This is a genomic window from Rhodopseudomonas rhenobacensis (assembly GCF_014203125.1).
GTDB lineage: Bacteria > Pseudomonadota > Alphaproteobacteria > Rhizobiales > Xanthobacteraceae > Rhodopseudomonas_A > Rhodopseudomonas_A rhenobacensis.
The window spans coordinates 169,546-226,916 of record NZ_JACHIH010000001.1 but is presented as its reverse complement, the minus strand read 5'-3'; the positions used below and the strand labels follow the sequence as shown (position 1 = coordinate 226,916).

Sequence of the window (57,371 nt, the reverse complement as noted above, 5' to 3'; positions counted from 1 at the left end):
GTGTATAGCGTGGCCAAAGGTTACAATGTCACGAATGGGGGCATGTCTATAGCCCTTGCGTTTCCCGGCGTCGCCATGGCCTTGCATCCCGATATCCGCAATGCTCTTCCCCGCAGTATCGCAACCCGGTTTTCGAAGTGGCTGAGGGATAACCCAGAACTTCGAGCCGACCTGCTCTCGTCCACGCTGTCCCTGGTTCCGCAGGTCAAGGAAGCCGTTCTGACGTCGCTGCGCTCTAACTGGGTTTCGGTTGAAAACGGCCGACTGATCGCAGCGGCGAAGGCCCCCCCGATCTTGAAGTCAGACAAAACCTTTGATGACGATCAGAAGGCGGCCGCATTCGTCGGGAAGTGGTTAGCGAAGGCAGGAGACGACAGAGAAATCTACCAACAGATAGGAGTAAGACCATAATGCAAATCCAGAGCGTGGTCCTTTACTCTCTCGACGGCAGGATTAACGAAATCCCATTCGACTTGGGTCGCGTGAACATCCTAACTGGCCCAAGCGGCCGCGGAAAATCTGCACTGCTAAGCGTGGTTGATTACTGTCTTGGAGCATCGCGTTTCGAAGTCCCGGCAGGCGTGATTTCGAATTCCGTGTCATGGTTCGCGTTGAAGCTCGATTTTGGTACGGAAAGGTTGTTTGTAGCCCGCCGTGGCGTCCCTGTGCGGAGGACGGCAAGCAACGAGTTCTTCGTACGGCCAAACCCGGACCACGAAACGCCGCCTATAAGTGATTTGAAGCCAAATGCTCGCCGGGATGATCTTATAGAAAAGATCGGATCGCTTCTAGGCGTAGGGGTCACACTTCTTCCTCGGGCCGACGGCACGGCCGAGCGACAGAAGTTGACGTTCCGGTCAGGTCTTATCTACAGCTTCCAAAAGCAAAATGAGATTGCCAATCCGGACCTGTTTTTTCATCGTCAGAGCGAACTGGCTCAGACTATAAGAGAAACGTTGCCATACTACCTAGGGGCGATCTCCCCCGTCATTATCGAAAAGCAAGCCGAGCTCCGCAACAAGCGGAAGAGACTGCGAGAGGTCGAGCGGGGTCTTGAACGCAGTGTATCGGTCGGCGCCAATCGTGACACGGAACTCTTATCAATCGTGGCGGAAAGCACCCGACTGGGTCTAATTACACCAACCGGCATTCCAGCGAGGAGTTCGGCGGCGCAGATACTTGAGAGCGTTTCTTTGGGGCTCCAAGCCACTCTTTTCGCCGATAGCCAATCAACCGACGATCCGGAACTTGACCTCCTGAAGCAGATTAATACGGAGCTGCTGAACAAGACTCGTGAAAGGTCGGATATCAAGAAAGAGATTGAAGCTCTGGAGAGTTTTGATAACGACCAAAACGTCGTCGACCGCGCACTCAACGAACAACGACGACGTTTGACGGCGTTGCATCTTCTCGCAGGTGACCACGATTCCAAGCAGTGCCCGGTTTGCGAAAGTAGGCTGGAGAATGTAACGCCGGCTGTGGCGGAAATGAAACACTCTTTGGAAGCGCTTAACGTCGAACTTGCGATGGTCAGCTCGGACAGAATCGATGTCCGGGAACAACTCTCCAAGCGCCGTGCGGAAGTTATCAACCTCACTTCGGAAATCGCTTCCCTTAGGCGCGAGGTTCAACGCTTGAAGGAAGAGGAAGCCTCGATCAAGTCGTTGTTGGAACAGAAGCACGAGGTTGCCCGGCTGTCTGGCATGATCGACATGTTCCGCCGGCTGATATCGACCGACGACGACGAGTCGCGTGTGGCGCTAGCACTTGAGAAGGCCGCTTTGGTCACGGACATCGAAGAACTAGAATCAGAGACTAACTTGTCGGACTTACGTGCGAAGACTGCGACCTTTCTCGGCGGTATTGGGCAGCAGATTACCCATTGGGCTCGCGAGCAGCATCTCGAATATGCGAACGGCTTTCTCACATTTGATCTCCGTGGGCCGAGGCTTGTCAGCGAGACGGCAGACGAGACGATTCCGTTTTCGCGATTTGGCAGCGGACGGAACTGGGTTTGGTATCACTTGCTTGGTCATCTGGCTCTCCACGAATGGTTTGCCTCGAACAAGCGTCCTGTACCTAATTTTTTGATCCTCGATCAGCCGTCGCAGGTATATTTCCCTTCAGCTAACGGGGAGCGAGAAGAAGACAATGACTGGATGGAGGTCCGCAAAATCTACGAGTGGCTTTTCGACGTTGTCGAGAAACTTGATGGCCAAATGCAGATTATCGTCACCGACCACGCCAAATTCGAGAACGACCCGCGTTTCACAGATCACCTCAAGCACGACTGGTGGGAGGGCGGATCCCTGGTGCCTCAAGATTGGTTGGATCCAAATCTGCAGCCCTGATAGACCGCACGACGTCATGGTCGCCCTGTAAGTCGATGACGTGCTCGCCCGTCCTTATTTCTTCCGGATGTGAGGGAAGCCGAGATCTCCCCCATTGGGAACCGCAGGTGTGAGAGCATGTAGATAGAACGCTGCAATCACAATTACTTAGCCACTCTGCCGCAGTGTGCTTGCGCCTGCTCTTGGCCCTTTGCTGCCATCAAACTACACGCCAAATTGCGTGTCTCGGTCAAAACCTCCCCGTGTTCTTGACCGAAATCGACAATGGGGATGGGGCGATGGCGGTCGCGGGTTGCAGCTCTCGTGGCGCATGGTGTATGCGTAGGTGTATGTAGCCAAAAGGCGTGCACTTTCGATATCAATAGAATGGGCTTTTCTCTCATTTCTGGGCGGACTCCCTCTCCGCCAGCACCTTCCAAGCCGTTGAAAAGCGTCTCTCACTGCCGCCGGATGCCAGGCATGTTGTCCGGGGCTCTCGACACGGAATGGCGTAGTTCGTGTACTTATAGTATGCCTTGATCAGACCGGTGCAGCAGGGCGTTGGGAGCGCCTGGTCGGAGGCGTTGGGCTTGGACCAGCAAGAGACGGTGTTGCTCGCAATATGGTGGGCGGTACTGACCGCGGCGTCGGCCTACGGGTCAGCGTATTTCACCCGTTTGGATCCCCCGTCCATAACGTGGGCGAAGATCACCTTCGCCGGCGTCTTGCTGCTCGCCTACGCTGCAACGTGGGCCACCGCTCCGCTTGTTGCGTCAGTCATGACCATAAGCCAGTTCTATACGATGTTGTGCGTGTTCATGTGGCCGATGACCTTTCTGGGAGCCCCGTTATGCGTCGGGACCATCGTTGGTGTCCTGATCAGCAAGACCCGGATCGTCTGAGCTGACCCATCGAGGTCGACGTCATCGAACCGGAGCGGTTATCCTTTGCTCAGGTGCTGGATTGGCTGAGACGCATCTGCGTTTCGATCGCGCCGCCATGGATCAGCAGGGAGGCCGCGGCCTCCGCAGGATCTAGGTCTTCGCGGCTGCCCGGCCCTCTGACTCGCTGCGTCGCCGGGGCTTTGCGATTGCGGTTGGGCCGCCGGTTTTATTCCAGGTGGAATTCAGGAACGCCTTGTCGGCCGCGAAGCGCTTTTCGAGAAATGTCGTGACTGCCTTGATGCGCCCGATGTGCAGCAGGTCTTCGTGCACGGAGAGCCAGATGTCGCGCGTGGTGAACAATTCCGGCATCACCGGCCGCAGGCCGCTGTGGTTCGCCGCCACATAGGACGGCAGCATCGCGATGCCCTGGCCGCCCGCCGCCGCGATATATTGCGACACCAGGCTGGTGCTGCGAAACACCGTGCGCGCCGGGCGCAGGATGTCGGACAGCCAGCGGTTTTCCTTGCTGTAGATGTGATCCTCGATGAAATCGATGAAGGCGTGCTCCTCCAGGTCTTTCATCGTCTTCGGATGCGCGCGGCCGTCGAGATAGGCGCTCGACGTGTAGAGCGAGATCCGGAATTCGCCGACCTTCTTGACCGACAGCCGCTTGCCCTGCGGGCGGAAGAAGCTGACGAAAATATCGGCCTCGCGGCGGCTGAGATCGAGCAGCCGGGTGTCGGTGATCAGTTCGATCTGGATCGACGGATAGATCTTGTTGAAGTCGCCGATGCACTGGGTGAGATAGAAGCTGCCGATGCCCTCCATCGCGGCGATGCGAACCGCGCCGCCGGCTTCCGCGGTCTCGACCCCGATCGCCTCGACGATGGCGTTGGCCTGGCTCTCCATGCCTTCGGCATATTGCAGCAGCCGCAGTCCGGTTTCGGTGAGGGTGAAACCGGACTTGCTGCGCTTGAACAGCGTCGATCCGAGACAGCGCTCCAATTCGCGGATCCGCCGGCTCACCGTGGTGTGGTCGACCTTCAGCTTGGTCGCGGCGCGAACCAGATTGCGCTGCCGCGCCACTTCGAGGAAATAGACGACGTCATTCCAGTCGTATCGAAGCTGGCGCTGCGGCTTGGCCACTCCGTTGACCGTCCTTCGCGGCTGCCGCCGGCGTGAGCCAGCGGCTTTCGTTGCGCGATCCGCCGGCGCCACGATGGCTCAGCTAGGCCGCGACGATCGAAGCATAGGTCTCGACCAGCCGGTTTGCAAACATGTCCACCTTGGGGATCATCAGCTTCTGCCGGCACACCGCGAGGTCGATGTGCTTCGGCATCACCGCGCCGTTGCGCAGCACGCGCGGCGCGGCGACGTTGATGTCCCATTGCGGAAAGCCGTTCGGCGGGATCACCACGCTGCCGCCCGGATAGGGACAGTCGACGCGATTGGCCAACACCACGGCGACGCGGTTGTCCTCGGCGCGCGGCACCGCGAGCAGTTCGCGCTCGAAGGCTTCGCGCAGCGACGCCGGCCACAGGATGATATCGGCGCCGCCGATCGCCAGGCAGCGCGAGCTCTCCGGGAACACCGCGTCATAGCCGGACATCACGCCGAGCCGGCCGAACGGCGTCTCGAACACCGGATAGGCGTCTCCCGCGACCGCCCATTGGCGCTCCTCGGCGGTGAGATGGGTCTTGCGATAGCGGCCGATCTCCGTCCCGTCCGGTCCGGTCAGAACCGTGGTGACATAGAGTCCGGCCGCCGCGCGCTCGACGATCGGCGCGGCGATCAGGCAGCGGTAGCGCGCGGCGATCGCCGAGATGCCGGCGAGATGGGCGGAAGCCTGGTCGGCCAGCGCCGCGGCTTCCTTGGCCGACAGGATGTACTGCGGCGAGAACGCGTAGTCCGGCAGCACCAGCACCTTGGCGCCGAGCTTGGCGGTGTGGTCGACCATGTCGAGCACATCCGCGACCGTCGTGGTGTCGGTGACGTGGATCTGCACCGCGGCGACCTTGGTGACGGATTTCGACGGAATCAGCGGCCGGTCGGCGATGCCGCAGACCGGGGTCTGCTCATAGGGCAGCGCCATGATGCAGTAGGTCTCGGGCCGGCGGTCGGCGATCTTGTCGTTGGCGGTGTAGATGGATTTGTCGGCGGCAGCGTCGAGATCGATGGTCGCGATCGACATGCCGTGGGTGTCGTAGGGCACCTTGGACAGCACGCGGCCTTTCGGGTCGACGATCATGCTGCCGCCGGGATAGTAGATCGAGCGCTCATAGCCGGCCTTGGTGGCGGCGACCAGCCAGACGCCGTTCTCGTAAGCGCGCGCCGGCCCCCACATGTCGGCCTGATCCATCGCGAAGAAATTCGCCATGTCGACGATCACCTCGGCGCCCTGCATCGCCATCGCGCGGAAGATTTCCGGGATCCGGCCGTCGAAACAGATCAGCAGGCCGATGCGGCCGAGGTCGGTGTCGACCACCGGGCAGCCGCGCTCGCCGAACGCGAACCAGTTCTGATCGTGGGTCGCCAGGAACTGCTTGTGATAGTGGCAGGCCACTTCGCCCTTGCGGTCGAACATGATGCCGGTGTTGAAGATCTTTTGCTTCGCCGGGTCCCATTCGGTGATGCCGCTGGCGATGTAGACGCCGTGCTTGCGGCTGAGCGCCGCCAGCGCCTTGACGAACGGGCCGTCCGCCAGCGTCTCGGCGAGCTCGCGGCAATGCTCGGCGGAATCGAACAAATAGCCGGTGTCCATGCATTCCGGGAACACGATCAGCTCGGCGCCCTGCCGCACCGCGTCCTCGACATAGCGCGTGGCGAGCGCGATGTTGTAGTCGAAATCGCCCAGGCGGGCGAGAGTCTGCACCGCGGCGGCGCGAAAACGTCGCTTCGTCATCTGATCACTCCAGTGGTTATGTCGGTTACAGGCCGTCGATCCGTGACGGCGAGCGCGGGCAGCGGCTCATTTCTTCACTTCCTGCCAGAACCGATCGAGGCAATGGCGCTTCAGCGCCATGAACGGCTCGCCGGTGGTGACGTCGAGGGTGCGCGGCCAGGGCAGGTCGATCTCGACGATCTCGGCGACCTTGGTGGGACGGCGACTAAGCAGCACCACCTTGTCGGCGAGCTCGATCGCTTCATCGAGATCGTGCGACACCAGCAGCATCGTGGTCTTGGTCTTCATGAAGATCTTCTGCAGCTGCGCCCGCATCGCGATCGTCATCTCGTAATCCAGCGCGGAGAACGGCTCGTCGAGGAACAGCACCTCCGGCTCGGTCACCAGCGCGCGCAGGATCGAGACGGTCTGCTGCTGGCCGCCGGACAATTGGTAGGGATAGGCGTTGAGGTCGATCCGCACCTCGAAATCGGAGAGCAGCTTGTCGATCCGGCGCTTCCGCTCGGCGCGCCGCACCCCCATCACTTTCAGGGGATAGTGGATGTTGTCGATCGCCCGCGCCCACGGAAACAACGCCTCGCGATAATTCTGGAACACATAGGAGATCCGGGTCTCACTGATGCGCTGGCCGTCATACAGCACCTCGCCGGCGTCCATCGGCATCAGCCCGGAGATCATGTTGATCAAGGTGCTTTTGCCGCAGCCGTTCGGACCGAAGATCGATATGAACTGGCCGAGCGGCAGGTCGACGCCGAAATCGTCGTACACCACGGCATCGTCGAAGCTCTTGCGCAGGCCGCGGATGGTCATCAGCGGCCGCCGCGGCCGCGCGCTCGACGCGAGTTCCGGCGCGTCGGCGGTCGGCGCGCCGGGTTCGACCGGCGCGATCCTGGCGTTGCTGCCGCTCAATTGCCGAGCTCCGCCTTGGTCAACAGCTTCTGCCGGATGTCGAGCGGGCCGGTGAGAACGCCTTCCTTGATGAAGATGTCGATCAGCGCCTGATAGGACTTGATGTCGGTGTCGTCGAGATCCTTGAAGCCGCGCAGATAGGGCTGCGCCACCAGTTCGAGCTGGTCGGCCTTGATCGGCGTGTAGCTCGGCAGCACGGTCTTGTATTTGGCGAAGTCGGCATTGACGAGGTCGGTGGCCTGATCGATCACCGCGACCACGCGCTTGGCGACGTCGGGTCGTTCCTTGAGGAACTTGGTGGTCATGATCGAGGCGCCGGAATAGAACGGGTCGGCGATCACGCCGGCGACCGGATTGGTCATCGCCCGCTTCGCCTTGCCGGAGGCGACCGCGATCGAGCCGACCGGCTCCAGCGACAGCGTGGCGTCCACGGTGCCGCCGATCACCGCCGGCACCTGCATCGCGACTGCGAGGTCGACCAGCTTGACGTCGGTGTCGGGATCGAGGCCGGCGGCGCGCACCATGTGCCGCGAAATCGTCCGCCACTGGATGCCGGGAACGTGGCCGAGCGTCTTGCCCTTGAGGTCGGCGAAGCTCTTGATGGTGCTGTCCGGCTTGACGATCAGCCCGTCATTGATGCGGTCGACCTTGATGCCGCCGCCCTGCAGCCCGAACACCTTGAGCTTGCCGGGAAACTTCGATTCCGCGATCATCGCGATGCCGGCGGCGGCGCCGGGCGGGCCGAAATCGGCGCGCTCGGCGATCAGCGCGTCGATGATCTGGTTCGGCGATTCCATCTTGTTGGAGTCGATCTCGATGCAGGCCTTCTCGAACAGCTTCTGGTCGACCGCGACGAAGTAAGCGGTGGTCTGCATGATCGGCAGCCAGGCTGCGGTCACCTTGTCCATCTTGTCGCAGGCCGCTTGCGCGCCGCCCGCGCTGGAGACGGCGACCGAGAGAGCGGCCGCGAACACAACTGATTTCGACATCATGAACTCCTTGAGAGGGCGGTGAAGCGCTATTTGCCCGACCAGTGGATGACCGAACGTTCGAGGAACAGCAGGATCAGATTGAGTCCGTATCCCATCGCGCCGGCGACCAGGATCGAGCCGTACATGTCGGTGAGCGAATAGGAGATCTGCGCGTCGATGATGCGATGGCCCATGCCGTCGGTGGCGCCGATGAACATCTCCGCCACGATGATGACGACCAGCGCCAGCGACACCGCGGTGCGCAGCCCGATGAAGGTCTGCGGCAAGGTCTCGAAGAAGATCACGTCGCGAAAGATCCGCAGCGAGGACGCGCCCATCGAGCGGGCGGCGAGAATCCGGGTCTGCCGCGCGTTCATCACGCCGTAGGCGACGTTGAACACGATCACCAGCCAGGCCGCGAACGCCGCGACCGCGATCTTGGCGAGATCGCCGAGTCCGAACAGCAGCAGGAACAGCGGAAACATCGCCGTCGCCGGCGTCGAGCGGAAGAAATCGATGATGAACTCGACCGAGCGATACACCGCCGCCTTGGCGCCGAGCACGATCCCGACCGGCACGCCGGCGATGATGGCGATCACCAGCGAATAGGCCACCCGCAGCATGGTGCGGGTGAAATCCTTGGTCATGCTGCCGGACCAGATATTCGCTGCGGTGTCGCGCAGCGTATCGATCGGCGACGGCAACAGATCCTTGTTGACCCAGCCGCCCTTGGCGGCGAGCCACCACACCGCGAGTAGCAGGATCGGACCGAACGCCAGCTCGGCGGCGCGGCGCAGCCGCTTCGAAGTCAACTTTGAGAGAACCTCGGCCATTCGCTAAAGACCTTCTTCCAAACCGGATCGATCATGGGCGCGATCGAGTGGTTTTTGGTGCGGCGAGTGTCGCCCAATCAGGCGGGAAGGGAATACCGAGTTGTGCAATGCAGTGTGCGTTTTTGCATATTGAAACGCAATGCGGGCCTGATTAATTTGCAATCATGCATGATGAGGAATTAGGCAGCGTGGGATCGCCAGCGCCGCCTGGCGGCGCATGACCGCCACTAAAGACCGACGCCCTCGACAGCGCTCAGCAGCCTCAAAGCATTTGAAGTCGCGGCGGCCAAATGAGGGAAGCAGGGCAGACTGAATACGCCCGAACCTGAGAGTCTGACCGAAAAAGCAGCGAGCAAATCAGGGTGTTTTCGTCATTGCGAGCCGAGGGCGGCGCGCAGCGCCGATTGAGAAGCGAAGCAATCCAGAGGCCTGATGCGTGGCCCTGGATTGCTTCGTCGCAAGAGCTCCTCGCAATGACGGGTTCGATGCCTGATTTCCATTGATCGGGCGTTAGCTCAGCACGCGATCGACCAGGCTGACGCCTTCCTGCTGCAAGATTTCCTTCAGCGTCTTGCCGCCGACGCCGCCAGGTTGCTCCAGCGCCAGCCCCAACACGTGACACCAGTTTTCGCGCGGCTCGCTGCGCCGCCCGCCGTAATGCAGCCCGGCGGTGGCCTGCTCCCGGCCGATCACCATCACCACCGATCCGGAATTGCCGCCGAGCGTGGTGGCATCGTGGCCGAGCGTCCAGTGTTTCGGACTGTCGTCCATCGCCACGGCGGTGGTGGTGACGAGGCCGGGCGCGACGCGCTTGCAGCCGTAGGTCGAACGAAACAATTGCTCCAGCAGGCTCGGCGCCTCGGAGAACCCCGGATTGCCCGGGTAGCCGCAGATGAACACGCCGCTCTGCGCCTGGCCCCAGTCCGGCGAGATGTCGAGCCCCAGCGTCGGCCACTTGGCGCCCGCCGCCACAGGCTCCAGCGCCAGCAACGCCACATCGAGCTTGCGGTGATCGATCGCGATCGGATTGATCGGGTCCACCCCGGCGAACAGCACCGCGGTGACCTTGCGGCGGCCGGCGGTTTCGACCGCGCGGAATTCGTGACCGAAATCGATCGCGATGCCGGGCTTCAATTTCCAGCTGCCATCCGGCTGCGCGGTGGCGATGGCCTGCAGTACGTGACGATTGGTCATCGCCACATTCTCGCCGACCAGGATGCCGGTGCCTTGGAATCCCTGCGCTCCACTCGGATCGTCGATCCGGCCGACGCAGCGCACCGCCTCGGCCAGCCGCGCCGCGCTGTCGTCGAGCGTCGCGGTCCAGTTGCCGATCGGACTGGTGCTGCGGTCGGGCTCGCCGTTGCGGACCATGAAGGACGGGCGGGAGCCGTCGGTGCGGACGATGACTTCGAGAGCGGTGAGCGTCCCGGGACGGGCGAGCGCGGCGGTGTCGTCGTCAGCGACCGCGTGCAGCGCGGTCTCGGCTTGGCGCGTGATCTGCTCGACGATCGCGTGCAGTTCCGGCGCATCGCCGAGATGCTGTTTGACGATGCGGTTGAGTTCGCCGCGACCGGCGCCGACCCGGTCTTTGATGCCGCCGTCGCTGAGATCCGGCGCGGCGGCGCTGCCACTGTCCATTGGCCCCTCGGCGCCGCCGCTGGCGGCCGGGCCGGCCAGCAGCCGCTTGTAATGAGCCGCGGGATCCTGCTCGGCCACGGTGGGGTTATGCTGGTCCGATGCCTTGTCCTGAATCGACATGATCGCTCCTCGGTTGAGGCCCGTTCGATCAGCTCAGCGCTTCGAGCAGATCCAATCGGCCGGCGGCTTGTAAGTCTCGGCGCAAGGTTTCGCTGGGCGGCGGATCGCTTGCGAGGCCCTCCACCACGCCGCCGGCATTGCGGCGCTTCTGCTTGGCCAGCGCGAGATGGCTCAGCTCCGCGGCGTAGCGGCGCGACGACGGCGGCCCCTTGGTCGCCTCGGTGACGCTTTCCAGCGAGCCGGGCACCGCCTCCGCCAGCGCGGTGTACACCGAGCGCAGGCTGTCGGCGGCGGCCACCACCGATTCCACCACGCCGGCCGGCGGCGCGAGGCCGTGCGCCAGCAGCGCCTTGGCGTCGACGATGCCGGCGCCGAACTCATCGGCCTGCCACGGGCCGGGCGGTCGCCAGGAGGTGGCCTTGAGCAACGCGATGAAGCGGTCCTGCACGGTCTCGCCGGGCCGCAGCTGCGCCTTGATGGCGGGCAGGCCGAAATGCGCGACCCATAGCGCCGCGACGCCGGCGGTCAGCGCCACCGCGAAGGAGGTGCCCTGGCCGCCGCGCACATCGGTCGGACTGCCGCCGTTCGACGGCGAGCGGTTGGCGCGCGGCACGAACTCGCCGGGCGCGGCGATATCGACCGCGTCGCCGCGGCAGCTGCCGATCCAGGGCTGGTCGGCGATGTTGAAGCCGGCGACCGCGATGACTTCCTCATAGCGCGCCGGCCACACCACGATCCGCACGCAATTGCCGGCGGCGGCGAGCACGATCACGCCGTCGGCGATCGCCTTGTCGATCGCCGCGCGCAACGAACTGCTCCACGGCCCGCCGAGGCTCATGGTGATCACATGGGCGCCTTTCTTGCGGGCGTACTCCACCGCGGCGGCGACCCGGCCGTGGTCGAGCACGACGACGCTGGTGACGGCGCGCAACGGCACCAGCGTCGCCAGCGGCGCCGACCCGGCGATCAGCCCGGCCATGCGGCTCGCCACCACGCTCGCCGTCCCGGTGCCGTGACCGGGATTGCCGCTGTAGTTCATCGGATCGACCGCGCCGCTCTTGCCCTCGACGAAATCATAGGCCCGCGCGGTGTCGACCATGCCGGCTTCGAGCTCGACATGATCGGCCACCCCGGTGTCCGGCTGAAACACCCGTACGCCTTCGCCCTTGGCCTTGCCGCCGGCCGGCGGCGGCAATTGCCAGGCTTCGGTGGCCTTGATCTTCTGCACCGCCCAATGCGGCGCTTCCGGAGTGGGATCGCCGGAATCGTCGACCCAGCAGCCCGGCGGAAAATTGTCCAGGCCCTCGGCTTCACCGCGGCGGGGGACCACGAAAAAATCGGTGCCGAGCTCCGGCTCCGCGGTCAGCGCGCCGGTGGCGTCGGCCAGCGCGTAGCCGAGTTCGAACGGCGCGTCGGAAACCTCGGCGGCGGTGACGCCCGGTATGGTGACCGCGGTGAAACGCGCCAGCCCGTCTTCGGCGCTGTCGACCGTCTCGCCATGCGCCTCGGACAGCGGCGCCGCCTCGATCGAAATGTTCAGCGCCTCGCGGATCTCGGCCGCCACCTCGGCGGGATCGCGCGCCCGCTCGAATTCCAGGATGATGCGCAGCGGGCGGTTGGCGCCGCCGGCCTCCTCCGGGGTGACGGTTTCGAGCGTCTGCTGCTTGTTGCGCACACGAGCGAGCACCTCGGTTCGCGTGGTCATCTGGCTGCCTCACCTTTTGGCGCGACGCCGCGTCGCCGTTGGCCGCGCGGCGCAGGCGCGGGTCTGCTGACCCGAATCCGACGGATCGTCGAGAGAGGGCACCGCGCCGGCCGATCGGTCGGCGCAGGTCGGATTCGAAATACTACACGCGCACCATCTCCAGGCTTTCCAGCCTGGCGCGGGTGCGCTTGCCGTGGGTGCGTTCGGTGGCGGAAAAGCCGTCGTATTTGGCGAGGTCGCCGAACGACAGCGAGGTCTTCTCCTCGATCTCGCGAATCGAAACCTGAAAGGTCTGGTAGGCGCCGAACACGAATTCCAGCGCCGACAGCGCGCTCTCCTGGCTGACCTCGTAGGCGGTCGCCGAGGGACGGCCGTCGTCGGTCACCACCGCCACCACCTTCCAGAAGCTCTTCGGGACCAGCGCGCCGCGGTAGGGGAAGTCGTCGTCGGTGAACACCGGCCCGGTGAACACCGTCACCGCCATGTTGTCGTCGCGGGTGTTGCGCAGAATGTACTGCTCGAGGCCGAGCCAGGTGCGCTGATTGACCGCGGCCATTTGCGGCGCCGCATTGGTGAAATGGAAGGTATCGATATTGGCCTGCGCGGCGGTCTTCATCGGGCCCCAGATCGGGTCCTCGCGGCGCACCATGTGGCCGCGATCGAGCACGTTGTTCTCCTCGGAATAGACGTCGTCGCCGATCTGGTCGGCGACATCGAGCCGGCCGTCGAACCGCCACGGCGTCGAGGTGCGCACGATCTTGCGCTCCTTGCTGCCGTCGATGTTGACGCCGACGAACATCGGCATCCGCCGGGAGATCGACTGCACCGTGGAGAAGTGCTGGTATTTCAGCTCATAGCCGTCGCCGCCGCGGCGCAGTCGCCGCACGTCGTTCTTGAGGCTGCCCTGCGGTTCCGGCAGCGGAATCGGCCAGCCGTCGAGGAAGTCCGGCCGATAGCCGTCGCGGCCGGCGAAACTCTCCGGCTTGCTGACCTGCACGCGGATCTTCTTGGTGCCGGCGGCTTCGAGCGCGCTGGCGACTTCGATCTCGACGGTTTCGGCTGCTTCGAGCCCTTCGGCAATGCCGTCCGCCCCCCCGAGGTGCAGCATTCCTTCAAGCTCGACCGTCTTTGACAAATCGACTCTCATGGGAAATTGCCTCTTGAATATGCCTGGATGCTAACGCAAGATCATGCAACTTGGAAGAGTATTTCCGCCGACCTGCTTGCGACCTGCTTGCGACACGTTGCCTGCGTAGTAGGCTATGCCTGCGTAGTAGGCTATTTTGGCACCATCGATCTTCGTGTCTTCAACGTGTGTCTGTGATTTCGCGATTTTGGTTTCGTGGTTTTTCGATTTGGTTTCTTGATTTCGCCTTTTGGTTCCTTGGTCCCATTGATAGCGTCTGCCGGCCTGTCTCGCACCGGCGTGATTTCGTAACGGAGATATTTCGTAACCGCGATGACGTCGTGCCACGCGGTGTTGATAGCATCGAATTCTGACGACGATATTTCGCCCGCCGCGCGCGGAGCAGATGATGAGCGGGGGACGTCACGTGCCCATGCCAGGTGTCGATCTCGGCGAATTTCAAGAAGGTCTCGCGGAGGCCTTCGACCAGGATGAATTGGCGCGGCTGCTCCGCGTGCGGATGAATGTCGGACTCAGCAAGATCGTCGGCCCCGGCTCGCTCAATAGCGTCACTTTCAAACTCGTCGAATGGTCGGAGCGGCAGGGCCGCGAGGCCGAACTGGCGCGGGCGGCGTATCTCGAGCGCTCCAACAACGAGCGGATCCGCCGGGTCTATGAGAAATACGGCCTGGCGCCGGCGGCCTCGGTGCAGGAAGGCGGGCAGACGGTCTCCAACGGATCGTTGCGCGCCACCTCGCTCGCGTTCGAATCCAACGTCCGGCCGCGGCTGAAGAGCGTCGACATCGCGGTGTGGCGCGAGCGGATGGCGCGGGTCGAAGGCCAGGTCTGCCGGATCGAGTTCAACAATCAGGCGATGGGCACCGGCTTTTTGATCGGACCGGACGTGCTGCTCACCAATTACCACGTGATGGAGCGCCCGCTGACCGGCGCGCTGCCGGTCGAACAGGTGGCCTGCCGCTTCGACTACAAGGTGCTCAGCGACGACTCGCGTTCCGAGGGCACGGTGGTGCGGCTGCACAGCACCGAATGGAAGATCGATGCGGCGCCCTACAGCAAGGCGGAGGCCGATTCCGAGCCGGACCGTGTGGCGCCGACCGCCGATGAGTTGGATTTCGCCGCGCTGCGGCTGGCGCGGCCGGTCGGCAGCGAGCCCATCGACAAGGCGGCGCCGCCGGGCGGGCCGAAGCGCGGCTGGGTCGGCTTGCCGAAGACGCTGGCGCCGCTCGCGCCGCACATGCCGCTGCTGATCGCCCAGCATCCGGACGGCAGCCCGATGAAACTCGCCTTCGACACCGACAGCGTGATCGGGCTTTCCGGCGAGGGCCGCCGGGTGCGCTACGCCACCAACACCGAATTCGGCTCCTCGGGCTCGCCGTGCTTCGACATCGACTGGACGCTGGTGGCGCTGCACCACATGGGCGACCCGAACTGGAAGAAAGTGCCGGACTACAATCAAGGCATTCCGATCGGCCTGATCGAGGCGCGACTGGCCGGCAAGATGGATATCCAAGCGCCATAGCGATGCAATAGAAGAGATCGAGCCATGCCTCCAGTGGTAGCCTCAGCGCCAGTAGCGGTCGACCTCCAGGGCGAGGCGATCGGCGAACTGTGCGAATGGATAGCCAAGCTGATCGATCGTGAAGATCTGGATTACCTGCTCCGAGTCAAATTGAACTTCATCCTGGCCCGCGAGCTCGATACGTCCAAGGCATACGATGCCCTGGTGTTCGCCTTGATCCTGCGGCTGATGCAGCTCGGCATCATCGTTGAATTCCTGCGCAGTTTGCTTGTTGCGCGGCCGCTGCGAACCGACTTCAGGAATGTGGTCAAGACCTATGTCCCGCAGGCGCTCGATGCCGCGCCCGCCGCACAGGTGACGGCCGACATCGCTGCGGTCGGGCTGGACGCCGTCAAGCAGCGGCTGGACGATCCGAACGTCCGCAGTCTGGTGACGTCGCATCGCGACGAGCTCGCCCGACTGATGATCGACATCGAGGTGCTGGCAAACTACAAGAACCTGCACGACATCGTGCAGACGATCCAGCTGACGCATCTGCCGCAGATGACGGCAGATATGTTGCGGCTGCGCACCGACCCGACTGCGGTGGCGACGCTGGAAACCCATGTCGTCCAACTCGAGGATCTCTGCGACGACGCCTTCAAGGCCGCCTCGGCCCTGCCGACCGTGGCCGCGGTGCCGGCGGCGGAATTGGGCTGGGTCAACAAGCTGAAATCGGCGATCGATCAAATCCGCCAAGCCGTCGAAGCCGGCGACGACCGCGAAGGCAGCCGTGCATTGCGGGCGTTGCGCGCGCTGATCCGTCTGCAATCCTATCGCATCAACAGCTTGTTGCTGGGGACCGCGGGGGGACTGCCGCTCGAGCAACTGGTGGTGATCGTCACCGACGTGGTGAAGGCGACCCCCGGCGACGACGCCTCGTCGGTCGAGATCCGCAACGGGCTGCAGTCGCTGCAGAGCATGCTGCCGCTGTTGAAGGGGCAGGTTATCGAGCACGATCAGTGGCAGGCCGTCGAAATGGAGCTGTTCGCGGCCGAGGATTTCCTCGAACAGGGCTCCCCGGATTCGGTGCTCGATTTCCGGGATACTTGGAACGCGTTGAAGCAGAGCGTCGCCGCCCTCGCGGGGACGCAACCGGAGGCGCAATGGGCGAAGCGATCGCAGGCGCTGGCACTTTCAATCGACGCCGTAGTGCCCGCCGATATGGACGGAGCGCGGAGCAATTTTGCGCTGTTTCGCAATAACGTGCTGTTCCACTTCTTCCAGTTGGACCGCGCGTTGCGAGTCCGCTGCGGCGCCATTCAGACGCTGGCCGTGCCCTTGAAATCGCTGCTGAGCAGAGTGGGGTGACCATGCAGTCCGAAGTCTTGGAAGCGCGGAGTGACGAAGCGTTCGAATCGCTGGCCGATCTCAGATCTGCGCATTCGGCGCTGATGCGGGATGCGCGCAAGGAGAGCCGGCAGGCGATCGCCGGTCGTGTCGCAAGCTTCATCAGGCGGGCGCAGGCGACGGGGACGCGGATCGAGAGCCAGAATGATCGCGACTCGGCACAAGGCGTGATCGACTATTGGGCGGCCTGGCAGTTCTCCGCGGACAACATCGAGTCGCTGTCAGCGGCGCCGCCGACGCTGGCCGAGTTCGTGCCGTCCGAAGCGCCGCAGGGCAAGCCGGCGGAAAACCCGTTTGTCGGGCTGCGGGCGTTCGCCGAGGCCGACGCCTCGCTGTTCATCGGCCGCGAAGAAGCCACCCGCGACATTCTGGAGCGGCTGCAGCGCGATCCGATCATGTTCATCAGCGGACCGCTCGGCTGCGGCAAGACCTCGCTGGTGTTCGCCGGGGTGATCCCGCGGCTGCGCTCGCGCGGGGTGCTGGAAACCAAGAAGGAGCCGGTGTTTCCGGTGGTGATTCCCGGCGTCGACCCGCTCGCCGCGTTGCTCAAGGCGATCGTCCAGGTGGCGACCGCCAAGCCCTCGGACGCCGAAGCCTGGATCGCCGCGCAACGGCCGAAGCTGCAACGCAATCCGGCGGCGTTGAAGGAGATCGTCGCCACCGTGGTGCACGCCGCCGCGGTGATCCTGGTGGTCGATCAATTCGAAGAAGTGTTCACGCAGTGCGAGGACCCCGCGGTGCGGGATCAGTTCGCCGCCGCCGTCGCCGGCCTGGTGACCGATGCAACCGCGCCCAACCGCGCGATTCTGATCATCCGCGAGGACTACGCGCAGCGCAGCTACGCGTTGACGCCGCTGAAGCGGTTCGCCGACCAGGCCGATACCCGGTTCTCGCCGCCGCTGCCGACCGTGGCGGAGCTGGTGCGGACGCTGTCGGCCACCGCCGCCGCCGGCAATTTGCGGTTCGACGACGGCATCATCGAGGATCTGGCGCACGACGTGGCGGGCGATCCGGCCTCGCTGCCGACGCTGCAGTTCACGCTGTCGCGGCTGTGGGCCGCGCTGCCGCAGGACAGCAACCGGATCACCCGCGACATCTATCGCCGGGTCGGCAAGCCCAGGGTGGCGTTGACCCGCGCCGCGGAGGCGGCGTTCGAGAGCCTGACCGAGGAGCAGCGCGACGTCGCTCCGCGCGTCTTCTTGGAATTGGTGCAGCCCGGCGTCACCGGCGAGGTGCGCCGCCGCCGGCTGCCCTGCGACAGCCTGGTGCAGCGCACCGGCGCCAGCGCCTCGCAGGTCGCCACCGTGCTGCAGCGCTTCGAACAAGCCGAGTTGATCCGGCGCACCAAGGGGTTCGAGCCGGACGACGACCGCTTCGAAGTGGCGCATGAAACGCTGGTCACCAATTGGACCCGGCTCGAAGGCTGGCTCAAGGTCGAACGGCAGCGATCGGAGACCAAGCTGCAGCTGATCACCACCGCCCGGCTGTGGCAGGAATCCGGCCGCGGCAACGGCTATCTGCTGACCGGCAAGGCGCTGAAAGACGCGCTGCCCTATCGGGAGGCGGCGCCGGAATTGCGCGAATTGATCGCCGCCAGCGAACGCTACGGGCGTCGCCAGCGGATTTTCGCCGCGCTGTTCGTCGTGATCGCCGCCATCGTCGCGGTGACTTACTATCTGACCGTCGTCAACCGCAACGAAGTGATCTCCAATCGCGACGTGCTGCGGCAGGATTACGACGAGCGGGACCGCCGGATTCAGGAACTGCAGGACAAGGTGTCGATCACCGAGGCCAGCCAGCAGCGCCTGACCGAGGCCGAGCAGATCATCGTTCAACAGCAGCGTCAGCTCGATCAGTTGCGATCGCGGCTCGGCGAAACCAGCCGGCCGGCGCCGGCGCCGCGGCCGACCAGCGTCGCCAACGACATTTCGCAATCCGGACAGCGCGGCTGGGTGTGGATCGGCTCCGATCAGGAACCGAATTTGCGCGACGCCTCCACCTCCGACCCGGTGCTGCCGGCCGCGATCACGCCGGACCGCCGCTACGTGATGACCAAGAACGTGGTGCTGCGCAGCGACAAGCCGGGCGACGGCTACGCGCAATCGCAGGGCCTCGGCCTGGTGTTGAGCGGCACGCCGGTCACCTCGGCAGGCTCGGCGGTCGCCTACGACCGGCCGAGCGGCACCAAGCAATATTGGCTGCCGGTGCAAGTCGACCCCTCCGACAAGCCGATCGTCTACTATCAATACGCCGCCGGGGCTCGCGCCGACGCCGAGCAGCTGGCCAACGCGGTGCAAGGCAAAGGCTATCGGATCGCCGAAATCCAGCAGTTCGACATCGCCAAGGGCACCAATGAGGTGCGCTACTTCTATCCGCCGGACAAGGCCGCTGCCACGAGGCTCGCCGCCGCGGTCACCGAGATGCTCGGCGCCCGCGGGTTGAAGCTGCCGCCGACCAAGGTGGTCGATCCGATCGCGCCGCCGCTGAGCCGCAACTATCCCGGCGTGCTCGAGCTCTGGCTGGATGCCAGTCCAAGATAGCCGATGCCGCTCGTCATCCGTTCTGGATCAGAACGGATCACGAGTTCCGGGTGCGGCCGGTCAGCCGGCCAAACTTAGTGGCCGGCCTCGCGTTTTGCGCTGCCCGGGCGATGGGCCTGCAGCGATGTCCTAGCGGGCGTCGGCGCTCACCGCAGGCACTGCGCTGTCCGCACTCGCCTCGACCTCCGCGCGCGGCGTGGCCTGCACCGGCAATTGCAGCACCGTCGCTCGCTGGCCGGTGACCAGATGCGTCACCAGCACGTGGCTGCCATCGGGAAACTCGATCGCGTCGTGGTGGGTGGCCGGAACGGCCTTGTCGATCTGGCCGAACTTGCCGACCTTGAAATCGGTCGACCGGCTCCAGATCCAACGCTGCTCGTAGCGCACGTCATCCTGAAAGCCGAGCTCGGTGCCGGGCAACAGGCAGACCGCGACCTCGGGCTCGTTGATCGCGGCAAAGCCGCGGGTCGAGGTGCCGCGGAAGGTGGTGGTGATTAGGGTCTCTCCGATCTTGGCCGGTCGGGACGCAACGGCGTGCAGACTGTAGTCACACATCAGCTTTGCTCCTGTTCCGAAAGGGCGTACCCGCGCCGCGCCTGGCACGGGGCGGATGCTCACCAGTTGGCGATCATACGACTCTCTCCCCGGTTGTGGGCATTTATGCGGCGTGCTCACGCGAAACTGATTTCGGCGGCGTGGCGCTGCACCCAACTAAGCTGTCGTAAAGGCGACGTATGCTTACCTGATAGCAGGCCGACGGCGTCGCGTTGTATGCATTGCCAGCCTCGGCGGAACGCGAATGCAAATCCACGGCTTGACGTTGCGCGTGGGCGTGCAATGATTTGCCCGTCCACCGGACTGCAATTGGAAAGGATGCTTCTCGCGGCTGCAGCATTTTCCCGCGATGTGCCGGGGACAGGCGTGAGCGATCACTTGTTGCGGCGCAAACCTCGTGATGACGAATTTATCGCACCTGGTTTCTTCAACGGGGCGTCCTCTTCAACGGGGCGTCATCGTGCCATCGTCGCTATGTCAGGGTCGATCTATCAAGTGACATTCGCCGTTCCCCGCGGCACGGTTTTCTGCAATACCGGAGGCCAATCCGGACACGATAAACGTTGAGAGGAAACGACAGGATGAAAACCCGCGCCGCTGTTGCGTTCGAGGCCAAGAAGCCGCTTGAGATCGTCGACGTTGATCTGGAAGGACCGAAGACCGGCGAGGTGCTGGTCGAAATCAAAGCCACCGGCATTTGCCACACCGACGCCTACACGCTGGACGGTCTCGACAGCGAAGGCATCTTCCCCTCGATCCTCGGCCATGAAGGCGCCGGCATCGTTCGCGAGGTCGGCCCCGGCGTCACCTCGGTGAAGCCCGGCGATCATGTGATCCCGCTCTACACGCCGGAATGCCGGCAATGCAAAAGCTGCCTCAGCCAGAAAACCAATCTCTGCACCGCGATCCGCGCCACCCAGGGCAAGGGCGTGATGCCCGACGGCACCTCGCGCTTCAGCTACAAGGGCCAGCCGATCTTCCACTACATGGGCTGCTCGACGTTTTCGAATTTCACCGTGCTGCCGGAAATCGCGGTGGCGAAGATCCGCGAGGACGCGCCGTTCGACAAGAGCTGCTACATCGGCTGCGGCGTCACCACCGGGGTCGGCGCCGTGGTCAACACCGCCAAGGTGACGCCGGGGTCCAACGTCGTGGTGTTCGGGCTCGGCGGCATCGGGCTGAACGTGATCCAGGGCGCCCGGATGGTCGGTGCCGACAAGATCGTCGGCGTCGATCTCAACGACGACAAGGAGGAATGGGGCCGCCGTTTCGGCATGACGCATTTCGTCAATCCGAAAAAGATCGACGGCGACATCGTCCAGCATCTGGTCGGGCTGACCGACGGCGGCGCCGACTACACCTTCGACTGCACCGGCAACACCACGGTGATGCGCCAGGCGCTGGAAGCCTGCCATCGCGGCTGGGGCGTCTCGGTGGTGATCGGGGTGGCGGAAGCCGGCAAGGAGATTTCAACCCGTCCGTTCCAATTGGTGACCGGACGGGTCTGGAAGGGCACGGCGTTCGGCGGCGCACGCGGCCGCACCGACGTGCCGAAGATCGTCGACTGGTACATGAACGGCAAGATCGAGATCGACCCGATGATCACCCACGTCCTCAAGCTGGAGGAGATCAACAAGGGCTTCGAGCTGATGCATGAGGGCAAGTCGATCCGCTCGGTCGTCGTGTTCTGATTCTCGACGAAAGCCCCATGACCAGACGACGCGACACGCTGAGCTCATCAACAACATAACAAGGAGGAATGACCCATGACTGTTCATATCCATCCCTCGGTCGATAGTGGCGTGAAGAAAGGCTCCGGCAGCTTTGCCGGCGGAACGTTGGTCTGCAAATGCCAGGATCGTCCGGTCAAGGTCGGCATCAAGGGCGACGTCGCGCATAATCACGCCTGCGGCTGCACCAAGTGCTGGAAGCCGGACGGCGCCACCTTCTCGGTGGTCGCGGTGGTGCCGCGCGACAACGTCACCGTGCTGGAAAACGGCGACAAGCTGCATGTCGTGGACGCCTCGGCGACGATTCAGCGCCACGCCTGCAAGGTCTGCGGCACGCATATGTATGGCCGCATCGAAAACAAATCGCACCCGTTCTACGGGCTCGATTTCATCCACCCCGAGCTGTTCCAGGAAGGCGGCTCGGCGGCACCGGAATTCGCCGCGTTCGTCTCCTCGGTGATCGAATCCGGCGTCGATCCGTCGGAAATGCCCGGCATCCGCGCTCGGCTGAAGGAGCTCGGGTTGGAGCCTTATGACTGCCTGTCGCCCGGACTGATGGACGCGATCGCCACCTCGGTGGCCAAATCGCAGCAGAAGGCGGCCTGAGACGCGCGAGGAAAAAAGCCGTGCCCCGGACGCACTGCAGCGCGCCGCCTTGGCGGCGTGCTGCAGTGTGAGCCGGGGCCGTTACGGAACGCGACGCGAGCTAACGCTGCATCCGTAACGGTCCCGGTTCTGCACGCAGCGCCAAGAGGCGCTGCGTGCGCCCGGGACACGCCTGATCTGGCAGTGACCATTTTTTCAAGGACATCCCCCACCCATGACGATGGAAACGGTCTCGCTCAATCAGGCGCATGGCGGAACGCAAGGCGTCTACAAACACCCCAGCCGCGAGACCGGCACCACCATGACGTTCTCGGTGTTCGTGCCGCCGCGCCGCGGCGATGCGCCGCTGCCGGTGGTGTGGTATCTGTCCGGCCTGACCTGCACCCACGCCAACGTCACCGAAAAGGGCGAGTTTCGCAAAGCCTGCGCCGACCTCGGGCTGATCTTCGTCGCTCCCGATACCAGCCCGCGCGGCGACGGCGTGCCGGGCGATCCCGAGGGCGCCTATGATTTCGGTCTCGGCGCCGGGTTCTATGTCGATGCCACCGAGCCGCCGTTCGCCAAGAACTACCGGATGTGGAGCTACCTGACCGCCGAGCTGCCGGCGCTGATCGCCGGGCATTTTCCCGCCGATCTCGATCGGCAATCGGTGCTCGGCCATTCGATGGGCGGCCACGGCGCGCTGACGCTGGCGCTGCGCCATCCGCAACGGTTTCGTGCCGCGAGCGCGTTCGCGCCGATCGCCGCGCCCTCGCAGGTGCCATGGGGCATCAAGGCGCTCGGCGGCTATCTCGGCGCGGACCGCGCCGCCTGGCGCCCGCACGACGCGGTGGCGCTGATCGAGGACGGCGCGCGGATTCCGGATCTGTTGGTCGACGTCGGCGATGCCGATCCGTTCCTCGACTTGCAGCTGCGCCCGGAATTGCTGGAACAGGCCTGCGCCAAGGCCGGCATCGCGCTGACGCTGCGCCGCCAGCCCGGCTACGATCACAGCTACTACTTCATCTCCAGCTTCATGGAGGACCACCTGCGCTGGCACGCGGCGCGGCTGAAGGCGTAAGGCGGGCGCCGCCCGGCGCGTCAGGCACTATAATTCCATATCGCCCTTCGGCTGGCTTGCCGTCGCCGCAGGCCGGCAATATCTTGCCACCCGCTGACGGCCAGCATCGGACCTGCGGGACATGGACGGACATCTGGAGTCGGAAGCGGTTTTTCTCGAGCGGCTCGGCCAGCGCGTCCGCACGATGCGCGGGCTGCACGGCATGTCGCGCAAGGTGCTGGCGAAAGTCTCCGGGATTTCCGAGCGCTACATCGCCCAATTGGAGAGCGGCAAGGGCAACGTGTCGATCGTGCTGCTGCGCCGGGTGGCGCAGGCGATGGGCAGTCATCCCGAAGACCTGATCCCCGCCGCCGACCCGGTGCCGGACTGGCCGGTGCTGCGCGAATTGTTGCGCCGCGCCTCGCCGGTGCAGCTCGGCCATGTGCGGGATCTGTTGTCCGGCGAAGGCCGGCTCGGCGCCGGCGCGCGGCGGCTGCCGGCGTTCTGCGGCGTGGCGCTGATCGGGCTGCGCGGCGCCGGCAAGTCGACGCTGGGCCGGCGGCTGGCGGATCATATCGGCTGGCGCTTCGTCGAACTCAACAAAGAGATCGAGCAGCAGAACGGGCTGTCGGTGCCGGAAATCATCGCGCTGTACGGCCAGGAGGGCTTTCGCCGCATGGAGCAATCGGCGCTGAGCGAGCTGTTGGCGCGCAAGCAGCTGATGGTGCTGGCGACCGGCGGCGGCATCGTCGCCGAGCCGTTGACCTTCGATCTGGTGCTGTCGTCGTTATACACGGTGTGGCTGAAGGCGGAGCCGGAACAGCATATGGCGCGGGTGCGCAGCCAGGGCGATCTGCGGCCGATGGCGGACGACCACGGCGCGATGGACGAATTGCGCACCATCCTGAGAAGCCGCGAGCCGCTTTACGCCCGCGCCGCCGCGGTGCTCGATACCGCTGGGTTCGGCGTCGACGAAGCCGCCGAGCGGCTGATCGCGATGGTGTCGCCGGTGTTGTGCCGCGACGCCTGCGCGTTCGGCGCGCACCGCGCGGCGATCTGAGGCCGGCCGGCGCCGCCCCGCGGTCTACGGATTGGCGCGTTCGAACTGCCGCAACAGCCGGTTGCCGCGCTCCACCGCGGAGCCGAGCGCCGTCTTGGCGGATTTCTTGCCGGCGAAGGCCTGCTCCAGCTCGTCCTCGATGACGTCGCGGATCAGCACGAAGGAGCCGAGCCGCAGCCCCTTGGAATTTTCTGTCGGCATCTTCAGCGTGATCTGTTCGATCGAGATATCGGTGCCGGGATTGCGATCGTAGAAGCCCTGCGCCCGGGTCAGCTCATAGGCGGCGCGGGTGATCGGCAGATAGCCGGTGTTCTGATGCCAGGCCGCCTGGATCTCCGGCTGCGACAGATAGCCGAAGAATTTCGCCACCCCGCGATATTCCTCGCTCGGCCGGCCGCGCAGCACCCACAGCGTGGCGCCGCCGATGATGGTGTTCTGCGGCGCGCCGGCGACGTCCGGCCAATACGGCAACATGCCGAAGCCGACCTCGAATTTGGCGTTGGCCAGGATGTCGGCGCGGGTCGCCGAAGAGCCGATGAAGATCGCGCATTCGCCCTTCTGGAAGCGCGGCTCCGCCGTGGTGGCGCGGCCGCTATAGTCGAACGCCTTGCTGGTCTGCCATTCCGCCAGTTGGGCGATGTGCCGCACCACCGTGGGATTGTCGATGGTCAGCACCGCATCCAGGCCGCCGAGCCCGTTCGACCGGCTGGCGAGCGGCAGATTGTGATAGGCGGAAAAATTCTCGATATTGATCCAGGATGGCCACGACGTGGTGAAGCCGCAGGCGGCGCCTGCGGCCAAGAGCCGCTTCGCCGCGGCGCCGACCTCCGGCCAGGTCTTCGGCGGCTGCCCGGGATCGAGCCCGGCGCGCCCAAACAACGTCTTGTTGTAGTACAGGATCGGCGTCGAGGCGTTGAACGGGAACGACAGCATGTTGCCGTCGATGTCGGTGTAATAGCCGGTCACCGCCGGCAGATAGGCCGCGGGCGAGAACGCCTCCTGCTCGTCCCGCATCAGCTCGAACACCGGATAGACCGCGCCTTTCGCCGCCATCATGGTGGCGGTGCCGATCTCGTTGACCTGCACGATCGCCGGCTGGCTATGCGAGCGGAACGCGAAGATCGCCGAAGTGACGGTTTCGGTGTAGTTGCCCTTGTAGCTTGGCACGATGCGGTATTCGGCCTGGCTGGCGTTGAAGTCGGCGGCGAGCTGCTCCAGCCGCAGCTTCAGCTGGCCCGACATGGCGTGCCACCACGCCACCTCGACCACCGCGTGGGCCGGCGAGGCCCCGGCCAGGCCGAACAGCCCCAGCGCCAGTGCCGCCTGCAAGACCTTGGACCGGATGCTCAGCGCCGCCTCCCATTGGCCAATTCCGACAGTCTGCTAGATTGGCAAACCTTATTATCCGCTCGATCGACGTAAACCATATGAAACTGTGCTCGTCCGTGTCCAGCCGACTTGCGTCCCGCCGCGATCACCGCGCGCGGGGCGGGGCCGCGGACCGCGCGAGGCAAGGTGAGTTGATTTGGACCCGGTAACGCAGCAGCCGGAGCAGGGCTCCGCCCGACGGACGACGCTGAGCGGCAGCGGCCTGGTCAGGCTGGTGCGGGCGGTGCCGATCCGCTGGCGCATCATGTCGATCGCGGCGCTGAATTCCGCGGTGGTGCTGGTGCTGGCGGGGCTGATCTGGAGCGGCTCCCAGGTGCTCGGCTCGGCCTGGGAGGACGTCCGCCAGGTGCGGGAATCCGACAAGATCCTGGCGCTGTTGGAAAGCGAGACCGGCCGGCTGCAGAACCTGATCCACCGCTACATCAACCAGCCGAGCCCGGAGCTGTTCGCCGAGATCCTGCTGCTGCGCGAGGCGGTGCTCGGCACCCTGACCAGCCGCGCCTCGACCGACCCGATGCTGTCCGGCTCGGTCGACGAGCTGGAGCGCGTCACCGAGCGCTTCCTCAACGGCTTCGGCGACCTGCGGGCGCTGCAGGCCACCATCACCAAGACCTATCAGGAGCAGGTGCTGGCGCCCGCCAAGGACATGGCGGGGCTTTATTCGATCATCGAGGGCGCGACCGGGCGGCGCGAGGCGGCGATCTGGCCGCCGCTCGGGCGGTCGCGCGAGGCCTTCACCGCGCTATTGGTCGCCGCCAATTCCTACTACCTGTCGCTGTCCACCGCCTCCGCCGAACAGGCCCGCGCCAACACCGAGACCATCGAGCGCACCATCCCGGTGATGATCGAATTCGCCGACAACGACCTGCAACGGATGGCGCTGGAGCGGCTGAAGAGCCGCACCCAGGCGTTGCGCGAGGGGCTCGGCCAGCTCTCGACGCAGCTGGTCAGCCGCACCGATCTGTTGCGCAATTCGATCGACGCCAGCCAGGCCGCCACCATCGGGGCGATCGACGGGCTGTCGGTCAAGATGCGGCAGCGCGAGCAGAAGGCGCAGGAGACCTTCGCCCGCACGCTGCGGGCGATTTCCCGCCAGGTGATGTGGATCGCGGTGATCTTTCTCGGCATCATCGTCATCGCCGGGATCGTGATCGCGCTCAGCATCCGCCGGCCGCTGCAGCAGCTGATGCGCTCGATGCAGGCGATCACCTCAGGCGACTATGATCGCCGCGTCGCCGGTACCTCGGCCCGCGACGAGGTCGGCGCGATGGCCCGCGCGGTGGAAGTGTTTCGCGAAAACGCCATCGACAAGCGCAGGGCCGAGGACGATCTGCGCGCCTCCAAGGAGAAGGCCGAAGGGGCGCTGCTCGAGCTCAATGCCGCGCAGCGCAATTTGATCGACGCCGAGCGGCTGGCGGCGCTGGGCGGGCTGGTCGCCGGCGTCGCCCACGAGGTCAACAATCCGATCGGCATCAGCCTGACGGTGGCGTCGTCCTTCGTCCGCAAGGCCGGGCAGTTCGAGGCCGAGCTGAATTCCGCGACGCCGCTGCGCCGCTCGCAGCTCGACGACTTCGTCCGCACCTCGAAGGACGCCGCCCAGCAGCTGATGGCCAATCTGCAGCGCGCCGCCGAGCTGATCCAGTCGTTCAAGCAGGTCGCGGTCGACCGCTCGCACGCCGAACGGCGGCAGTTCAACCTCGCCGAGGCCACCAACCAGATCGTCGCCAGCCTGCGGCCGGTGTTGAAGCGGGCGCCGATCACGCTGTCGCTGGATGTTCCCGAAGGTCTGGTGATCGACGGCTATCCGGGCTCCTACGGCCAGATTCTCACCAACCTGTTCCTCAACGCCGTCAACCACGCCTTCCCGGCCGGCCGCGCCGGCGGCATTTCGATTTCGGCGCGGCCGCGCGGCGCCGACGACATCGAGATCACCTTCGCCGACACCGGGATCGGGATGACGCCGGAGGTGCAGCGCCAGGCGTTCGATCCGTTCTTCACCACCCGGCGCAACGAGGGCGGCACCGGGCTCGGCCTGCACATCGTCTATAATCTGGTCACTCAGCAGCTCGGCGGCCGGATGATGCTGGAATCCAGGCTGGGACAAGGTACCATCTTTCGCATTATCATGCCGCGCGCCGCGACCGGCGGCGCCGCACCAGCCGAGACCGACAGCGACGGGACCCCGCAATGGCCGACCAGGACGATGTCCTCCAACTGATCGACGACACCGGCTTCGCGCCGGAGCCGTCGTCGGCGAAAAAATGGAAAGTCGCGGTGATCGACGACGATCAGGCGGTGCATGACGGCACCCGCTTCGCGCTCAGCGACTATTGCCTGAACGGCCAGACCCTGGAGATCCTGTCGGCCTATTCGGCGGCGGAGGGCCGGGTGTTGATGCGCGAGCACTCCGACATCGCCGCGGTGCTGCTCGACGTCATCATGGAAACCGATGCCGCCGGGCTCGACCTCGTGGAATATATCCGCAACGACATCAAGAACGAGACCGTGCGCATCATCCTGCGCACCGGCCAGCCCGGGCAGGCGCCGGAGCGCCGGGTGATCGTCGATTACGACATCAACGACTACAAGGCCAAGACCGAGCTGACCGCCGACAAGCTGTTCACCTCGCTGACCGCGGCGCTGCGCAGCTATCAGCAGCTCGAGCGGATGGTGCAGACCAGGCGCGGGTTGGAGATCATCATCGACGCCGCCTCGACGCTGTACGACTTCAAGTCGATGCAGCGGCTGGCCGAGGGCGTGCTGACCCAGATCGCCTCGCTGCTCAATGTCGATTGCGCCGGCATCCTGGTGCTGCGCGACGGCGGCGAAATCAGCGACGATTTCGCGGTGCTGGCGGGCTCCGGCTGCTACCGCCGCTTCATCGGCAGTTGCGGCCCCGGCGCGTTGGACGACGACGTCCGCCACATGGTCGAGGCCGCGTTCCGCCGCCGCAAGCACGAATTCGACGATCAGCGCACCGTGCTCTATGTCCGCACCGGCTCAGGCCGCGAGGTGGTGGTGCTGCTGCAGGCCGAGCGCGAATTGTCCGACACCGACCGCGCGCTGGTGGAGATTTTCGGCAGCCGGCTGTCGATCGCCTTCGACAATGTGATCCTCTATCAGCAGCTCAACCATGCCAATGCCCAGCTCGAGGACCGCGTCGCGCAGCGCACCCGGGCGCTGTCGCAGGCCAACCGCAGGCTGTCGACGCAATGGCTGCGGCTGCAGCGCGCCAACGGCTTCAAGAACGAAATCCTCGGCACCGTGGCGCACGACCTGAAGAACCCGCTCGGCGTCATCCTCGGCCGCACCGAAATGCTCACCGAACTGATCGGCGCCGACGCCTCCAAGGACAGCGTCTGCGCCCAGGTCGAACACATCCGCGACGCCACCAAGCGGCTGACCTCGATGGTCGATCACCTGATTTCCGACGCCATGGCGGATGCCTTCGACATCACCATCCGGCGCGAGCCGGTCGACATCTCGGCGCTGGTGACCGAGGTCGCCGAGGCCAACCGGCCGCTGGCGCTGAACAAGCAGCAGGAGATCACGGTGTCGGCGCCGCAGGATCAGGTCACGGTGTGCGATTCCGATCGGATCCGGGAGGCGATCGACAACCTGGTCAGCAACGCCATCAAATACAGCCCGATCGGCGGCAAGATCGCGCTCTTGGTCGACCGCGCCGGCGACAACACCGTGATCCGCGTCACCGATCAGGGCGCCGGACTGTCGCCGGAAGATCTCGGCCGGCTGTTCGGCCGCTTCCAGCGGCTGTCCGCCAAGCCGACCGCCGGCGAAAGCTCGACCGGGCTCGGGCTGTCGATCGTCAAGAAGATCATCGATATGCACGGCGGCAAGGTCAGCGCCGACAGCGCCGGACCGGGCGAGGGCGCGAGCTTCACCATCACGCTGCCGGCGGCAGCGGTGGGCGCATGAGCCAGAACCCGCACATCATCGTCGTCGACGACGAGGCGCCGGCCCGCGAAATGGTCGGCGACTATCTGAAGATGCACGGCTTTGCGGTGACGTTGTGCGACGGCGGCGCCAGCTTGCGCGCCTCGATCGAACAGGCGGTGCCCGATCTCGTGGTGCTCGACCTCAACATGCCGGAGGAGGACGGGCTGTCGATCATCCGCGATCTCAAGGCCCGCACCAACGTTCCGGTGATCATGCTGACCGCCACCGCGAGCCCGATCGACCGCGTGGTCGGGCTCGAACTCGGCGCCGACGACTACGTCGCCAAGCCCTGCGAATTGCGCGAATTGATGGCGCGGATCCGCTCGGTGCTGCGGCGGAGCGCGCCGGCCAAGCCGGTGCCGGTCGCCGCCGTGGCCGCCGTCGCGCCAGCCAAGCAGCAATTGGTGCGGTTCGGTACCAAATGGCTCGACCTCGAGGCGCAGGCGCTGCGCGACGACGATGGCAACGAGCACCCGCTGACCGCCTCGGAATTCGGCCTGCTGAAAGTGTTCGCCGCCAACCCGAAGCGGGTACTGTCCCGCGAACGGCTGTTGGAATTGGCCAACGCCCGCGACGCCGAAGCCTTCGACCGCGCCGTCGACCTGCGGATCATGCGGATCCGGCGCAAGATCGAGCCGGATCCCACCAAACCGGCGGTGATCCGCACCATTCGCGGCGGCGGTTACCTGTTCTCGCCCTCGGGCGAGCGCGCCTGAGCGCCTTGCTGCCGCGACGATCGGGAATAAACCCACTGATTTTGCACACTTATGAGCGGCAGTGTTTCGTGCCGGCGCGGCGCGCGAAACAATTCTGATTGCTCACGAAACCATTTTGGGGTTTTGGCGCAGACGTCCTGAAACGCGTGCTGACTAGTAATGCTCCCCACGAAATCGCCCCTAGCGGTGATCAACGGGAGCCCGTCATGCAGAACGTCATCGCCCTTAACCACGCCGGCCGCCAAGGCATCGTCGCCGCGCGGGCGACCACCGATGAGATGTTGCTCGGCGAGATCGCAACCGGCAATCGTTCGGCGATGCACACGCTGTATGCCCGGCACAATGTCCGGGTCTATCGCTTCATCCTGCGGATGGTGCGCGACGCCTCGGTGGCGGAGGATCTGGTCAGCCAGGTGTTCCTCGACGTCTGGCGCACCGCCGGCCAGTTCGAGGGCCGCGCCCAGGTCTCCACCTGGCTGCTGTCGATCGCGCGCTTCAAGGCGCTGACCGCTTTGCGGCAACGCCAGCACGAAGATCTCGACCAGGACGACGTGCTGGAGATCGCCGATGGTGCCGAGACACCCGAGGCCGCGCTGGACCGCAGCCGCACCAACGCCATCCTGCGCGCCTGCGTGGCCAAGCTGTCGCCGGCGCATCGCGAGATCATCACCCTCGTTTACTATCACGAGAAGTCGGTGGAAGAGGCCGGCCAGATCATCGGCATTCCGTCCAGCACCGTGAAGACGCGGATGTTCTATGCCCGCAAGCAGCTGGCCGAACTGCTGAAAAGCCAGGGCATCGAGAATCTGGCGGCGTGAGAAATCGTCGGCGCGGCGGCGCGCCGGGGCCGGAAATTAGCGGAAGCTAACAGCAACGACACAATTGAAACAATCGGCGACATCGCCCGGAAAGACGTCGCTGCTACATCGATCATCGTCAATGCCAAGCAGAGGAGCCGATCATGCTGAAGCCCAGTCTTCGTTCTTTCATCATCCCGCTCGGCGCGATCTGCACGCTGGCGACGCTGTCCAGCCAGAACGCGCCGCAACGCGCGCCGCGTGACGGCGGCAGCATGATGGTTCGCCAGGTGGTGGACTGCAGCCGCACCAGCCCCGCCGAGGTCTGCGTGATCGCTTTCGACGGCGACGTCGCCGCCCGCTGATTTCATTCGAGTGACCAGCGATTTTCTGACGAGCAAGATTTAAGCACGATCGACATTTCAATCATCGACCTCCATCGACCCGGACGCGCCCCCGTCCGGGTCGGCTTGCTTTTGCGGGCGGGAATGGGCGCTGACCTCGGGCCCGTCGACCGCCGGATCACCGCATCCGAGAGATTCCACCAAGGCCCGACTAAGGATGCCGGGCTCGGGCATGCCTGCATCCCGCGCCGGCGATGGAACCTGCCGGGTTCCCGTCGATTGGTGCGCCGCACGCGCGACACCTCGCCCGATGGGTTCGCCGCACCAGGCGTGTTAGACCGCAAGCTTCGAATGACAGGTGCGCTGGATGTTTGAAAATTTCGACGCCGTGGTGCTCGCCAGGGCGCAGTTCGCGTTTACGATGTCGTTCCACATCATCTTCCCGGCCTTTTCGATCGGGCTCGCCAGCTATCTCGCGGTGCTGGAAGCGCTGTGGCTGTGGACCAAACGCGAGGTCTACATCAACCTGTTCAACTACTGGCTGAAGATCTTCGCCATCGCCTTCGGCATGGGCGTGGTCTCCGGCATCGTGATGTCGTACCAGTTCGGCACCAACTGGTCGGCGTTTTCCGACAAGACCGGCCCGGTGCTGGGTCCCTTGATGGCCTATGAGGTGTTGACCGCGTTCTTCCTCGAGGCGGGCTTCCTCGGCGTCATGCTGTTCGGGTTGGAGCGGGTCGGCCACAAGCTGCATTTCGTCGCCACGCTGATGGTGGCGATCGGCACGCTGATCTCGGCGTTCTGGATCCTGTCGGCGAATTCCTGGATGCAGACCCCGGCCGGCTACGCCATCAATGCCGACGGCCAGTTCGTCGCCACCGATTGGCTGAAGCTGATTTTCAATCCGTCGTTTCCCTATCGCCTCGTGCACATGGTGCTGGCGGCGTACCTTACGACTGCTCTGGTGGTCGGCGCGGTCGGTGCATTCCACCTCATGCGGGATTCCCACAAGTCGGGTCCCCGCGTGATGTTCTCGATGGCGATGTGGATGGCGACCATCGTGGCGCCGCTGCAGATTTTCGCCGGCGACCAGCACGGCATCAACACCTTGGAGCACCAGCCCGCCAAGGTGATGGCAATGGAAGGCCATTACCAGAGCCATCCCGAAGGCGCGCCGCTGATCCTGTTCGGGCTGCCGGACCAGGATGCAGCGGTGGTGCGCTACGCGCTGCAGATCCCGAAACTGTCGTCGCTGATCCTGAAGCACGCGCTCGATGCGCCGTTGGCCGGCCTGGACACGGTGCCGCGGGAAAATTGGCCGCCGGTGCCGGTGACGTTCTGGTCGTTCCGGATCATGGTCGGGATCGGCTTCCTGATGCTGGGGCTCGGCCTGTTCAGCCTGTGGACGCGGTGGCGCGGCACGCTGTTCAGCTCGCGGTTGCTGCACGGCTACGCGCTGGTGATGGGTCCGGCCGGCTTCGTCGCGGTGCTGGCCGGCTGGGTCACCACCGAGACCGGGCGGCAGCCCTTCACGGTGTTCGGATTGTTGCGCACGACTGACTCGGTGTCGCCGTTGGCGGCGCCGGCGGTCGGCTCGTCGCTGATCGCCTTCATCATCGTGTATTTCGCGGTGTTCATCGCCGGCGCCGTCTACATCCTGCGGCTGATGAAACAACCGCCGCATCACGGCGAACAGGGCCCGCGCGGCGACACCCCGGCGCGCGCCGCCGGCATCACGCCGGCGCCGGCCGCGATCGCCAGCCGGAGGTTCAACTGATGGGACTGGGCGTCGACGTCGACCTGGCCACGGTATGGGCCTTCATCATCGCGTTCGCGGTGTTCGTCTATGTGGTGATGGACGGCTTCGATCTCGGGCTCGGCATGCTGTTTCCGCTGTTTCCGAAAAAGGCCGATCGCGACGTGATGATGAACTCCGTCGCCCCGGTGTGGGACGGCAACGAAACCTGGCTGGTGCTGGGCGGCGGCGGGCTGTTCGCGGCGTTTCCCTTGGCCTATGCGGTGCTGATGCCGGCGCTCTACACGCCGATGATCATCATGCTGCTTGGCCTCGTGTTTCGCGGCGTGGCGTTCGAATTCCGCTGGCGCACCCAGCGCGAGCGCAACCGCTGGGACATCGCCTTTGCGGGCGGCTCGCTGCTGGCGACATTTGCGCAGGGCGTGGCGCTCGGCGCCATGCTGCAGGGCGTCCATGTCGAAGGCCGCGCCTATGCGGGCGGCTGGTGGGACTGGCTGACGCCGTTCTCGATTCTCACCGGGCTGGCGCTGGTCACCGGCTACAGCCTGCTCGGCGCTACCTGGCTGGTGATGAAGACCGAGGGCGAATTGCGCGACGAGGCCTATCGCTTAAGCTGGTGGCTGTTGATCGCGATGCTGATCGCGATCGGCGCGGTGTCGATCGCCACCCCGTTCCTGAATTTCGAATACGCCCAGCGCTGGTTCGCCTGGCCCAACGTGCTCGCCACCGCGCCGGTGCCGATCGCGGTCGCCGGCGTCACCGTGCTGCTGCTGCGCGCCCTCGCCAACCGGCAGGACTACCGGCCGTTCTTCCTGTCGCTGACGCTGTTCGCCTTGGCCTATGCCGGGCTCGGCATTTCGATGTGGCCCTATATCGTGCCGCGCAGCATCACCATCTGGCAGGCCGCGGCGCCGGAGAACAGCCAGATCTTCATGCTGGTCGGCGTCGCCATATTGGTGCCGATCATCCTGATCTATACCGCCTGGGCCTATTGGGTGTTTCGCGGCAAGGTCAATGCCGAAAGCGGCTATCATTGATCCCGCCGGATCGCCCGCGCCCGCTGGCGAAGCGGATGTTGTGGTTCGTGGCACTGTGGGCCGCCGGCGTCGGCGCGGTGGGGCTGGTGTCATTCATCCTGCGGCTGTGGATCGCGCCGCATTAAAGCCGATGAAATCCCGTGCCCCGGACGTCCGACGCCGCGTCAGCGGCGTGGACGAGCCGGGGCCGTTACGGACCGCGGCATCTGAAACGGTCCCGGCTCTGCGGCGCGCTGGCGCGCGCCTTGTCCGGGACACGAGGCAATCGGATGCAGCCGGCTTCGCGGCGAGGCCGACGACCCGCGCAAAATATTCATGAGCCGTGCGGCACCGCGCGCCGCTGGCCCCACGCCGCAAATCCCAGCACCGCCAGCGCCAGCAGCACCGGCGGAAACACCACCCAATTGATCGTCGACCAGCCGTACAGAGCCAGCACGCCGCCGGAGGCGAACGAGCCCAGCGCCATCACCCCGAACACCAGGAAATCGTTCAACGCCTGCACCTTGTTGCGCTCCGCCGGCAGGTGGGTCTCCAGCACCAGCGCCGAGGCACCGACGAAGCCGAAATTCCAGCCGACGCCGAGCGCGATCAGCCCGGCCCAGAAATGCAGCGCGGTGACGCCGGACAGGTCGATTGCCGCGGCGAGCGCCTCCAGCAGCAGCCCGACCGCGGCGGTGCGCGCGGCGCCGAACCGCGCGATCATCGGCCCGGCGATGAGGCTCGCGCCATACATCGCCACCATGTGCCACTGAATCCCGGTGTTGGAATCGCTGATCGTGAGCCCGCACATCTGCATCGCCAGCGGCGCCGAGGTCATCACCATGTTCATCATCGCGTAGGACACCACGCCGCAGATCACCGCGATGACGAAGCGCGGCTGCCGGGCGATCTGCCATAGCGGCCGGCCGCCGGCGAGTTCGGCGGGTTTCGGCCGCGGCGCGTCGACCCCGGCCAACACCGCCATCGCGATCAGCGCCACCACCGCCTGGGTGGCGAAACTGAAGGCGAACAGATAAGGCGGCCAGATATCCATGGTCCATTGCACCAGCTGCGGACCGATCACGCCGGCGAAAATGCCGCCGGTCATCACCCAGCCGATCGCGCGCGACCGAAACGCCACGCTGGCGCCGTCGGCGGCGGCGAAGCGATAGGATTGCGCCACCGCGCCGTAGAGCCCGCCGAGGAAGGTGGCGACGCAGAACATCGCGAACGAGCCGTGCAGGATGGCAAAACAGGCGAGCACGCCGCACAGCGCGCCGCAGCCGCCGCCGAGCAGGAAGGCTATGCGGCGGCCGAACGCCCGCGAGATCGCGCCGGTCGGCAGCGTGCCTGCCGCCATGCCGACCACATAAAACGACACCGGCAGCGTGGCGAGCGCGGCGTCCGGCGCCAGCGTGGCGCCGACGATCGCGCCGGTGGCGAAGATCACCGCCGCATTGGCGCCGGTCAGCGCCTGCGCGATGCCGAGCCGCAACAGATTCGACCGCGCCCGCGCATCGCCGGCGGCTTCGTCGATCATGATTGCGTCCACCATCGGTTCGTCCGCTTTGTCGTCCGGTTCCCCCTCCGGCCGCATCGATTGCCGCGCACTATAGGCTTGACGGTTCGGCAATCCAACCGACGCCCGGCGGGCGCGGTCATGCGCCGGCATCGCACCGCCTCAGCCGCGCGACCACACCAGCAGCAGATTATTCGCCGGCATCGCGACGATGTTGCTCAAGATCAAGCCGCGGACGCGCCCCAGCGCTTCGAGTTCGGCGAGATCCCGCACGCCCCACTCGGGATTGGTGGCGCGCAGGCTGTGGTCGAAGGCTGCGTTGCTCGGCGCGGTGTGGGCGCCGTCGCGCTTGAAAGGTCCGTACAGGATCAAGTGGCCGTCGTCGCGAAGATGGCGCGCGGCGCCTTTGAACAGCCCCTCGGCGACGCGCCACGGCGCGATGTGCACCACATTGGCGGAAAACACCGCGAGCAGCGGCCCGGGCCCGCTGCCGTCCGGCAGCTGCGGGCGCCAGGCCGGATCGGATAGATCGATCGCAAGCGGCTCACGCACATTGGCGAGCCCGGCCTGCGTACGCCAGGCGGCGATGCTGGTCAGATGCGCCGGATTGAAATCGCTCGGCCACCAGGTGATGCGCGGGGTTTGCCTTGCGAAGGCGATGACGTGCTGGCCGGTGCCGCTGCCGGCCTCCAGCACGTCGCCGGATTGCTCGCCGAGCAATGGCGCCAACGCTTCCCAGATCGGCGCGTGGTTGCGGTGGAACGCGGCGGCGTCGAGCCGGCCACAGCTGTCGCCGCGTGCTTGTTGACCAAATTCGACGGGGATCTCAGGCATCGGACCTTGCTAGCGCATTCCCGAGCTAAGCTGCCCTCAAACAAAGGTGAAGAGTCATTCCGGGGCGCGAGAGCGCCAGCTCGAGCGAACCCGGAATCTCGCTGCAATTGGGGGAGCGCGGTGCCTGGCGCAAGATTCCGGGTTCGCTCGGCCTTTCGGCCTCGCGCCCCGGAATGACGGTGCTGTGTGATGTGTCGGCGCGCGTAACAGCGTCAGCGAGACATCCGCGTCAATTCCGCCACCAAGAGATCGAGCGCATCGGCCAGCATCGCGCCGCCGCACACCGTGAGCCGCTCGGGGAGCACGATCCGCTTCGACGGCGGATAGAACCGCTCCAGCGCCGGATGCAGCAACAGCGCGGTGCCTTCGTCCTCGGCGAAATCGCCGCCGTCGGAGACCAGCAGAATATCCGGCCTGGCGGCGATGATCGCCTCCAGCGAGGCGAAGCCGCCCGACGCGATGCCGAGATCGGCGGCGGCGTTGACGAGGCCGGTCTCGGCGAACAGCAGGCTGATCAGGCTGCCTGCGCCCGACACCCAGCCGCGCCGCCACAGCGGCAGCACCCGGATCGGATTGTGGGCCGCCATCGCGCGCGCCCGCGCGATCGAGGCGTCGAGCCGGGCGACGGCGGGTGCGGCGCGCTCGGGGTGGCCGACCAGTGCGGCCATCGCGACGATCTGCTGCTTGATGGCGTCGAGCGACGGCGGCACCACGTCGAATTCGACGACGCGGACGCCCTGCTGGCGCAACAATTCGCGGGTGGCGCGTTTGTCGTATTGCCCGGACACCACCGCGTCGGGCTTTAGCATCAGGATGTCTTCGGCGCCGCCGGACAACAGCCGGTAGCGCCGCGCCTCGGCTGCGGCGAAGGATTGCGCCGGATCGCGCGAATACGGGCTGAGGCCGATGATTTGCGCCGGATCGGCCAGCGTCATCAACAGCTGATCGGTGCAGACATTGGTCGAGGCGATCCGCGGCAGCGGCTGCGCCGCGGCCTGAGGGATCGCGCCGAGCAATGCCAAAACCGCCAGCGGTACGCGCCGGCTCACGCGGCGTCCCACGGCACGATCACGGCTTCGCTTTGGTGTTGCGCCCGATAGGCGCTGACCCGGAACACCTTGGTCAGCACCGTGTCGGTCAACGCCTCCGCCGGCGCGCCCTGCGCGGCGAGCCGGCCGTCGGCCAGCACCAGCACGCTGTCGGCGAAGCGCGCGGCAAGGCCGAGGTCGTGCGTCACCACGATCACCAGCGTGCCGCTGTCGGCGGCGTCGCGCAGATATTGCATGACGTCGAGCTGATAGCGCGGATCGAGCGAGGCGGTCGGTTCGTCGGCGAGCAGCACCGGCGCTTCCACCGCCAGCACCCGCGCCAGCGCCACCCGGCTGCGCTCGCCGCCGGACAGTTCGGTGACGCGGCGTTCCGCAAGCCCAACCGTGTCGGTCGCCAGCATGGCGCGGCGCACCGCGGCGTCGTCGATGGGGCCGAGCCGCGACGGATCGGTGGCGCCGTGCGGATAGCGCCCGAGCGCCACGATATCGCGCGCCGGCAGCGGCCAATGCACCACATGGCCTTGCGGCAGATAGGCGAAGCGCAGCGCGCGTTCGCGTAGCGACAGCGCCGTCAATGCCGCGCCGCCGACCGTGATGTCGCCGGTTGACGGCAGCAGACCGGCCAGCGCGCGCAGCAGCGTGGTCTTGCCGGCGCCGTTCGGTCCGACCAGCGCCACCAGATGTTTCGGCGCCAATGTCAGCGAGACGTCGCGCAGCACGGCGCGGCCGGCGAGTTCGACGCCGAGCCCGCGGGCTAGCAGGAAGGCGCTCTCGCTCATGCCATGCCTCCGCCCAGCGAACGGCGTTCGCGCACGATCAGGTAGAGGAAGAACGGCACCCCGATCAGCGAGGTCAGCACGCCGACCTTGATATCACTCGAGGAGGGAATGATCCGCACCGCGATGTCGGCGGCGAGCAGCAAAGCGGCGCCGCACAGCGCGCTCGGCAGCAGCAGCTTCGCCGGATCATGGCCGACCAAGGGCCGCATCAGATGCGGCGCCACCAGGCCGATGAAGCCGATGGTGCCGGTGACCGCGACGCCGGCGCCGACGCCGAGCGCCACGCCGATGATCACCAACAGCCGCAACCGTCCGACGTCGACGCCGAGGCTCTGCGCGGTCTCCTCGCCGAGGCTGAGCGCGCGGAAGGCGTGGCGCTGGCTGAACAGGATGAGCGCGCCGATCGCGATGAACGGCAGCGCCAGCATGACATGATGGAAGCTGCGGTCTTCCAGCGAGCCCAGCATCCAGAACGCGATCTCCAGCGCCACATAGGGATTGCTCGCCAGATTCATCACCAGCACAGTGGCCGCTCCCGCCAGGCTGGAGATCGCTAACCCAGCGAGAATCAGCAGCAGCATCCCGGCGTTGCCGCCGGCGACCGCCAACAGCGCGAATACCGAGACGAAAGAGGCGAGGATCGCCGCCACCGGCAGCGCGTAGGACCGCACATCGGCAAGGCCCAGCGCGATCATCAGCACCGCGCCGAACGCCGCGGCCTGCGGCGCGCCGAACAGCGACGGCGAGGCGAGCGGATTGCGCAGCAGGCCCTGCAGGGCGGCGCCGGACAATCCGAGGATCGCGCCGATGGCGAGCCCGAGGATGGCGCGCGGCAGCCGGATCTGCTGCACGATCACCTGCTCGACCTCGCCGCCGCCGCCGAACAAGGCGCCGAGCACGGTGAGCGGCGATAGCCGCACCGGGCCGACGCCGAGCGAGCCGAGCATCAGGAGGCCGACGATCAGCAATAGCGCCAGCGTGATCACGCCGCGCGGCCGCGCCGCCGCGGTCTCGATCGTCGCCAGCTGTTGCGCGCCTTCGGTCACGTCTCATCCTCGCGTTGCGCCATGCCCGATGCTCTTACAGGCCCTGCGAGCAGGAACAAGCCGCCGCTCCAGATTTCTGCAACGCCGCCGCGGGAACCGCGACGCCGCCAAAATGCCGGATTGACTTGGGCGTCGGCGCTGCCTTTAGATCGTCGCGACGGTTCCTCTACGGAGAATCAAAAGGGAATGCGGTGCGGGCCGGCTCTCACTCGGAGCAGGTCCAATGCCGCGGCTGCCCCCGCAACTGTAAGCGGCTAGTCTTTCGTCTGATGCCACTGGGAAACTCGGTCCTGGGAAGGCGACGGAAGGTCCACGACCCGCGAGCCAGGAGACCTGCCGTCAATCGTGGTCACACGCGACGATGTCGGCCGGGGGGTGCAGACATTGGCCTCATCGGTCCGCGCAGCGGAGGGTGAAGCTTTGGTCGCTGTGACGTGCCACAGACTTTGACCCGAGGTTTTCCACCCATGTCGTTTTGTCTTTCCGCCGCATCGCGGCCGCAGCGGCGTTTCCACGCGCTGCTGGCGACGAGTTGCCTGGTGCCGGCGCTGTCGCTCGCCACCGGCGCCGCCCAGGCGCAACAGCAGTCCACCGCGCTGCCGACCATCGTGGTCAGCCCCACCGGCCTCGCGACCCCGGTCGACCAGATCGCAAGCTCGGTGACGGTGATCTCCGCGGCCGACATCGAGCGCGACCAGCGCCGAACCGTCGGCGACGCGCTGACCATGGTTCCGGGGCTGAACGTGGTGCGCACCGGCGGCCCGGGCGGCGCGACGTCGATCTTTATGCGCGGCACCAACTCCAACCACGTCAAGGTGCTGATCGACGGCATCGACGCCGGCGATCCCAGCAAGCCGAACGGCGCTTATGACTTCGCCAATCTGTTGACCTCGGACATCGAACGCATCGAGGTGCTGCGCGGGCCGCAGAGCGGCCTCTACGGCTCCGACGCGATCGGCGGCGTGATCTCGATCACCACCAAGCGCGGCCAGGGACCCGCGAAACTGACGGGCACCATCGAGGGCGGCTCGTTCGGCACCTTCAACCAGACCGCCCGCGCCTCCGGCTCCGAAGGCAATTTCGACTACGCCTTCAACGTCGCGCATTATCGCTCGACCGACGTCGCGGTGACGCCGCTCAACCTGCTGGCGCCGGGCGAGAAGCGCAACAACGACATCTACGATAACCTGACCTATTCGACCAAGCTCGGCGTGCGGGCTGGCGACGACCTCGCGCTCAGCTTCGTCGGGCGCTACACCGACGCGCACAAGGGCTTCACCGGGGACGATTATTCGCAATATCCGAACGCGTTTCCGGAATATCTGCAGAGCTCGATGGCCAATCGCGATCTGCTGACGCGCAGCGAAGCGGTGTGGACTCCGCTCGGCGATCGCTTCAAGAGCACGTTCGGCGTCAGCTACGCCAACCAGTGGAACCGCACCGTCAATCCCAATGCGGATTTCACCACCAACAATCTGACCTATACCTATGGGGTGGGGCCGCCGAGTTCGTACCGCGGCGAGCGCACGAAGTTCGACTGGACCGGCGTGGTCGAGGCGGGCTACGGCCAGACGGTGGTGCTCGGCCTGGAGCGCCAGAACGACTCGATCCACACCGATTCGGTCGGCGACTATGATCTGAGCGGGGCTTACCAGCAGAAGAACACCAAGGCCTTCACCGGCGACAGCGCCGGCTTCGTCGAATTGCAGTCGGCCTTCACCGACAACGTCTTTCTGGTGTCCAACATCCGCTACGATGACAACGACAGTTTCGGCGGCCACACCACCTGGCGGGTGGCGCCGACCTTCATCCTGCCGTTCACCGATACCAAGCTGAAGGCGACCTACGGCACCGGATTCAAGGCGCCGACGCTGACCGAGCTCTATGTCAACAATCCGGCCTACTACACCATCGCCAATCCGAATCTCAAGCCGGAGACCAGCAAGGGCTTCGACGTCGGCTTCGAACAGCCGTTGTGGCAGAACCGCGCCAGTTTCGGCGCCGCCTACTTCAACAACGAGATTTCCAACCTGATTTCGATGACCGGGTTCAACCTGGCGCTCGGCGGCTATTCCTACGAGAACGTCGGCTTGGCGAAGGCCTACGGCGTCGAATCCTTCGTCGCGCTGCAGGCCACCGAGACGCTACGCTTCCGCGCCGATTACACCTACACGCAGACCCGCGATGAAAACACCGGACTGCGGCTGCGGCGGCGCCCCGACAACAAGGTGACGCTGGCGGCGATCTGGAACCCGGTCGAGCGCGCGACCGTCTCCGCCTCGATCGTTCATACCAGTTCGTGGCTCGACTACGACCGCTTCGGCACCGCGCTGCTCGACGCCCCGGCCTTCACCACGGTCAACCTCGCCGCCAATTACACGATCGACCAAAACGTCACGGTGTTCGGCCGGATCGATAACCTGTTCGACAAGACCTACGAGGTGCCGGTCGGCTTCCTGCAGCCCGGCATCGGGGTGTTTGCCGGCGTCCGATTGACCAATTGACCCGCGCCCCCGGTCGCCCGCCGGTTTCACCGTCGCGGCGGCCGGGGCCGTCTTCGCTACCTTTTTGAAATGAGGCCGATTTTAGCCGGTTCCCTGATCGCATCGGGCGGCGTTTCGTGTTAGAACAGCGCAGCTGCGGCCTTTGTCGCGCTCCCTTCCCCCCGGATTTGAGGATATCGATGAACGACGAACCCAAATCGGCCCTCGAATTGAAAGAGATCCGCCAGACCCGGAAGCGCAACCAGGACGCCGAAGGCGTCAAGGCGATGGCCGAAATTGCCGCCGCCGACGTTGCGATCCGCAAGCGGACCGCCAATTTGCGGGCCATCCGGCTGGCCAAAGAGGAGGCCGACCGCGCCAATCCGCCGCCGGCGAAACCAACCAAAGCGAAGAAAAAGAAATCGACCTGATGACAAAAGACGATCGCGACCGCGCGGAAGCGCGTTTCAACAAAGCCGCCAAGGCTGCCGACGAGGGCAAGTCGAGCAGGAGCGACCGCGATGCCGCGGCCAAGGCGGTGATCGACAATATGGCGCGGCTGAAGGCGCTGCGACTGGCCCGCGAGGCCGCCGAACCGGCGCGCACCGTGGTGGCGAAGAAGAAAAGCGCGCCGAAATCCGGCGCCAAGTCCGGCAAAAGCTCGGCCAAGACCCCGGCGCTCGGCGAGTGGCTGGCCAGCCAGGTCAATGGCGGCCGCCGCACCTGACGGAAGCGCCGGAATACGATGAGGTTTTTTATGCTGGTGGCATTCTAGATTTTCGTTTTGGATTGAAGCGACCAACCCAAATGCAGCCGTCATTCCGGATTGCGAGTTCGAAGAACGAGCAAGTCCGGAATCCATAACCCCTGCGGTGGTTATGGATTCCGGGCTCACTCGCAGCTCACGCTGCTCGTGCCCCGGAATGACAGACTGGGAATCTTGAAGCGCATTCGTCAGGCTTTGACGTCAGGCTGCAGATCGCAGCATCGACGGCTCAGACCGGCGCCGGCCACTCGATCATCGAGCGGGTCTTGGTGACCGCGTCGTAGACCTGAATCTGCAGCATCTGATAGCGGTTCTTCAGCGCCATGCCGGCCTCTTCGGCGGCCTCGACAGTGTCGTGATGCGATTTGAAATGGCCGTCGACCACCAGCGAATAGCCCTCGGTCGGCGCCTTGTCGGCGCGAATGATTTTCCGGGGCTGCGGCTCGTCGAGTTCGAGTTTCGGCTTCTTCATTGTGACTCCAGTAGGCCTTGCGAATCCGTTGCAGGCGGTGCCTTGCTTATCAGCTATCCGGCGGAAAATGCAGGGAAGATCTGCCCGATCCGGGGTGGGATGCACAGCAAGAGAGGTTACATTTGGGGTTCACGGAACGTTGACCGGGGAAAGCCGGTTGTCGCTCCGGGTGAGACAGGACCATTTAATCATGTTTGGACTGATGGCAATCAGGCCGAAGACCGAAAAGCCCAAACCGGCCAAGATCGATCCCAATAAACCGCCGCCGCGGCCGGCCAGCGACGACGACGACATCTATGCCGCCGGCGACATCTGCGCGCCGGAACCCGACCGCGACGACGAGCAGCGCGATCTCTAGGGCGCGGCGCTAGCCGACCTCGTCGCCGTCGATCCGGCGCACCGCGCCGGCATCGAGCAGATGATCGCCCCATCCTTTCGCCGCGAGCGGCCCGGCCAGGCTCGGCGCCGCCAGCAGCAGCGCCGCGGTCATCGCCAGCGGCACGCCGCTCGGCCAATCCAGCCCGACCGGCGTCAGTTCTTCGCGACTGCCGGCGTAGCGGCCGCGTCGCGAGAGCAGATTTCCGCATTCCCGCAACAGCTCGCGCCTTCTGCCGCCATGGCGCGCGCAGCCGAGCAGCGCCTGCATGCCAAGATGGGTCCGCACGCCGGCGCGGCTGTCGGCCGGCGGCGGCGGCTTTTGCCCCAGCGAGATTCTGAGCAATAGATCGACCAGATCGAGCCCGGCGAGCGTCGCGCCCATCGGCTCGACCAGCCGCGGATTGCAGTCGATGTAGCGCGGCGAAGCGTTCTCCGACGGCAGGATGTAATCAACCGACAGCGCGCCGTGCCAAGCCAACCGCTTCCCGATTCTGGCCAGATCGGCGCGGACGGCGTCGCGCCGCACGCTCTGTTTGATCGCGGCACCGCCGCCGGCGCCGTCGGCGATCCGCCGATAGGCATGCACCGCCAGCAATTCGCCGTCCGCGAACACCGCCTGGGCGTGTTCGACCGGCCCCTCGACGAAATCCTGCAGCAGCACGTCGTCGGCGAAGCCGTCGATGGCGGTGAGCTCGCGCAGCGCGGCGTCGAGCTGAGCCGTGTCGCGCACCAGCCAGACGCCGCGGCTGGCGGTGCCGATCGCGGTCTTGATCACGCAGGGCGGGCGGGCGAATTCGCGCAACTCATCGGGCGAACTGACCAAGCGGGTCGGCGGCTGCGGCAGCGCCAGTTCGTCGAGCAGACGGCTGAAGCCGGCCTTGCTGATCACGCGGCGGTAGGCCGCAAAGCTCGGCAGCGCCAGCGCGGTGCGTCGCTGCAGTCGCGGCGCCACTTTGGCGAACAAGAGGCCCTGCTCGTGGATCGGCAGCAGCACGTCGAATTGTCGGCGCGCCAGCAGATCTTCGACGAACGCCAGATAGCCGGCCGGATCGCGGCCGAGCCCGGGGCAGCGGTGGAATTTGGCGACGAAGCGGGAGAACCGTCCGAGGCAGCGCGGCGACGGATCGCAGATCTCGACGCGATGCCCAGCAAGCCCGAGCACCGTGATGGCTTCACGCGCGGAGGTGCTGCCGCCCTCGGACAGCAGCACCCGCAACGGTCGCCTCGGAGCATCGGCCATGGCGCCGATGTGCGGGAAACCGCGGCCGAGATCAAGCCATCCGCAGGATCGGCGCCAGATACCTAAGGCGGCGATTTCGCCACGATTGCGGCTCGCGCGAGTTGCGATGCCGCAACCGCCGCACGATATGACCGTGCAACGCCATTGGCAGGAAAGCTCGTTCCGATGACCGCTCGCACGCCGCGGCCGTGATGCACGGCAAGTCCCCCCTGGTGTCGTTGATGTTGAGCGTGCGCGCGCTGCAAAAATCCTATCGCTCGGGGCCGGACCGCGTCAGCGTGCTGCGCGGCGTCGATCTCGACGTCGCCCCGGGCGAGAGCGTCGCGCTGACCGGGGAATCCGGCAGCGGCAAGAGCACCTTGCTGCATCTGATCGCCGGGCTCGACGCCGCCGACGCCGGCGAAGTGCGGTTCGGCGACACGCTGATTTCGCAATTGTCCGATGCCGGCCGCGCCGCGTTCCGCCGCGATCACCTCGGCCTGGTGTTCCAGCAGTTCAACCTGATCCCGAGCCTCAGCGTCGCCGACAATCTGGCGTTCCAGTCGCGCATCGCCGGCCGCCACGACGCGGCCTGGCAGGCCGAACTGATCGAGCGGCTCGGGCTGGGCAGCTTGCTGAAGCGTTATCCGGAGCAGCTCTCCGGCGGCCAGCAACAACGCGTCGCGATCGGCCGCGCCTTGGCAGTGAAGCCGCTGCTGCTGCTCGCGGACGAGCCGACCGGCAATCTCGACGAGGCCACCGCCGACGAGGTGATGTCGCTTTCGCGCGATCTCGTCAGCCGCACCGGCTGCGGCTTCCTGATGGTGACGCATAGCGCGCGGCTCGCCGCGATGCTCGACCGCCGGGTGCATCTGCATGCCGGGCTGATCGCGTGAAGCGCGCGCTCTGGATTCTCGCGGTGCTGCTCAGCCATTGGCGCAGGCATCCGATGCAACTCGCCACCTTGCTGGTCGGGCTGATCTCCGCCACCGCGTTGTGGAGCGGCGTGCAGGCGCTGAACCAGCAGGCCCGCATCAGCTACGACCGCGCCGCCTCCGCGCTCGGCGGCGCCCGCACCGCGACGCTGGTCGGCAGCAACGGCGAGAGCCTGCCGCAGCAGATTTTCGTCGAGCTGCGCCGCGCCGGTTGGCCGGTCTCGCCGATGCTGGAAGGCCGCATCCAGATCGGCGGGCGATCGTTGCGATTGCTCGGCGTCGAGCCGCTATCCTTGCCGATCGAGGCCAGCGCGGCGCCGGCGATCGGCACCTCCGGGCTGCAGGGCTTTCTGTCGCCGCCGGGACAGACCCTGATCGCGCCGGACACTCTCGCCGAACTGAAAGCCGCGGCCGGCGATACGCCGCTCACCAACACTGGCCTCACCCTGCCGCCGTTGACGCCGCAGAACGAGTCGGTGCCGGGATTGCTGGTGGTCGATATCGGCGTGGCGCAGCGGCTGTTGAACATGCCGGAAAAAATCTCCCAGCTGTTGCTCGGCCAACGCGATCTCGGCCCGCGCGCGCCGCTCGCGTCGATTGCCGGCGGCGAGACGCTGCGGCTGGTCGAGCCGGATGCGGAGACCGATCTGGAGCGGCTCACTGATAGTTTCCACCTCAACCTCACCGCGTTCGGGCTGTTGTCGTTCCTGGTCGGGCTGTTCATCGTCAATTCGGCCATTGGCCTTGCCTTCGAGCAGCGCCGGCCGATGCTGCGGACGCTGCGCGCCTGCGGCGTCTCGGCCTTGCAGCTCAACAGCGTGCTGATCGTCGAACTGGTCGGGCTGGCGCTGCTCGCCGGATTGATCGGTCTGGTGTGCGGTTACTTCATCGCCGCGACGCTGCTGCCCGACGTCGCCGCCAGCCTGCGCGGTCTCTACGGCGCGCAGATTCCCGGCGAGCTGACGCTGCGCCCGCAATGGTGGGCCGCAGGCCTCGCGATCAGCGTGATCGGCGCTTTGGGTGCGGCCTCCGCCAGTCTGCTCAAGGCGATCCGGCTGCCGGTGCTCGCCGCCGCGCAGCCCTATGCCTGGCAGCAGGCGCAGCAGACCGCCTTGATCGTGCAGGGCGCGCTGGCGCTCATCGTGTTCGCCGGCGGCGTCGGCTGCCTGCTGCTCGGCGATTCGCTGGTGGCGGGCTTCGCGGTGCTGGCGGCGATCCTGCTCGGCGCCGCATTGGCGCTGCCGGCGGTGCTCGGGCTGGTGCTGCTGCTGAGCGAACGCGTCGCGCGAAAACCGCTCGCCAAATGGTTCTGGGCCGACAGCCGGATGCAACTGTCCGGGCTGTCGCTGGCGCTGATGGCGCTGCTGCTGGCGCTCGGCGTCAATGTCGGCGTCGGCACCATGGTGCAGAGCTTCAGCAAGACCTTCACCGGCTGGCTCGACGGACGGCTTGCCGCCGAGGTCTATCTCAATGCCGCGAGCGATGCCCAGGCGGTCGAGATCAAAGCCTGGTTGCGCGATCGTCCCGAGGTGCAGGCGGTGCTGCCCGGCAGCCGCGCCGAGGCGCAACTCGGCGGCTGGCCGATCGATCTGATCGGCTTTGCCGACCACGCCACCTATCGCGAGCAATGGCCGCTGCTGGAATCCTCTCCCGGCGCCTGGGACCTGGTGGCGCGCGGCGAGGCGGCGCTGATCAGCGAGCAATTGGCGCTGCGGCTGAAGCTCAAGCTCGGCGACCGCGTCGCGGTGCCGACGCCGCAAGGCTCGTGGCCGCTCGAGGTGGTGGCGATCTACGCCGATTACGGCAATCCGCGCGGCCAGCTCGGCGTCGCCATCGCGGCTTTGGTCGCGCATTTTCCCGGCATCGCGCAGACCAGATTTGGGTTGCGGGTCACGCCCGCGGCGGTGCCGGCGCTGGTCACCGCGTTGCGTGAGAAATTCGCGCTGGACAATCGCAGCCTCGCCGACCAGGCCGCGCTGAAAGCGGAGTCGCGAAAAATCTTCAACCGCACCTTCGCGGTGACCAATGCGCTGAACGCCTTCACGCTCGGCATTGCCGGCGTCGCGCTGTTGACCAGCCTGTTGACGCTAAGCCAGTCGCGGCTGCCGCAGCTGGCACCGTTGTGGGCGATCGGCATCACGCGGCGCAAGCTGGCGGTGATCGAACTGATGAAGACACTATCTGTGGCGCTGATCACCGCGCTGCTGGCGCTGCCGCTCGGCCTCGTGGTGGCGTGGTGCCTGATCGCGGTGGTCAACGTCAAAGCCTTCGGCTGGCGGCTGCCGTTCCAGGTGTTTCCCGAGCAACTCGTGCAACTGGTCGGCATCGCCATGCTGGCGTCGCTGCTCGCGGCGCTGTTGCCGATTCTGAACTTGCTGCGGATGCAGCCGGCGCAATTGGTCAAGGTGTTCGCCGATGAGCGATAGTCTTTTCCGCCTGTCGCGCCGCGGCTTCGCCGCCGGCCTCGCGCTGTTGGCGCTCGGCCGCAACGCGCGCGCGCAGGGTTTTGCCGGGCTCGGCCGCGACGCCGGCGAGTTTGCGAAGGTCGAGCCGGGTCGCGCGCTGACGTTTCCGCTCGATCACGGCGCGCATCCGGAGTTTCGCATCGAGTGGTGGTACCTCACCGCGAACCTGCAGGACGCAGCCGGCAAAGCCTATGGCGTGCAGTGGACGTTGTTTCGCCAGGCGATGCGGCCGGGCGAGCAACCAGAGGGCTGGGCTAATCAGCAGATCTGGATGGCGCATGCGGCATTGACCAGCGCTGATACGCACCGCACCGCCGAGCGCTTCGCCCGCGGCGGCGTCGGCCAGGCCGGCGTCACGGCCACGCCGTTCCGCGCCTGGATCGACAATTGGCAGATGCAGGGCGGGGAGGCGATGGCGCCCGCGACGCTGTCGCCGCTGGATGTTGCCGCATCGGGTGCGGATTTCAGCTACGCGCTGCGGCTCACCGCCGAGCGTCCCTTGGTGCTGCAGGGCGACAGCGGCTACAGCAAGAAGTCCGAGCGCGGCCAGGCGTCGTATTACTACAGCCAGCCGTATTTCGCCGCGAGCGGCAGCGTCACGCTCGACGGCAAGGCGGTCGAGGTCAAAGGTCAAGCCTGGATGGACCGCGAATGGTCGAGCCAGCCGCTGGCGTCCGATCAGACCGGTTGGGACTGGTTCTCGCTGCATCTCGAAACCGGCGACAAGGTGATGCTGTTCCGCTTGCGGCAAAGCGATGGCGCCAACTATTTCGCCGGCAACTGGATCGGCACCGACGGCAAATCGGTCCAGCTCGCGCCCGACGCGATCGCCATCACGCCGACCGCCACCACCCAGATCGGGCAACGGCAACTGCCGACCGCCTGGCGCATTGCGATCGCGCCGCGCCGGCTTGCGATCGACACCACGCCGCTCAACCCGCAAAGCTGGATGGGCACCAGCTTTCCCTATTGGGAAGGTCCGATCGCGATTCGCGGCAGCCACGCCGGGGTCGGCTATCTTGAGATGACGGGATATTGAGTCCAAGCTGTTGAACCACAGCCCGCGACTCGACAATCCATCGAACCACAACAAAAGAAACGTCAGGGAGTCCTTGCCATGTTCCACTTCACCGCGATCGTCACCTGTCTGGCCGTGATGTTCTACTTCTACACCACGGTGCAGGTCAGCCGGGCGCGCATGACCTTCGGCGTCAAGGCGCCGGCGACCACCGGGCAGCCGGACTTCGAGCGGGTGTTCCGGGTGCAGATGAACACGCTGGAATGGATGCCGATCTTCCTGCCGTCGCTGTGGCTGTTCGCGATCTATCTCAGCGACGGCTTCGCCGCCGGGCTCGGCGTGGTGTGGGTCATCGGCCGCATCATCTACATGGTCGGATATGCCGAGGCCGCGAACAAACGCGGCGCCGGCTTCGCGGTACAGACCGTCGCCGCACTGCTGCTATGGGCGGGCGCGGTGGTCGGCATCGTCTGGCGGGTATTCGGCTGGTGAGGATCCGCGGAAACTAACCGTCGCATCGCCGGAGTGCTGCTCCTTCGCAATCACGTCCTCCACCACGAATCACGAGCCCTCCTCAGAGCCCGACTCTGCGGATGTTTCCCCGCGCGATCACTTTGGAATCGTTATAGTCCGCGTTGTTACTTTGGAATTATTATGATGAAAAAGTAGTTGTGAGCAAAACTTACTCAGAAAGACTGATTTTTGAAATTGAGACCTGCTCGCAGCAGTCGTAGGGTCGCGTGACTTCGATTTCACCGGGTTGCCGCGGACTAACCGCCGCGGGCTTCTCATCCGCCCTCCTGCGACAAGAAGACCAATGAGCGTCAACGTCATCTTCGGTTCCGACGGTGGTAACACCAAGGCGGTCGCCTCGCGCATCGCCAAACACATCCAGGGTCGCGCGATCGACATCAAGGCGGCGAGCGTCGCCGACTTCGAGAGCCCCGGCCTGTTGATCCTCGGTTCGCCGACCTACGGCGCCGGCGATCTGCAGACCGATTGGGAAGCCCATCTCGACAAGCTCACCCAGGCCAAGCTCGCCGGCAAGAAGGTGGCGCTGTTCGGCACCGGCGACCAGGTCAGCTATCCGGACTGCTTCGTCGACGCCATGGGCGTGCTCTATGATTTGGTCGTCGAGCAGGGCGCCACCGTGGTCGGCTTCACCGCAACCGAAGGCTACGACTTCACCGGCTCCCGGGCCGAGCGCGACGGCCAGTTCGTCGGCCTGGCGCTCGATCAGGACAGCCAGTCCTCCAAGACCGAGAAGAGGATTACAGAATGGGTCAGTCGATTGATCTGAACGGCGCGGCGCTGAAGATCTTCAACCATCATCTGTACGAGCTGTCGAAAGGGCTGCGGCCGCTGGCGATGATGACGCTGAGCGCCGCCGCCGCGGCGCAGGTGATCGCGCGGCTGGAAGCCGTCGGCATTGCCCACCACGTCCACGAGGCCTGTCCCGAGCGGGTCAATGTGGTGTTCGGCAGCCGCCCGGCGGTGAAAGCGGTGCGCCAGTTCATGGTGCGGCCGTTGTGCGAGTTGTCGGCCGAGCATGATTTCATGCTCGGCGTGCTGCTCGGCTACGATCGCGAAATGCAATGCGCCCGCTATCTGTCGCGCGCGGCGGCCGCCGACGCTGAGATCTCGGGCGCGCCGCCGCTCGGGTTTGCTGCGGATCAGTTCGCCGCGCTGCCGGATCAGGTCGGGCTTGCGATGTAGCCCTCCGCGAAGCATGTCGCCTTTCGCGACGGCCGATCGGTGTCGTCCCATTGCCCCCGGGACGACACCGATCGGATAGCATGCTACTTGGTCAGCGGACAGCCCGACTCGGCCGCGGTGGGGAACGCCTTGTCGCCGGCCACGGTGGCGAGCAGCTTGTAGTAGTCCCACGGCTTCTTGGATTCCGACGGCTTCTTGACCTCGAACAGATAGAGGTCGTGGACGAAACGGCCGTTGGCCAGCACCTTGCCCTTGGCGAAGGCGTCGTCGACCGGCAATTCCTTCAGCTTCTTGGCGACCGCCTCGGTGTCCTTGGAGCCCGCGGCCTTCACCGCCTTGAGATAGGACAGCGTCGCCGAATAGGTGCCGGCCTGGATCATGTTCGGCATCCGCCCGGTGCGCTTGAAGAATTTCTCGGCGAAGGCCCGCGAGGTGTCGTCGCGATCCCAGTAATAGGCTTCGGTCAGCACCAGACCCTGCGCCGCCTGCAGCCCGAGGCCGTGCACTTCGCTGAGCGTCATCAACAGACCGGCGAGTTTCTGGCCGCCGGCGACGATGCCGAATTCCGACGCCTGCTTGATCGAATTGGCGGTGTCGAGCCCGGCATTGGCGAGCCCGACGATCTTCGCTTTCGAGCTCTGCGCCTGCAGCAGGAACGAGGAGAAGTCCGACGAATTCAGCGGATGCCGCACCGCGCCCAGCACCTTGCCGCCCTTGGCGATGACGATCTCGCTGGTGTCCTTTTCCAGCGCGTAGCCGAAGGCGTAGTCCGCGGTCAGGAAGAACCAGGTGTCGCCGCCGGCTTCGACCAGCGCGCCGCCGGTGCCGACCGCGAGCGCATGGGTGTCGAACGCCCAGTGGAAGCCGTAGGGCTGGCAGGCGTCGCCGGTGATCCGCGAGGTCGCGGCGCCGACCACGATGTCGATCTTCTTCTTTTCTTTCGACAGATCCTGCACGGCGAGGGCCACCGACGAGGTGGTGAGCTCGGTGATCATGTCGACGCCGTCGACGTCGTACCATTTTCGCGCGATGGAAATGGCTGTGTCCGGCTTGTTCTGGTGGTCGGCGGAGACCAGTTCGATCTTCTGGCCGAGCACTTCGCCGCCAAAGTCCTCCACCGCCATCTTGGCGGCCTCCAGCGACCACTTGCCGCCGTAATCGGCGTAGACGCCGGACTGATCGTTGAGGATGCCGATCTTGACGCCTTGACCGGCGGCGCTTTGGGCCACCGCGCCTTGGATCGATCCTGGCGCGGCGAGCAACGCCACAGATGCCGCGGCAACGATCGACCGAATTCCGAATTTCATTAAAGCCTCCCGATATTTTTGATTATCGGCAGGCTATTTTAGAATTTTGCGGCTGCCCAGCAGTTTCTTGGCCGTTTCTTGGCCGTTTCTTAGTGTCTGACCGAAAAAGCGATCAATGAAATCAGGCATTCAACCCGTCATTGCGAGGAGCTCTTGCGACGAAGCAATCCAGGGCCACGCAAGAAGCCCCTGGATTGCTTCGCTCTTCGGCCAGCGCTACGCGCCGTGCTCGGCTCGCAATGACAAAAACCCCTGATTTTACTCGCTGCTTTTCGGTCAGACACTTAGGAGACTTTTCGGGTTGGATTGATGCGCTTCAAGAGTCCCCCCGGCAGTCATTCCGGGCTCGCTCGTTCTTCGAACTCGCGATCCGGAATGACGACGGCATTTGTCTTGGATTCTTCAATCTCAACCGAAAATGCTCTACGCGTTTCCTGGCCGCTTGCTACACCACATGATCCGGCGCCAGCGCGCAGGCCGAGGCGGGGTCGGTCTCGACCTGCAGGGTGGCGTGGTCGATCGCGAAGTCCTGCTTCAGGTGGCGCGCGATCTGCATCAGATAGCGGTCGCCGGGCGGGCCCGCGGGTATCACCAGATGACAGGTCAGCGCCACCTCGGTGGTGCTCATCGGCCAGATGTGCAGGTCGTGCACCTGCGCCACGCCGTCGCAACGCTCGAGAAAGCCGCGCACCGCAGCCGGATCGATGCCGCGCGGCACCGCGGCGAGCGACATCGCGACGCTGTCGCGCAACAATCCCCAGGTGCCCCAGAAGATCGCCGCGCTGATCAAGAGGCTGGTGACGGCGTCGAGCCAGCTCCAGCCGGTGAGCAGGATCAGGAAACCGGCGATCACCACGCCGGCGGAGACCGCGGCGTCCGCCATCATGTGCAGATAGGCGCCGCGGATGTTGAGGTCGCCCTTGCGGCCGGAGGCGAACAGCCAGGCGGTGGCGCCGTTGATCAGGATGCCGACGCTCGCCACCACCATCACGGTGACCTCGGCGACCGGCTGCGGATCGAACAGCCGCAGGATCGCCTCCCAGCCGATCGCGCCGACCGCGACCAGCAGGAACGCGGCGTTGAACAGTGCCGCCAGGATCGAGGAGCCGCGCAGCCCATAGGTATAGCGCTGCGACGGCGGCCGCTTCGACAGCACCGCCGCCGACCACGCCACCAACAGCCCGAGCACGTCGGACAGATTGTGGCCGGCGTCGGCGACCAGCGCCATCGAATTGCTGGCGTAGCCGAACGCCGCTTCGCCGATCACGAAGCCGGTGTTGAGCAGAATCCCAATGGCAAAGGCGGTGCCGAAATCCTTCGGCGCATGGCTGTGGCCGCCGGGCCCGTGGGCGTGCGAATGTCCGGGGCTATGGTCGTGATCGTGCTGATCATGGTCATGGCCGTCGTGATCGTGATGCTGATGTTGGCTCATCGGTCCTGCTGACGCGCGATGCCGCGGCGCTGCGACACGTGCCGACATAAGAACATTCACAAACGAATACTATCACCCCGCGCGGGCAAGACAGCGCCGCCGGGGCCGACAGGGGCGGTCGACTGCCGTGGGTTGTGAATCGCGCTTCACAAATCCGGCCGCTTCACCGCGCGGCCTGTGCGAATTTCATGCTGCAGTGCAATGCAAACGCGACGAACAACTCCGTATCGACCAAAGTCTGAACCGCCATTCGTATAATGTGATTTCGCCGTTGCACTGATTGTATCCTGTTCGTAAATAGACCCGAGTTTAAGGCGAGCCCCGGCCGGGGCTGTCCGCTCCCCGCAAACCGTAAGCAGCCGATGACAGCCAGGATCGAACGTCCGCTTTCGCCGCATATGCAAGCCTATCGCTGGAGCCTGACGATGGCGTTGTCCATCGTGCACCGGCTCACCGGCATTACGCTTTACTTCGGAACCATCCTTTTGGCCTGGTGGCTGATCGCCGTGGCGGCGGGCCCGAGCGCCTACGCCACCGTGCAGGCCTTCACCGGCAGCTGGATCGGCCGGCTGATCCTGTTCGGCTACACCTGGTCGTTGATCCATCACATGCTCAGCGGCGTGCGGCATTTCATCTGGGATCTCGGCTACGGCTTCACCTCCGCGGAACGCGAATCGCTGACCTGGGCGGCGCTGATCGGCGGCGTGGTGCTCACCGTGCTGCTGTGGATCGTCGCTTTCACGCTCGGAGGCGCACGATGAGCGTCGAGGAATCCCACGGCCCGACGCCGCGCCGCGCCAAGACCATGCGGACGCCGCTCGGCAAGGTCCGCAAATTCGGCCCCGCCGGCTCCGGCACATCCGATTTCTGGCAGCAGCGCATCACCGGCGTGGCGATGACGCTGCTGATCCTGCCGGTGGTGGTGGTGGTCATGATGCTGCTCGGCCGCAACCAGGCTGGTGCGGCGCAGATCATCGGCTCGCCGTTGATCGCGCTGACCCTGATCCTGTTCATCATCGCCAGCGCCGTGCACATGAAGATCGGCATGCAGGTGGTGATCGAGGACTATGTGCAGAACGAAAAGCTGAAGCTGGTCACCATCATGGCCAACAATTTCTTCTCGATCGCCGTGGCGCTGGCCGCGATTTTCGCGATCTTCAAACTGTCATCCGGAGTGTAACGCATGGCCGCGAACGGCAACGGCGCGCCGGCCATCAACGGCCACGCCTATCCCATTGAAGACCACAGCTACGACGTCGTCGTGGTGGGCGCCGGCGGCGCCGGGCTGCGCGCCGTGGTCGGCTGCAGCGAGGCGGGCCTGCGCACCGCCTGCATCACCAAGGTGTTCCCGACCCGCTCGCACACCGTGGCGGCGCAGGGCGGCATCTCGGCGGCGCTCGGCAACATGCACAAGGACGACTGGCGCTGGCACATGTACGATACCGTCAAGGGATCGGACTGGCTCGGCGACCAGGATTCCATCGAATACATGGTGCGCAACGCGCCGCAGGCGGTCTACGAGCTGGAGCATTGGGGCGTGCCGTTCTCGCGCACCGACGACGGCAAGATCTATCAGCGGCCGTTCGGCGGCATGACGCTGGACTACGGCAAGGGCCAGGCGCAGCGCACCTGCGCCGCCGCCGACCGCACCGGCCACGCCATGCTGCACACCATGTACGGCCAGGCGCTGCGGCATTCCGCCGAATTCTACATCGAGTTCTTCGCCATCGACCTGATCATGGACGATCAGGGCGTCTGCCGCGGCGTCATCGCGCTGAAGCTCGACGACGGCACGCTGCACCGCTTCCGGGCGCAGACCACGATTCTGGCCACCGGCGGTTACGGCCGTGCTTACGCGTCTTGTACCTCGGCGCACACCTGCACCGGCGACGGCGGCGCGATGGCGCTGCGCGCCGGCGTGCCGCTGCAGGACATGGAGTTCGTCCAGTTCCACCCGACCGGGATCTACGGCTCGGGCTGTCTGGTCACCGAAGGCGCCCGCGGCGAGGGCGGCTATCTGGTCAATTCCGAAGGCGAGCGCTTCATGGAGCGCTACGCGCCCTCCGCCAAGGATCTGGCGTCGCGCGACGTGGTGTCGCGGGCGATGACCATCGAGATCCGCGAAGGCCGCGGCGTCGGCAAGAAGAAAGATCACATCTTCCTGCACCTCGATCATCTCGATCCCAAGGTGCTGCACGAGCGGCTGCCGGGCATCTCGGAATCGGCGCGGATCTTCGCCGGCGTCGACGTCACCCGCGAACCGATCCCGATGATTCCGACCGTGCACTACAACATGGGCGGCATCCCGACCAATTATCACGGCGAAGTCGTCACCAAGAAGGACGGCGACGACAACGCGGTGGTGCACGGCCTGATGGCGCTCGGCGAGGCGGCTTGCGTCTCGGTGCACGGCGCCAACCGGCTCGGCTCCAATTCGCTGATCGACCTCGTGGTGTTCGGCCGCGCCGCGGCGCTGCGCTGCGCCGAGAAGCTGACGCCGAACGGCAAGCAGCCGGAGCTGCCGGCGGATTCCGCCGAACTGTCGCTGAGCCGGCTCGACCGCTATCGCTACGCGTCGGGCGGCACGCCGACCGCGCGGTTGCGCGAAAACATGCAGCACGTGATGCAGAACAATTGCGCGGTGTTCCGCACCGGCGAAGTGCTGCAGGAAGGCAAGGGCCTGATCCACAACGTGCACAGCGGCATCTCCGACATCCACGTCACCGACCGCTCGCTGATCTGGAATTCCGACCTGATCGAGACCCTGGAATTCGACAATCTGATCGTGCAGGCGGTGGTGACGATGGACTCCGCCGCCAACCGCACCGAGAGCCGCGGCGCCCATGCCCGCGAGGATTTCTCGGCGCGCGACGACAAGAACTGGATGAAGCACACGCTGGCGTGGATGGATCACAGTGGCGAGACCACGATCGATTACCGCCCGGTGCACGACTACACCATGACCAACGACGTGCAGTACATCCCGCCGAAGGCGCGGGTGTACTGATCGACAGCAGCAACACAGCCCGTCATGCGGGGCGCGAGCGGCGAGCGAGCGCACCCGACTGACGAAAGGTGAGACAAATGGTTGAATTCGCGCTTCCGAAAAATTCCAAGGTCACCAGCGGCAAGACCTGGCCGAAGCCCGAGGGCGCGACCGAAACCCGCGAATTCAAGGTGTATCGGTGGAATCCCGACGACACCAAGAACCCCAGCGTCGACACCTACCACGTCAACACCCACGACTGCGGGCCGATGGTGCTGGACGGCCTGATCTGGATCAAGAACAACATCGATCCGACGCTGACCTTCCGCCGCTCCTGCCGCGAAGGCGTCTGCGGCTCCTGCGCGATGAACATCGACGGCGAGAACACGCTGGCCTGTACCAAGGCGATGGACGACGTCAAGGACAGTGCGGTCAAGGTCAATCCGTTGCCGCACCAGCCGGTGGTCAAGGACCTGGTGCCGGACCTCACCAATTTCTACGCGCAATACGCTTCCATCGAGCCGTGGCTGCAGACCATCACGCCGACGCCGCAGAAGGAATGGCGGCAGACCCACGAGGACCGCGAAAAGCTCGACGGGCTGTACGAATGCATCCTGTGCGCCTGCTGCTCGACCTCGTGCCCGAGCTATTGGTGGAATTCCGACCGCTTCCTCGGCCCGGCGGCGCTGCTGCAGGCCACCCGCTGGGTCAAGGACAGCCGCGACGAAGCCACCGGCGAGCGGCTCGACAATCTGGAAGATCCGTTCCGGATCTATCGCTGCCACACCATCATGAATTGCGCCAAGGCCTGCCCGAAGGGCCTGAACCCCTCGGAAGCCATCGCCAATCTGAAGCTGAAGCTGGTGGAACGGCAGATCTGACGCGCGCGGCCTTCCGCCGCGCAATCGGCGTTGCAGAACGTGATTGCGCGTTCGGCACCGCTAGGGCGAACCCAATCGACCAATATCGAAGTTTATCGCAGCGGCGCAACATCCGCCCCTCTCCCCGCTTGCGGGGAGAGGGTGGCGTGACAAGCGAAGCTTGGCACGCCGGGTGAGGGGGCGCCGCGTTATGCCGGAGCGGCGCCCCCCCCACCCCCCCGCCAGGGGGCCGGG

Annotated in this window: 51 protein-coding genes and 1 riboswitch (1 of these 52 running past the window's edge); of the genes, 32 read left to right on the top strand and 19 right to left on the bottom strand. The window is 65.5% G+C overall.

Features of this window, described 5'->3' with window-relative positions; all coding sequences use genetic code 11:
• From HNR60_RS01050 to HNR60_RS01040, 3 genes are all read left to right on the top strand, one after another.
• Positions 1-411 carry the 3' portion of a three component ABC system middle component gene (locus tag HNR60_RS01050; RefSeq protein ID WP_184253319.1) on the top strand. Its footprint begins 75 nt before the window's first position, so only the last 411 of its 486 coding nucleotides appear in the window; the start codon falls outside the window, past its left edge; it ends in the stop codon at positions 409-411.
• On the top strand, positions 411-2,351 hold the full coding sequence (locus HNR60_RS01045) for a DUF3732 domain-containing protein (protein WP_184253317.1): 1,941 nt from the start codon (positions 411-413) through the stop codon (positions 2,349-2,351). The genes HNR60_RS01050 and HNR60_RS01045 overlap by 1 nt, the downstream gene beginning before the upstream one ends.
• A 569-nt stretch (positions 2,352-2,920) precedes the next feature.
• Positions 2,921-3,232, top strand: a complete 312-nt coding sequence (locus HNR60_RS01040; RefSeq protein ID WP_184253315.1) for a hypothetical protein — start codon at positions 2,921-2,923, stop codon at positions 3,230-3,232.
• A gap of 132 nt (positions 3,233-3,364) precedes the next feature.
• On the opposite strand, the gene HNR60_RS01035 is transcribed toward HNR60_RS01040, so the two are convergent.
• From HNR60_RS01035 to HNR60_RS01000, 8 genes are all read right to left on the bottom strand, one after another.
• The gene (locus HNR60_RS01035; RefSeq protein WP_184253313.1) at positions 3,365-4,360 is read right to left on the bottom strand and encodes a LysR substrate-binding domain-containing protein; all 996 of its coding nucleotides are present in this window, start codon (positions 4,358-4,360) and stop codon (positions 3,365-3,367) included.
• Between the two features lie 82 nt (positions 4,361-4,442).
• Entirely contained in the window at positions 4,443-6,116 is a 1,674-nt protein-coding gene (locus HNR60_RS01030) for a carbon-nitrogen hydrolase family protein (RefSeq protein WP_184253311.1), read from the bottom strand.
• A 66-nt stretch (positions 6,117-6,182) separates the two neighbouring features.
• Positions 6,183-7,025, bottom strand: coding sequence for an ABC transporter ATP-binding protein (locus tag HNR60_RS01025; RefSeq protein ID WP_246432762.1), 843 nt, complete (start codon positions 7,023-7,025; stop codon positions 6,183-6,185).
• Positions 7,022-8,014, bottom strand: coding sequence for an ABC transporter substrate-binding protein (locus tag HNR60_RS01020; RefSeq protein ID WP_184253309.1), 993 nt, complete (start codon positions 8,012-8,014; stop codon positions 7,022-7,024). Before HNR60_RS01020 ends, HNR60_RS01025 begins: the two co-directional genes overlap by 4 nt.
• A gap of 29 nt (positions 8,015-8,043) precedes the next feature.
• Positions 8,044-8,829, bottom strand: a complete 786-nt coding sequence (locus tag HNR60_RS01015) for an ABC transporter permease (protein WP_184253307.1) — start codon at positions 8,827-8,829, stop codon at positions 8,044-8,046.
• A 510-nt stretch (positions 8,830-9,339) separates the two neighbouring features.
• Positions 9,340-10,587: a trypsin-like serine peptidase gene (locus HNR60_RS01010; RefSeq protein WP_184253305.1), complete on the bottom strand. Its 1,248-nt coding sequence runs from the start codon at positions 10,585-10,587 to the stop codon at positions 9,340-9,342.
• Between the two features lie 28 nt (positions 10,588-10,615).
• Positions 10,616-12,292, bottom strand: a complete 1,677-nt coding sequence (locus HNR60_RS01005) for a S8 family peptidase (protein ID WP_184253303.1) — start codon at positions 12,290-12,292, stop codon at positions 10,616-10,618.
• A gap of 142 nt (positions 12,293-12,434) precedes the next feature.
• On the bottom strand, positions 12,435-13,400 hold the full coding sequence (locus tag HNR60_RS01000) for a DNA/RNA non-specific endonuclease (RefSeq protein WP_184253301.1): 966 nt from the start codon (positions 13,398-13,400) through the stop codon (positions 12,435-12,437).
• Positions 13,401-13,851: 451 nt separating this feature from the next.
• Here HNR60_RS01000 and HNR60_RS00995 point away from each other — a divergent pair, with 451 nt between their 5' ends.
• From HNR60_RS00995 to HNR60_RS00985, 3 genes are read left to right on the top strand one after another with little or no spacing between them, the layout of a single operon-like run.
• Positions 13,852-14,958 (top strand): trypsin-like peptidase domain-containing protein, encoded by a 1,107-nt coding sequence (locus HNR60_RS00995; RefSeq protein WP_184253661.1) that lies wholly within the window; start codon positions 13,852-13,854, stop codon positions 14,956-14,958.
• A gap of 24 nt (positions 14,959-14,982) precedes the next feature.
• The gene (locus HNR60_RS00990; protein WP_184253299.1) at positions 14,983-16,308 is read left to right on the top strand and encodes a hypothetical protein; all 1,326 of its coding nucleotides are present in this window, start codon (positions 14,983-14,985) and stop codon (positions 16,306-16,308) included.
• Between the two features lie 2 nt (positions 16,309-16,310).
• The gene (locus HNR60_RS00985; RefSeq protein WP_347339292.1) at positions 16,311-18,887 is read left to right on the top strand and encodes an nSTAND1 domain-containing NTPase; all 2,577 of its coding nucleotides are present in this window, start codon (positions 16,311-16,313) and stop codon (positions 18,885-18,887) included.
• A gap of 129 nt (positions 18,888-19,016) precedes the next feature.
• On the opposite strand, the gene HNR60_RS00980 is transcribed toward HNR60_RS00985, so the two are convergent.
• On the bottom strand, positions 19,017-19,442 hold the full coding sequence (locus HNR60_RS00980) for a hypothetical protein (RefSeq protein WP_184253295.1): 426 nt from the start codon (positions 19,440-19,442) through the stop codon (positions 19,017-19,019).
• A 581-nt stretch (positions 19,443-20,023) separates the two neighbouring features.
• On the opposite strand from HNR60_RS00980, the gene HNR60_RS00975 reads away from it, so the two are divergent.
• From HNR60_RS00975 to HNR60_RS00960, 4 genes are all read left to right on the top strand, one after another.
• The gene (locus HNR60_RS00975) at positions 20,024-21,133 is read left to right on the top strand and encodes an S-(hydroxymethyl)glutathione dehydrogenase/class III alcohol dehydrogenase (protein ID WP_184253293.1); all 1,110 of its coding nucleotides are present in this window, start codon (positions 20,024-20,026) and stop codon (positions 21,131-21,133) included.
• Between the two features lie 75 nt (positions 21,134-21,208).
• On the top strand, positions 21,209-21,778 hold the full coding sequence (gene gfa, locus HNR60_RS00970; RefSeq protein WP_184253291.1) for an S-(hydroxymethyl)glutathione synthase: 570 nt from the start codon (positions 21,209-21,211) through the stop codon (positions 21,776-21,778).
• Between the two features lie 214 nt (positions 21,779-21,992).
• Complete coding sequence (gene fghA, locus HNR60_RS00965; RefSeq protein ID WP_184253288.1) at positions 21,993-22,838, top strand: S-formylglutathione hydrolase; 846 nt, start codon at positions 21,993-21,995, stop codon at positions 22,836-22,838.
• Positions 22,839-22,959: 121 nt separating this feature from the next.
• Positions 22,960-23,877, top strand: coding sequence for a helix-turn-helix transcriptional regulator (locus HNR60_RS00960; protein WP_184253286.1), 918 nt, complete (start codon positions 22,960-22,962; stop codon positions 23,875-23,877).
• Between the two features lie 24 nt (positions 23,878-23,901).
• Here the strand turns inward: HNR60_RS00960 and ugpB are convergent, their stop codons facing one another.
• Complete coding sequence (gene ugpB, locus HNR60_RS00955) at positions 23,902-25,206, bottom strand: sn-glycerol-3-phosphate ABC transporter substrate-binding protein UgpB (protein WP_184253284.1); 1,305 nt, start codon at positions 25,204-25,206, stop codon at positions 23,902-23,904.
• A 304-nt stretch (positions 25,207-25,510) separates the two neighbouring features.
• Here ugpB and HNR60_RS00950 point away from each other — a divergent pair, with 304 nt between their 5' ends.
• The 8 genes from HNR60_RS00950 to HNR60_RS24000 all read left to right on the top strand — a co-directional run bounded on the left by HNR60_RS00950 (position 25,511) and on the right by HNR60_RS24000 (position 33,998).
• On the top strand, positions 25,511-27,484 hold the full coding sequence (locus HNR60_RS00950) for a sensor histidine kinase (protein WP_246432772.1): 1,974 nt from the start codon (positions 25,511-25,513) through the stop codon (positions 27,482-27,484).
• Complete coding sequence (locus tag HNR60_RS00945) at positions 27,454-29,202, top strand: ATP-binding response regulator (RefSeq protein ID WP_184253282.1); 1,749 nt, start codon at positions 27,454-27,456, stop codon at positions 29,200-29,202. The genes HNR60_RS00950 and HNR60_RS00945 overlap by 31 nt, the downstream gene beginning before the upstream one ends.
• Positions 29,199-29,939, top strand: a complete 741-nt coding sequence (locus HNR60_RS00940; protein WP_184253280.1) for a response regulator — start codon at positions 29,199-29,201, stop codon at positions 29,937-29,939. The genes HNR60_RS00945 and HNR60_RS00940 overlap by 4 nt, the downstream gene beginning before the upstream one ends.
• 206 nt (positions 29,940-30,145) lie before the next feature.
• Positions 30,146-30,757 carry a sigma-70 family RNA polymerase sigma factor gene (locus HNR60_RS00935; protein ID WP_184253278.1) on the top strand — a complete coding sequence of 204 codons (612 nt, stop codon included), beginning with the start codon at positions 30,146-30,148 and terminating at the stop codon, positions 30,755-30,757.
• A 143-nt stretch (positions 30,758-30,900) separates the two neighbouring features.
• Entirely contained in the window at positions 30,901-31,101 is a 201-nt protein-coding gene (locus HNR60_RS00930) for a hypothetical protein (protein ID WP_184253276.1), read from the top strand.
• A gap of 346 nt (positions 31,102-31,447) precedes the next feature.
• Positions 31,448-32,857, top strand: a complete 1,410-nt coding sequence (locus tag HNR60_RS00925; RefSeq protein WP_184253274.1) for a cytochrome ubiquinol oxidase subunit I — start codon at positions 31,448-31,450, stop codon at positions 32,855-32,857.
• Entirely contained in the window at positions 32,857-33,873 is a 1,017-nt protein-coding gene (gene cydB / locus HNR60_RS00920) for a cytochrome d ubiquinol oxidase subunit II (RefSeq protein WP_184253272.1), read from the top strand. The genes HNR60_RS00925 and cydB overlap by 1 nt, the downstream gene beginning before the upstream one ends.
• Positions 33,870-33,998: a DUF2474 domain-containing protein gene (locus HNR60_RS24000; RefSeq protein WP_246432761.1), complete on the top strand. Its 129-nt coding sequence runs from the start codon at positions 33,870-33,872 to the stop codon at positions 33,996-33,998. The genes cydB and HNR60_RS24000 overlap by 4 nt, the downstream gene beginning before the upstream one ends.
• Positions 33,999-34,186: 188 nt before the next feature.
• Here the strand turns inward: HNR60_RS24000 and HNR60_RS00915 are convergent, their stop codons facing one another.
• From HNR60_RS00915 to HNR60_RS00895, 5 genes are all read right to left on the bottom strand, one after another.
• The gene (locus HNR60_RS00915; protein ID WP_184253270.1) at positions 34,187-35,407 is read right to left on the bottom strand and encodes an MFS transporter; all 1,221 of its coding nucleotides are present in this window, start codon (positions 35,405-35,407) and stop codon (positions 34,187-34,189) included.
• A 126-nt stretch (positions 35,408-35,533) separates the two neighbouring features.
• Positions 35,534-36,205, bottom strand: coding sequence for a DUF938 domain-containing protein (locus HNR60_RS00910; protein ID WP_184253268.1), 672 nt, complete (start codon positions 36,203-36,205; stop codon positions 35,534-35,536).
• 212 nt (positions 36,206-36,417) lie between these two features.
• Positions 36,418-37,254, bottom strand: coding sequence for an ABC transporter substrate-binding protein (locus HNR60_RS00905; protein WP_347339284.1), 837 nt, complete (start codon positions 37,252-37,254; stop codon positions 36,418-36,420).
• Positions 37,251-38,033, bottom strand: a complete 783-nt coding sequence (locus HNR60_RS00900; RefSeq protein WP_184253266.1) for an ABC transporter ATP-binding protein — start codon at positions 38,031-38,033, stop codon at positions 37,251-37,253. The genes HNR60_RS00905 and HNR60_RS00900 overlap by 4 nt, the downstream gene beginning before the upstream one ends.
• Entirely contained in the window at positions 38,030-38,980 is a 951-nt protein-coding gene (locus tag HNR60_RS00895; RefSeq protein ID WP_430694857.1) for a FecCD family ABC transporter permease, read from the bottom strand. The genes HNR60_RS00900 and HNR60_RS00895 overlap by 4 nt, the downstream gene beginning before the upstream one ends.
• Before the next feature lie 240 nt (positions 38,981-39,220).
• A riboswitch (cobalamin riboswitch) is annotated at positions 39,221-39,434 on the top strand.
• A 112-nt stretch (positions 39,435-39,546) separates the two neighbouring features.
• Here HNR60_RS00895 and HNR60_RS00890 point away from each other — a divergent pair.
• The 3 genes from HNR60_RS00890 (at position 39,547) to HNR60_RS00880 (ending at position 42,289) form a co-directional block, all read left to right on the top strand.
• Positions 39,547-41,583 (top strand): TonB-dependent receptor plug domain-containing protein, encoded by a 2,037-nt coding sequence (locus tag HNR60_RS00890; protein ID WP_184253264.1) that lies wholly within the window; start codon positions 39,547-39,549, stop codon positions 41,581-41,583.
• 116 nt (positions 41,584-41,699) lie between these two features.
• A complete protein-coding gene (locus HNR60_RS00885; RefSeq protein ID WP_347339283.1) occupies positions 41,700-41,993 on the top strand; it encodes a hypothetical protein in 294 nt (97 codons plus the stop codon).
• Positions 41,993-42,289, top strand: a complete 297-nt coding sequence (locus HNR60_RS00880; protein ID WP_184253262.1) for an ATP synthase subunit epsilon domain-containing protein — start codon at positions 41,993-41,995, stop codon at positions 42,287-42,289. The genes HNR60_RS00885 and HNR60_RS00880 overlap by 1 nt, the downstream gene beginning before the upstream one ends.
• 268 nt (positions 42,290-42,557) lie before the next feature.
• Here HNR60_RS00880 and HNR60_RS00875 read toward each other — a convergent pair whose 3' ends face one another.
• On the bottom strand, positions 42,558-42,800 hold the full coding sequence (locus HNR60_RS00875; protein WP_184253259.1) for a hypothetical protein: 243 nt from the start codon (positions 42,798-42,800) through the stop codon (positions 42,558-42,560).
• Between the two features lie 190 nt (positions 42,801-42,990).
• Between HNR60_RS00875 and HNR60_RS00870 the strand changes: the two genes are divergently transcribed.
• A complete protein-coding gene (locus HNR60_RS00870) occupies positions 42,991-43,158 on the top strand; it encodes a hypothetical protein (RefSeq protein WP_184253257.1) in 168 nt (55 codons plus the stop codon).
• Positions 43,159-43,167: 9 nt separating this feature from the next.
• On the opposite strand, the gene HNR60_RS00865 is transcribed toward HNR60_RS00870, so the two are convergent.
• On the bottom strand, positions 43,168-44,418 hold the full coding sequence (locus HNR60_RS00865; protein WP_184253255.1) for an ATP-grasp domain-containing protein: 1,251 nt from the start codon (positions 44,416-44,418) through the stop codon (positions 43,168-43,170).
• A 221-nt stretch (positions 44,419-44,639) separates the two neighbouring features.
• On the opposite strand from HNR60_RS00865, the gene HNR60_RS00860 reads away from it, so the two are divergent.
• From HNR60_RS00860 to HNR60_RS00835, 6 genes are all read left to right on the top strand, one after another.
• On the top strand, positions 44,640-45,293 hold the full coding sequence (locus HNR60_RS00860) for an ABC transporter ATP-binding protein (protein ID WP_184253253.1): 654 nt from the start codon (positions 44,640-44,642) through the stop codon (positions 45,291-45,293).
• Positions 45,290-47,758, top strand: coding sequence for an FtsX-like permease family protein (locus HNR60_RS00855; protein WP_184253251.1), 2,469 nt, complete (start codon positions 45,290-45,292; stop codon positions 47,756-47,758). The genes HNR60_RS00860 and HNR60_RS00855 overlap by 4 nt, the downstream gene beginning before the upstream one ends.
• Positions 47,748-48,836 (top strand): lipocalin-like domain-containing protein, encoded by a 1,089-nt coding sequence (locus HNR60_RS00850; protein WP_184253249.1) that lies wholly within the window; start codon positions 47,748-47,750, stop codon positions 48,834-48,836. Before HNR60_RS00855 ends, HNR60_RS00850 begins: the two co-directional genes overlap by 11 nt.
• 78 nt (positions 48,837-48,914) lie before the next feature.
• Complete coding sequence (locus HNR60_RS00845) at positions 48,915-49,307, top strand: MAPEG family protein (RefSeq protein WP_184253247.1); 393 nt, start codon at positions 48,915-48,917, stop codon at positions 49,305-49,307.
• 325 nt (positions 49,308-49,632) lie between these two features.
• On the top strand, positions 49,633-50,115 hold the full coding sequence (fldA, locus tag HNR60_RS00840; RefSeq protein ID WP_184253245.1) for a flavodoxin FldA: 483 nt from the start codon (positions 49,633-49,635) through the stop codon (positions 50,113-50,115).
• Positions 50,094-50,531, top strand: coding sequence for a DUF2023 family protein (locus HNR60_RS00835; RefSeq protein WP_184253243.1), 438 nt, complete (start codon positions 50,094-50,096; stop codon positions 50,529-50,531). Before fldA ends, HNR60_RS00835 begins: the two co-directional genes overlap by 22 nt.
• Before the next feature lie 83 nt (positions 50,532-50,614).
• On the opposite strand, the gene HNR60_RS00830 is transcribed toward HNR60_RS00835, so the two are convergent.
• Positions 50,615-51,838 (bottom strand): ABC transporter substrate-binding protein, encoded by a 1,224-nt coding sequence (locus HNR60_RS00830; protein WP_184253241.1) that lies wholly within the window; start codon positions 51,836-51,838, stop codon positions 50,615-50,617.
• A gap of 445 nt (positions 51,839-52,283) precedes the next feature.
• Positions 52,284-53,270, bottom strand: coding sequence for a cation diffusion facilitator family transporter (locus HNR60_RS00825; RefSeq protein WP_184253239.1), 987 nt, complete (start codon positions 53,268-53,270; stop codon positions 52,284-52,286).
• 362 nt (positions 53,271-53,632) lie between these two features.
• Here HNR60_RS00825 and sdhC point away from each other — a divergent pair, with 362 nt between their 5' ends.
• The 4 genes from sdhC to HNR60_RS00805 all read left to right on the top strand — a co-directional run bounded on the left by sdhC (position 53,633) and on the right by HNR60_RS00805 (position 57,137).
• Positions 53,633-54,031 carry a succinate dehydrogenase, cytochrome b556 subunit gene (gene sdhC / locus HNR60_RS00820; protein ID WP_184253237.1) on the top strand — a complete coding sequence of 133 codons (399 nt, stop codon included), beginning with the start codon at positions 53,633-53,635 and terminating at the stop codon, positions 54,029-54,031.
• On the top strand, positions 54,028-54,450 hold the full coding sequence (gene sdhD, locus HNR60_RS00815) for a succinate dehydrogenase, hydrophobic membrane anchor protein (protein ID WP_184253235.1): 423 nt from the start codon (positions 54,028-54,030) through the stop codon (positions 54,448-54,450). Before sdhC ends, sdhD begins: the two co-directional genes overlap by 4 nt.
• 3 nt (positions 54,451-54,453) lie before the next feature.
• Positions 54,454-56,277 carry a succinate dehydrogenase flavoprotein subunit gene (gene sdhA / locus HNR60_RS00810; RefSeq protein ID WP_184253233.1) on the top strand — a complete coding sequence of 608 codons (1,824 nt, stop codon included), beginning with the start codon at positions 54,454-54,456 and terminating at the stop codon, positions 56,275-56,277.
• 77 nt (positions 56,278-56,354) lie between these two features.
• Complete coding sequence (locus HNR60_RS00805) at positions 56,355-57,137, top strand: succinate dehydrogenase iron-sulfur subunit (protein ID WP_184253231.1); 783 nt, start codon at positions 56,355-56,357, stop codon at positions 57,135-57,137.
• Positions 57,138-57,371: the final 234 nt, after the last annotated feature.

Coding starts and splice junctions, on each gene's coding strand:
- HNR60_RS00850 (WP_184253249.1), top strand. CDS start 47,748: ATGAGCGATAGTCTTTTCCGCCTGTCGCGCCGCGGCTTCGCCGCCGGC.
- HNR60_RS00865 (WP_184253255.1), bottom strand. CDS start 44,418: ATGGCCGATGCTCCGAGGCGACCGTTGCGGGTGCTGCTGTCCGAGGGC.
- HNR60_RS00825 (WP_184253239.1), bottom strand. CDS start 53,270: ATGAGCCAACATCAGCATCACGATCACGACGGCCATGACCATGATCAG.
- HNR60_RS00980 (WP_184253295.1), bottom strand. CDS start 19,442: ATGTGTGACTACAGTCTGCACGCCGTTGCGTCCCGACCGGCCAAGATC.
- HNR60_RS00925 (WP_184253274.1), top strand. CDS start 31,448: ATGTTTGAAAATTTCGACGCCGTGGTGCTCGCCAGGGCGCAGTTCGCG.
- HNR60_RS01030 (WP_184253311.1), bottom strand. CDS start 6,116: ATGACGAAGCGACGTTTTCGCGCCGCCGCGGTGCAGACTCTCGCCCGC.
- sdhC (WP_184253237.1), top strand. CDS start 53,633: ATGACAGCCAGGATCGAACGTCCGCTTTCGCCGCATATGCAAGCCTAT.
- HNR60_RS00875 (WP_184253259.1), bottom strand. CDS start 42,800: ATGAAGAAGCCGAAACTCGAACTCGACGAGCCGCAGCCCCGGAAAATC.
- HNR60_RS00930 (WP_184253276.1), top strand. CDS start 30,901: ATGCTGAAGCCCAGTCTTCGTTCTTTCATCATCCCGCTCGGCGCGATC.
- fldA (WP_184253245.1), top strand. CDS start 49,633: ATGAGCGTCAACGTCATCTTCGGTTCCGACGGTGGTAACACCAAGGCG.
- fghA (WP_184253288.1), top strand. CDS start 21,993: ATGACGATGGAAACGGTCTCGCTCAATCAGGCGCATGGCGGAACGCAA.
- HNR60_RS00960 (WP_184253286.1), top strand. CDS start 22,960: ATGGACGGACATCTGGAGTCGGAAGCGGTTTTTCTCGAGCGGCTCGGC.
- HNR60_RS00830 (WP_184253241.1), bottom strand. CDS start 51,838: ATGAAATTCGGAATTCGGTCGATCGTTGCCGCGGCATCTGTGGCGTTG.
- HNR60_RS00870 (WP_184253257.1), top strand. CDS start 42,991: ATGTTTGGACTGATGGCAATCAGGCCGAAGACCGAAAAGCCCAAACCG.
- HNR60_RS01010 (WP_184253305.1), bottom strand. CDS start 10,587: ATGTCGATTCAGGACAAGGCATCGGACCAGCATAACCCCACCGTGGCC.
- HNR60_RS00805 (WP_184253231.1), top strand. CDS start 56,355: ATGGTTGAATTCGCGCTTCCGAAAAATTCCAAGGTCACCAGCGGCAAG.
- HNR60_RS01045 (WP_184253317.1), top strand. CDS start 411: ATGCAAATCCAGAGCGTGGTCCTTTACTCTCTCGACGGCAGGATTAAC.
- HNR60_RS00950 (WP_246432772.1), top strand. CDS start 25,511: ATGTCGATCGCGGCGCTGAATTCCGCGGTGGTGCTGGTGCTGGCGGGG.
- cydB (WP_184253272.1), top strand. CDS start 32,857: ATGGGACTGGGCGTCGACGTCGACCTGGCCACGGTATGGGCCTTCATC.
- HNR60_RS00835 (WP_184253243.1), top strand. CDS start 50,094: ATGGGTCAGTCGATTGATCTGAACGGCGCGGCGCTGAAGATCTTCAAC.
- HNR60_RS00975 (WP_184253293.1), top strand. CDS start 20,024: ATGAAAACCCGCGCCGCTGTTGCGTTCGAGGCCAAGAAGCCGCTTGAG.
- HNR60_RS01015 (WP_184253307.1), bottom strand. CDS start 8,829: ATGGCCGAGGTTCTCTCAAAGTTGACTTCGAAGCGGCTGCGCCGCGCC.
- HNR60_RS00895 (WP_430694857.1), bottom strand. CDS start 38,980: ATGCTCGGCTCGCTCGGCGTCGGCCCGGTGCGGCTATCGCCGCTCACC.
- HNR60_RS00880 (WP_184253262.1), top strand. CDS start 41,993: ATGACAAAAGACGATCGCGACCGCGCGGAAGCGCGTTTCAACAAAGCC.
- HNR60_RS00995 (WP_184253661.1), top strand. CDS start 13,852: ATGCCAGGTGTCGATCTCGGCGAATTTCAAGAAGGTCTCGCGGAGGCC.
- HNR60_RS00845 (WP_184253247.1), top strand. CDS start 48,915: ATGTTCCACTTCACCGCGATCGTCACCTGTCTGGCCGTGATGTTCTAC.
- HNR60_RS00940 (WP_184253280.1), top strand. CDS start 29,199: ATGAGCCAGAACCCGCACATCATCGTCGTCGACGACGAGGCGCCGGCC.
- HNR60_RS01005 (WP_184253303.1), bottom strand. CDS start 12,292: ATGACCACGCGAACCGAGGTGCTCGCTCGTGTGCGCAACAAGCAGCAG.
- HNR60_RS00985 (WP_347339292.1), top strand. CDS start 16,311: ATGCAGTCCGAAGTCTTGGAAGCGCGGAGTGACGAAGCGTTCGAATCG.
- gfa (WP_184253291.1), top strand. CDS start 21,209: ATGACTGTTCATATCCATCCCTCGGTCGATAGTGGCGTGAAGAAAGGC.
- HNR60_RS00915 (WP_184253270.1), bottom strand. CDS start 35,407: ATGGTGGACGCAATCATGATCGACGAAGCCGCCGGCGATGCGCGGGCG.
- sdhA (WP_184253233.1), top strand. CDS start 54,454: ATGGCCGCGAACGGCAACGGCGCGCCGGCCATCAACGGCCACGCCTAT.
- HNR60_RS00860 (WP_184253253.1), top strand. CDS start 44,640: ATGTTGAGCGTGCGCGCGCTGCAAAAATCCTATCGCTCGGGGCCGGAC.
- sdhD (WP_184253235.1), top strand. CDS start 54,028: ATGAGCGTCGAGGAATCCCACGGCCCGACGCCGCGCCGCGCCAAGACC.
- HNR60_RS00900 (WP_184253266.1), bottom strand. CDS start 38,033: ATGAGCGAGAGCGCCTTCCTGCTAGCCCGCGGGCTCGGCGTCGAACTC.
- HNR60_RS00890 (WP_184253264.1), top strand. CDS start 39,547: ATGTCGTTTTGTCTTTCCGCCGCATCGCGGCCGCAGCGGCGTTTCCAC.
- HNR60_RS01020 (WP_184253309.1), bottom strand. CDS start 8,014: ATGTCGAAATCAGTTGTGTTCGCGGCCGCTCTCTCGGTCGCCGTCTCC.
- HNR60_RS00935 (WP_184253278.1), top strand. CDS start 30,146: ATGCAGAACGTCATCGCCCTTAACCACGCCGGCCGCCAAGGCATCGTC.
- HNR60_RS00945 (WP_184253282.1), top strand. CDS start 27,454: ATGGCCGACCAGGACGATGTCCTCCAACTGATCGACGACACCGGCTTC.
- HNR60_RS00910 (WP_184253268.1), bottom strand. CDS start 36,205: ATGCCTGAGATCCCCGTCGAATTTGGTCAACAAGCACGCGGCGACAGC.
- HNR60_RS00990 (WP_184253299.1), top strand. CDS start 14,983: ATGCCTCCAGTGGTAGCCTCAGCGCCAGTAGCGGTCGACCTCCAGGGC.
- HNR60_RS01000 (WP_184253301.1), bottom strand. CDS start 13,400: ATGCTGCACCTCGGGGGGGCGGACGGCATTGCCGAAGGGCTCGAAGCA.